The organism is Flavobacterium sp. JLP (genome assembly GCF_015350755.1).
Lineage (GTDB): Bacteria > Bacteroidota > Bacteroidia > Flavobacteriales > Flavobacteriaceae > Flavobacterium.
This window is the reverse complement of the sequence record NZ_JADKPS010000005.1, coordinates 288,358-339,163: the sequence shown is the minus strand read 5'-3', so window position 1 is coordinate 339,163 and position 50,806 is coordinate 288,358. Positions and strand designations below refer to the sequence as shown.

Below are 50,806 nucleotides of genomic sequence, written 5' to 3'. Positions count from 1 at the left end.
CGATAAAGATTCTTTAAAAGGAGAAAAAGGTATTGATGGTATTGGCGGTAAAACAATGGAAGGAACAAACATTAAGATTACAGGCGATGGCACGGTTGCAAATCCGTATGTTGTAAATGCAGTACTTCCTCAACAAGTAATAGAAGAATTTATAGCTAATGCAGGTCAATCTAGTTTTACATTATCAGACACGCCTTCTGCTTTGTCAAAAGTGAAATTATATATAAATGGAGTCCGTATCGATAAAGATGCAATTTCTGTAAGCGGTAAAGTAGTTACTTACAATCCTGGAAATAATGGCTCGTATACATTAATGGCAAATGACAATTTAATAATTGATTATTCAAAATAAAATCAGAGTTTTTGAAGCTACGTATTCTTGTGTATAAGAATGCGTAGTTTTCAAATAAGTAAATTATAAATTTTTAATAATAATATGGTTGTAAATCATAGAAACATAGTGACTTAAATATGAAAAAAATAATATGTATGCTGTTATTAATTCAATCTGGATTTATTATGGCACAAACATCTGAAACGGTTGTTACTCCAAATGGAAAAAAAGTAACTTTTTATCCAGGTGCCCCTGGTGCAGCAAATAACGGTTTAACCATTACAAACGGTACTGTTCAGTTTGGAGGAAGTTTAATACAGCCTTCAGTTTTAACGACTACAGCAAGCAATACTTTAGCAATTACAGGATTGCAAACAGGTGCATTAACAGATCAAATTCTATCAATGGATGCTAATGGTGTATTACGTAAAATAGTTAATAATAGTTGGAACATCAATGGTAATACAGGTACAACTGCTGGAACAAATTTTATAGGTACAACTGATGATCAGGATTTGGTTTTTAAAAGAAATGGATTTGAGAGTGGAAGAATCGGTTTACTTAACACTTCTTTTGGATATAATTCATCAGTTGCAAATACAGGAAAATATGCAGTAGCTTTCGGAATAAATGCTCTAGAAAATAATACAGGTAGCTATTGTGTAGGAATTGGTTACAATGTACTTAAAGTAAATACGGCTTCTAATAATATAGCGGTGGGTTACAATGTTCTTATGAGTAATACTACAGGAAATTCAAATGTAGGTTTTGGTACGCATACTCTTGCTAGTAATACAATAGGTTCTGAGAATGTTGGAATAGGTCTGCAAGCGCTTCAGGTAAATAATACTGGAAGTGATAATGTTGCAATAGGATTATCTGCACTTAATGCCAATTTAAGTGGAAATCAGAATATTGCTATAGGGTTTGCACTTGCGAAATCTGAAACTACCAGTTTTAATATCGCATTGGGAGCAGCGGCGTTAGGCGGTTTAACCAGAGGGAACAATAATATTGCTATTGGAATGGAAGCAGGGGGATATTATGGTGTGGAGAATAGTATACAGATACTTACTTCATTAAAAAATTCTGTTGTGATAGGTAATAAAGCTTATCCTCAGAAAGATAATGATGAAAATGAAATCGTTATTGGTCATGATAGCAGAGGACGAGGTTCAAATACAGTACAAATAGGAAATGATCAGATGACAAGCATTGGAGGTCAGGTGGCGTGGTCAAACCCTTCAGATGTTCGTTTAAAGAAGGATATCGTAAAGAGTAATTTTGGTCTAAATTTCATCACTAAATTACGTCCGGTAACATACAAAATGAAAGCAGGAGTTACAGGTTTACAGTCAGGGTTCATTGCTCAGGAAGTTGAGTCAGCAGCAAATGATATTGGATATGAATTTAGTGGGGTAGTTAAGCCACAAAGTGATAAAGATTTTTATAGCCTCCGTTACTCTGAATTTGTAGTACCATTAGTAAAGGCAGTGCAAGAACAGCAAACTCAAATTGAGAAACAACAAACTCAAATTGAACAGCAACAAAAAGATATTCAGGAGTTAAAAGAACTTGTGCAAAAATTGTTGAACAAATAAGATTACTAATTATCTTTTTTACACAGGCAAATAATAGAGCCCAACTGCAACTTGCAGTGGGCTTTTTTGCTTACATAAAAAAAAGTCTTAATCTAATAGAATTAAAACTTTCAGGAGTAAATAAGTTTTCATAACTGAAAGAAATTTGCACCGTCAAAAAAACAGCAAATGGCTTATGGACAGGCTTTGTAAATCTTATTTATTGATTTTCATAGCTTTTAATTGAATAAAAAGAAATAATGAAGAATAAATTTTTACCACTACTTTTAGTTTTAAGTGGATACGTAGGGTATTCCCAAGTTGGTATTGGGACACTTAAGCCAGATAAATCAGCACAATTAGAAGTCATCGCTTCAGATAAAGGGATATTGATTTCGCGAGTTCCTTTAACGAGCTCAACAGATGCAACTACAATCAAAAACGGAAATGTAAATAGCTTGCTGGTATTTAATACTGCGACCGCTTCTGATATTCAACCAGGATATTATTACTGGTATATTGATAAATGGCATCGAATTGCAGTTTCTGATGAAGCGGCAAAATGTTGTGGAGCAACTGGTGGAGATGGGCCTCCGGGTGATAAAGGAGAACCAGGTTATCCAGGAGAAGATATTCTTATATATACAGATAATTCATCAGGTGATGTATATGTTCAAAATCCAGATGGGACCTGGGCTAAAATCAATGGAAAGGACGGTAAAGATGGTAAAGATGGTGCTGTTGGCGTAGCTGGAGGTAATGGTGCTCCTGGAAATAAAGGTCAAGACGGTTACCCAGGTCAGAATATTAATATTTACACTGATAAGGAAACTAATACAGTTTATATACAAAACTCTGATGGAACTTTCACGCCAATAAATGGAAAGGACGGAAAAGATGGTAAAGATGGTGCAGTTGGAGTAGCAGGCGGCAACGGTGCTCCTGGAAATAAAGGTGAAGACGGTTACCCAGGTGAGAATATTAATATTTACACCGATAAGGAAACTAATACAGTTTACATTCAAAACTCTGATGGACTTTCACTTCAATAAATGGAAAGGATGGTACTAATGGAACCAACGGGATTGATGGAAGAAATTTTAAATATGAAGATTTCACACAGGAACAATTGGAAGGTTTGAGAGGTCCCAAAGGTAATGATGGAACTAACGGAGTTGATGGGAAAAATTTCAAATATGAAGATTTCACAGAGGAACAATTAGAAGGGTTGAGAGGTCCAAAAGGTAACGATGGCGCTCAAGGAGTTCAAGGAGAAACAGGAAAGCAAGGTATTCAAGGAGAAGAAGGGAAACAAGGTCCTCAAGGTATACCAGGACAGCAAGGTGTTCAAGGTATACCAGGACAGCAAGGTGTTCAAGGTATACCAGGACAGCAAGGTTCTCAAGGTGTACCAGGAATTAATGGATTAGGTGGTAAAACAATTGAAGGTACAAATGTAACTGTAAAAGGTAAAGGAACTGAAGAGGAACCTTATGTGATTTCTTCACCTATTGAAACTGCATCTCAAACACCAAGTACTTCAATTGCTGCAGTGCCAAATGTAACTGTTGCAGTACCTTCAATAAATGTACAAGGTGCAATTGAAGATTTGGCAAAAGAAATAGTCAAAAAATGGGATGTAAGAGGAAATGCAGGAACAACGGCTGGAACGAACTTTATAGGTACTACAGATGATATGGATTTGGTTTTCAAGAGAAATAGCGTTTTAAGTGGTAGAATAGGAACCTCAGGAGGTAATACATCTTTTGGAGAAAATGCCTTAGGAAGTTCGGTAGAAGGAGATAATACAGCTTTTGGTTATGGTGCTTTAAGTAGCAATGATTCAGGAATGTTTAATGTAGCAGTTGGATTTAATGCGCTTTCTCAAGTTACTACAGGTACACAAAATGTTGCAATAGGTTATCATGCACTTGATAATGTTACACAAGAAGGTTTTAACACTGCAGTAGGCGATCAAGCACTTCATAAAATTATAGGTTCTAATAATGTGGGAATTGGTCATTTAAGTGGTGGAGGAAATGCTTATTTATCGAGTAAACAATCAGTTTTTATTGGATCATTTTCTGCACCGCACGATAATAACGAGACGAATCAGATTGTTATTGGGTATAACACTATTGGTAGAGGTTCAAATACAGTACAAATAGGAAATAGTTCAATGACAAGTATTGGTGGAGCTGTGGAGTGGTCGATAGGGTCAGATTTTCGTTTGAAAAAAGACATCGTTACCAGTACTTATGGTTTAAACTTTATCAATAAACTACGTCCAGTAACTTATAAAATGAAAACAGGTCCTACAGAATTACAATCAGGTTTCATAGCTCAGGAAGTAGAAGCTGCTGCAAATAGTATTGGATATGAATTTAATGGTATTGTTAAACCGCAAAGCGAGAATGATTTTTATAGTCTGCGATATGCAGGATTTGTAGTGCCTTTAGTAAAAGCAGTACAAGAACAACAAGCAGAAATAGTAAGTCTTAAAGAAGAAGTTGAAAACTTGAAGTTGCTGGTTCAAAAAATAATTGATAAAAAATAAATAAGTTTATTGTAAAAACAAGGAATATAAAAACCCGATTGAGCTAAACAATCGGGTTTTTTTATAGATAATTATAGCAGTAACTTAGACTTTATGTTGATTTTGCCTCGTTAAAAAGATATTTTGTGACTAAACGGAAGAAAACAAAAACATTCACTGTTGATGATCCAATCAATGTAATAATTATTTCATCAGATAAATTTAATTTTCCCATTCCTTTCCAAATCAATATAAATAATATTGCAATACACCAAAGGCAGGTAAAGCTAAAAATATATTCAGCATAATTTTTCCGTTCGACCATATTCTGATCAGAATTTTTTATTTCCTGAATATGTTTTTCATATGACATATATTCAGCAATAGATACTGGACTTGTTGGAGCTGCTGTAGCATCATCTAGTAAATTATTAAGATTAAAACCTGAAACGTTTGCTGCCATGCTTCTTATAATTGTTCTTGTTGTTCTATGAATCTCTGAAAATATTCAGCAATAGACTCGTTTGAAATATAATCGTCATTATTGTTTCTTGCATTTGCCCAAGGAGACTCAGGAAGGTGGGTCCAGTTGGATAGTTGAATGGCATTAAGATTTTGAGCCACCTGTAAAGCGAAGTTGATAGCCTCATTGGCAGTGGCATCAAATTCCTTATCCAGGTTCATAGTATATGCAATCGGAATTTTTCTAATATCCGTATTACCATATTCTTTAAATTCATGATATACTGATTTTATTACAGGTCCGTATGGCCATACTTCAATAGGTTCATTGAATAATGGCTTACCTTTTTTTGCAAGATATAGCCCATTTGCAATGAAAAGAAGCTTTTGAAGCGACATGTTAGAAATTCCTATGTTTTGCTCTTTTGCACGTTTTAGAATTTCGCCTGCTAAAAATAAAGCTGATTGTGACACATTTAGAAATTTAGGTATCAGCAAATATTTATGTTTTGCTGATTATATTTAATGATAAAATTAATCAATTTAACATGTTATTCAGCATTTAAGCAAAAAAAAGTGATGTCACTCGTTTTTTTTGTGAGTATTTACTTATTAGTCATTTTTTTTATTTGTTATAAATAGTTTAACTAATCTTCTCCTAAAATATTTCTTAGTAAAATTTCATAGGCATACATTCTGTAATATATAGATATGTCTTAATCTATAAGTTTAAAAACTTTTACAGGCTAAAAATTGATATTGATAATCAGAACTTTGCGCCGTTTAATTGTTGTGAAATCAATAAATAAATGATGTGGTAAAGCAGAATTGATTTAACCCTATTATGATATAGCAATAACTTTTAAGGGAGGGGTAAATTTTATTGATCAATTAATTTTACGGCCTAATTCAAAGTGTAATTTATATAATAAATATATGCCTATTTATGAAAAATAAAAATTTATATAATGTGAAACTGCCAGCTTTTAGAATGGCAAGTAAAAAATGTTCTTATTGTGCATTAGGTCTTTTTGCCGGCTTATTTTCTTCTTATAAAGTAAATGCTCAAATGGTTAATAATGGTGATGTGAAAGTAGACAATAATACAATATTGTCTATCTACATGGATTATGAAAATGCATCTTCAGGAAAATTTATTAATGACGGTGAGGTTTACGTTTTTCAAAATTGGAAAAATGAGGGAGTAGTTGGTTATAATACTGCAGCAAACGGTAAAACCTTTTTTATAGGTGAGCAAGATCAAATTTTAGAGGGTGGACAACCATCAGGTTTTCAAAATATAATTTTTAACAATTTGAACTCTCCAATTCCATTTCATTTAGCTACAACTTTTTCTGTCAATAAAGAAGCGGATTTTAAGAAAGGAATTGTTGATGCTGATGATTATGATGGTTTGGTAGTTTTTAATGAAAACGCTGTTCATAAAAATACAGGAGACCAGAGTTTTGTTGATGGAAAAGTACAAAAAAAAGGACAGAAAATGTTTGAATTCCCAGTGGGTGATGGCCAATTTTATAGACCATCGGTACATGCGGCTAATTCTTCTGTGAATAATCTGTATACAACACAATATTTTAATAAAAATTCAGGAAATCAATATCCTCATACAAGTAAAGAATCAGGAATTCAACTTATAAATGATAAAGAATATTGGGAAGTAAGACAGAATGAAGGAGATGAAAAAATTGTTTTGAGTCTTACTCTAGATACAGATACTACACCTTCTGACTTTTTCACACAAACTTCAGGAACAGAGTTAGCAATTGTACGTTGGGATGAAACAACATCAAAATGGGTTAGAGAAGGGGGTGTTTTGAGTAATGAGATAACCGGAGAAACATACTCACATTTGTTGACTGGTCCAGTAAAAGGATATGGCATTTTTACAATGGCAATTGTTACTAAAAAGAATACAGATAAAGATGATTTGATTGTGTATAATGCAATTACGCCAAATGGAGATGGAATAAATGATAGTTTCCATATAGAAGGTATAAATAAATATCCTGAAAATAAAGTTGAAATATACAACAGATGGGGTGTAAAAGTATATGAAGCTAATTCATATAATGAAACTGACGTAATGTTCAGAGGATATTCAGATGGACGCGTAACTATTAACAGAGGTGACAAACTTCCTACGGGAACTTATTTCTACATATTAAGCTATAAAAAAGAAACTAAAATGGTTGAAAAATCAGGATATCTGTACATCAACAATCAATAATCTTAGAATTTAAGAATCAAAAATTAATTTAGAACTAATGAAAAATATTTTTTGTCTGGCAGCAATATTGTTGCTAGGGATTTCTAGTGCCTCAGCGCAACAAGAATCTCAATATTCGCAATACATGTACAATACAATGACATTCAATCCGGCTTATACTGGTTCGAGCGGTGTTATTAGTGCTATGGGATTGTATAGAACACAATGGGTTGGATTAGATGGCGCTCCAAAAACAATGAATTTTTCGATTCAAAGTCCTCTAGGATATCATGGTAATGGAATTGGTTTAAACGTAGTGAGTGATCAAATCGGGCCATCAAAAACTACAGAAGTTACAGCAAGTTATGCTTATACATTGATTTTAGGTCAGAACGATTGGAAAATGTCTTTCGGTATATCAGGGGGTATTGAAAATTTTAAAGTTGATTATGATAAGCTAAATCGTGAATCTCCTGATCAATATTTAACTGGTTCCCCATCTGAATTTTCACCAAATGTAGGTGCGGGTGTTTATGCTTATAATGATAATTGGTATGTTGGAATATCAGTTCCTAAATTATTAAAAACAAGTTATTACAGTGATGTCGCTTCATCGGTATACAGTAAGGAATCACATTTTTATGTAATGGGAGGATATGTATTCGATCTTAATCCAAATTTAAAATTTAAGCCGGCCGCATTATTAAAAGTAGTTCCTGGTGCACCAGTAGCTGTTGATTTATCAGCAAACTTTTTAATTAATGAGAAATTCACTCTTGGAGCTGGATACCGTTGGGATGCTGCAGTAAGCGCTTTAGCTGGTTTTCAAGTTACAAATGATTTAATGGTAGGTTATGGTTATGATTATGACACAACAAAACTGGGACATTATAATTCGGGATCGCATGAAATTTTCTTAAGATTTGATTTATTCAATAAATCTGACAAACGATTGATTAATCCAAGATTCTTTTAATAATGAAGATAAATATACTCATGAAAAAATACATATTACTTTTTATAATATTGTTTAGTATACATAATACGTATTCGCAAAACAAATTAATTAATCAGGCAGAAAAAGATTACGATCAATATGCATTTGTAAGTGCAAGTGAATTGTATAATAAACTTATTGAAAAAAAATATGGTTCACCGGCACTTTATTCAAAATTGGGGGAGGCTTACTTTTTAAATGGCGAATATGGTAATGCCTTAAAAGCATATGATCAGATGTATAAAACTAAAGATAATTTTGTTATTCCTAATATACAATTACTTAGATATGCACAAACGCTAAAGTCTAATGGACAGTATGATGATGCAGCAAAAATTATCAGAATATACAATGCAAGGTCAGGAAATACTTCTATTTCAGCAAGTACGGATTATTTGCAAGATTTATTGAATAATTCAAATCCTTTTACAATTAAGCCAGTAAGTATAAACTCTCAGGTTTCTGATTATGGACCTGCTTTTTATAAAGACAATAAAGTCATTTTTACTTCTGCAAGAGATACAAATGTTGTTAAAAAATATATTGACAAATGGAATGGAAAACCATTTTTTAAATTGTATGAAGCAACGATGACTGATGACGGAGATCTTACAGATGCTAAAAAAATTAGTGGAAAAATAAATTCAGTTTACCACCAGTCAACTCCTGTAATTACAAAAGATGGAAATCAAATCTATTTCACCAGAAGTAATTATTTAGGCGGTAAATTTGGAAAAGATGATACAAATACAAACCGTCTTAAAATCTACAGAGCAACTTTGCACAATGGTAATTGGACTAATATTGAAGATTTAAGTATTAATGATAAATCTTTTTCGAATGCACACCCAGCATTAAGTGCAGATGGTAAAACTTTAATCTTTGCTTCTGACAGACCTGGTACTTTAGGACAGACTGATCTATATGAGGTAGAGATAAAACAAGACGGTACTTTTGGAGAACCAAGAAACTTAGGTCCATCAATAAATACAGCTGGAAGAGAAACTTTCCCATTTGTATCTAAAACAGGAGAGTTTTATTTTGCATCTGACGGACATCCTGGATTAGGTGGACTTGATGTTTTTGAGGGAATTAAACAAAAAGATAATTCTTATAAAGTAGTAAATGTTGGCCAGCCAATTAATACTACAGAAGATGATTTTGGTTATATTGTTAACCCAGATACTCATAAAGGTTTTTTTGCTTCAAACAGAACTTCAAAAGATCAGATATATAGCTTTACTGAACTTCATAATACTATAAAGTATGAAATACTTGTATACGGAAAAGTATATGACAAAAAACATAGTGAATTACTTCCAAAAGTTAAGATCACTGTTTATGATAAAAATCAGAATAAGTTAGATGATTTTTATACTGATAATGCAGGAGAGTATTTATTGAAAGTTCCAGTAGGGGACTATTATTTGACTTATGATAAAACGGGATATTATCAAGAGAAACAAGATCTTCATATAGCTGAAGAACAGAGGAATCAGACAATTGAAATAAATAAATATTTGATTAGTGATCCGAATGCGAATTCCCTTATTTCAGAAGATAACAAAACTATAACAGATAATGGCGATCTAACAAAACAGCTGGACTTAAAGCCAATTTATTTTGATTTTAATGGTGATAAAATTAAACCTATTTCTGAGATCGAACTAAATAAAGTACTTCAGGTATTAAAAGATTATCCAAATATTTCTGTTGATATTAGATCACACACTGATAGCCGTGGTAATGCTGATTACAATCTAAAATTATCTGACAGAAGAGCAAAATCAACAGTTAAATATCTCTTGAGCAAAGGTGTAAGAGCAGATAGAATTACTGGCAAAGGATATGGAGAAAGTCAATTAATTAATAAATGTGCTGATGGTGTTAAATGTTCTGAAGAAGAACATCAGCTTAACAGACGTTCTGAATTTATTATTAATTTCAATAAATAATTTCGTGAATATCACGAAAGTATAAATAAAATAAAAGGGTATCATTTCTGATACCCTTTTATTTTATAATAATTACTCATGCATTTAGCATTAATTCTGATAATTAAGAGTTTAATAAATATTTTACCTTAACTTTTAAGTTATATAAATATACTTATGATAATTTTTTTACGAAATCTTCTGAAGGCTTTCTTTTAAAAAGGGCATAATACTTTGAGCTAAAATAAGTTAGCTTATTATAATTTAATTCATAGATTATTTCTGTTAATGTATTAAATTTTCCACTTTGTAGTAGATTCTTAGCAAGCCTCATTTTTTCTACAATAAATAAGTTATTTGGCGTATCCTTGAAATATTTCTTAAATAACATTTTATATTTTGAATCAGACATACCCGCTAAAGCTGATAAAAATGCTATCGAAGGAAATGGACCATATAAGTTATCAAGAAGATAGTTTTTTGTTTTGGTTATTGCTTCAATTTCAACATCAGTGATTTCATTTTGAGCAGTATCAATATTATAGAATTTATTAAAAAAATTCCCTAATAATTTTAATGAAACCCCTTTTAAAAATGAATCAAATGATAAATCATAAATAGATTTGCTTTTAATGGCTTGAATGAGCAAAAGACTATTACTATCAATATTGCCATAATGATAAAGTGTGTTTTGTGTTGACTTGCCTTTATTTTTTGTTATTTCTTTACTAGGATACTTTTCTGTAAAATCGTTTAATAAATTTTTATCGACTAAAATCCGTAAAGCAATTGTTCTTTCATTAACAGCTGGTTTAAATGAACTTTCCAGTTTATTATCGATGATAGCAAGATCTAATTTGTCAAAAGAACCAATCTCATAGTCTTTATTATTGATTTTGATTAAATTGACATGTTCACTTAAATCATAATGAAAAATATATAAATAGTGATCAGATTTTAGCCTGGTTATTTTAACAGGAGTATTAAATTCAATGTCAAAAAACAATGCAGAAATACCAGATGTAATTTGAGTAAAATAAGTATGTCCTCGGCCTATATTTTCGGGCACAACAATTATTTTATCATCTACTACTTTCGTTCCCATTTCTTCAGCAAGTTGATTTTGCCACTCGGGACCTAAACTATAAAAATGTGTAATTTTTTTCATAAAGGAGATTAGTTATTATTACTACATTCTGATGTTTGGCATTAATTACAATTGTTTAATAAAAGTTTTTGGAGATAATCCGAAATGCTGTTTAAACTTTGAAGCAAAATAGGAGTTATTAGTAAAATGGAGCTTATATGATATCTCCGAAATAGACAATTGTTTTTTTTCCAAAAGATTTTTGGCTAATAGCAATTTATTATCCATAAAAAAGACGTTTGGTGTGATACCGGTAATTTTTCTAAATAAATTTTTAAATTTTGATTCAGACATATTTGCCATACTCGCCATCATTTTAATACTTGGAAAATGACCTTCAACATTATCAATTAAATACATTTGTATATTAATAATATTAGCAAGATCAGTTTCGTTGACCGTTTGAATAATTATACGGTTGCTGGCTATTTTTTTTAAATAATTTGAGATTAGCAAGTGTACAGTTCCAACTAAATTTAAATTAAACACAGATCCTCCAGTTTTTAGTTTTCTTAAGTCGTCTAAAAGATGAAAGCTTTCGTTACTCATTCTGTCGAATCGCACAATAGTATTTTTTGATGGATCAACCATCCTATTCATATTATGAAATTGAATGTTGTTTTTCTTTGCATATTCTTCGATATTGCTCCTTTTTATAAAGATACATAGTGCAAATGTTTTGCTTCCATTTTTAACTTTATAACTAGATTCTAAATTTCCATCAATGACTGCCAAATTATATTGCCATCTTCCAAAATTATAAGTGAAATCAGTACTGGAAACACTAGCTTCTCCATCGGTAAGATTATAGTATATTCCTACGAAATCTTTGTTTTCGTTTCTCTGTATTAAATGAAAGGTCTTTTTATATTCTACATTAATATAATAGGCAATAATACCGTCTCCACAATCATAAAAATATCTTGTTCCGGACTGTAAATCTTCTGGAATAATTATGAAATTGCCTTCAACTTTTCCTCCGAACTGTTTAGCAAAGGGCTCTACCCAATTTAAATCTGCGCTGTAAGAATGATGAATTGTTTTCAATGGCATAATGAATTTAATATATAAAGTTAATAATTTTTAAGTTAATTTATTGATTATATGTTTGTTAGTGTTTTTTCTTTGCTAAGAATAACCTTTTAGTAATTAAATGGAATTACAAAAAACAATCTAAAAAGAAAATATTTTAGGCAATTGAGATTTAATTTTTACCTTAAAAAACACACTTAAAAAAAGTAAGAAATTATTTATATTTATTTTAAATTAAATTCAAAAGTAACTAAATATTTTAGTTAAGATTGTAAAATAATAAGTTTATTTAACTATTTGAAAACAAAATAAATAGTATTGTTTTTTAAGCCTTTTTCTGATATTTTTTTGTCTTATTAAGGGATTTTTATAATTTTTTTTGATGCACAAAAAAGATGAAAAGTTTGAAGGAATATTTCTTATTTATTGTTTTCAAAAACAGCCATGTGTTTTTTACATCCATTCTTATAAAAAGTCTTATTCTGATATTTAATTGACGTATCTGCTAGAAAGATAAACTGTGGTTGTATTAATTTTGAACTGTTGGAAGATTAATCTATCTAATTTTTCAGAAGGTTCAAATAAATAAATATCACATACAAAATGGACAGTATAAATAACTTTTCCTTGGAGTTTGAATTGAATGTTGTTGAAATAAGGAAATTAAATAAAATGTATTTTAAAAATTTATACAAAGAAAGAGTTAGCATATTTTTTAGTCTTCTTTTATTTTTTTCTATTGTCTATGATTTTTTCAACTTAACTACTGGTAATGATTTTACAATATGGATTATAAGAAATTTATTTGTTATAATATTCTTTCTAATATTTCAATATTCACTTGTAAATACAATTTGTAGGCTTATTTTCAGGTTGTTAAAAAAAATATCCAAGTTTGAAAGCATTATTGGGAAATACAAACTTAATTTTAATAACACTGTAATAAATGTACATTCACCACTAGGTGAAATAACTCATAAATGGATTAAAATTGAAAAGGCGATTTTGACTAAAGATTTTTTCTTTCTGTATGTAAAAGAAAGAAATGGATATATAATTTCAATTTCTAACAAATATAATGATGAAAGAAATATGGAAAAACTGCTAACTTTTGTAGAAAGTAACGTAACTCCTATTATAAAAGTTTGATCAAATAATTCATTATCCTGCTAAAATTTATTAAATATAATATTGAAAGATAGGTATTAAAAGGGTTTTAAATTATTGATATACATTGTTTTGCGTCTCATAAAAAACCTTATTTTAACTGTTTCATGTCTTATCAAGTTACTCAAAGCAAAAATTGTAAAATACCTTTGCCCGGTTTTTAAGCGCTAAGTTTTTAAATAAACTAAGTGCTTTGATTTAAAGTATATTAACAAGAACAATTTTAATTGAATAATGGAAAAGGAAAAGGTTTTAGTGCGGGATAATAAAGGGTTTTTCTTAAAAATGTTTAAAAAAAAGTTTAAAGATGAATTTGATTTCTTTGAAAGCTCTTTTTTATTGGAAAATGAAAATAATTCTAAAGATTATGATCGTTCTATATTTGTTGTTTATGATAAATTTGAAATGATTGAATATCTAAAATTAGATAAAAAAGAAGCAAATGTTTTAGTTTGTCTTTTTAACAAGCAGTTGTATAATAGTTTAAGTTTTTTAGAGGAAGTTAAAAACTTAATTTTATTAGATAGCTCAAAAACACGATCACAAATTATTAGTGATTTAAAGCAACATTTTAAAATGACTTTAAATTTGAATAAGATAACATTGGAATCAAGACTTCAAAATACTCCAATTCTCCCAACACAATTTGATAATTTTTATAAAGCTTTATTTTTTTTAATGTAGTTTGATTTATAGTAATCAACTTCTTAACAGAAGTTATTACGTTAGTTTATTTTTTTTTTAAGTAGGTTATCGGTTGCTCAATAACCTACTTTTTTATTATAGTAAAATACTAATTGCTTATTGTTTACTCTTTTTTTAATATATTGATTTCATCTGCTGAAACTTTTATAACAGTTCCGTGACGTGTTCCGCTTGGAAAGCTTACTTGATCTGAAATATCTTCCCAGCCTTTTGAAGTTTGTTTTACAGCTCCATATTTCTTAAGTGTATACTTATCAAAATAAACCACCCAATTATTATCTATTTTGATTGCTGTAGGCCCTTCTGCCCAATAATTACCGGTTATTGGCTCGCTAGCTTTACTGTAAGGTCCTGTTAAATTTTTACTTATTGCAATTTTTAAATTTTTCTGTACAGGATTACGTGTTTCATCTTTTAAATACATTACAAATTCCTGATCTTGCTTTACAATTGTTGCATCAATGACGTTAAAACCTGGCTCGTAAAGCAGTTTCGTTTTAGCAAATTTTTTAAAATCTTTTGTTATTGTATAATAAATCCTATGATTATATCCTTTCTCTTCATCTGATTTTGTTTCTGGAAATTTGTCCTCAATAGTAGAAGCCCAATAAATCATATACTTTTTTGATTTTTCATCGTAAGTAATTTCGGGAGCCCAAGTATTGCGAGCCTTTTTTTCATGTTCCATTACTGGAATAAATTCCTGTTTTGACCAATGAATCAAATCTTTTGAAGAGGCATAACCAATTCCTTTATCTGTCCAGCTTACTGTCCAAACCATATGATACTGGCCATCTCCGCCTTTTATCACACAAGGATCTCTCATTAATTTATCTTTTCCTACTTCTGGAGTTAAAAATGAAGTATCATTTTTTAAGGCATTCCATTTTAAACCGTCTTCACTGTAGGCCAAATGCAAACCGTCTTCACCATTTCCTTTAAAATAAGTAAATACATAACCATCTGGACTTAAGGTATAATTATTTGCATTAAGCCATTTTTCGCATGTTTTTGGCCAAGAAGCATTAGTTCCTTTTACACCTAAACCAAAACCGTGACCGCCACTTTCATACAAATGCATTTCTGCAGAAACTTTTTCTTTTTTTAAAGCTAAATAATAATTAATACTATTTTCAACGGGAACAGCTTTATCATCTGTCGCATGAACCAAAAAGGCTTTTGGTGTTGCAGCAGTTATTTGTTTCTCATTTGAATATTTATCACTTATCTCGCTATTGGCATTTTTTCCTAATAAATTATCTTTAGAGCCTTGGTGCGTAATGCCGTCCTGCATTGAAATAACAGGATAAATCAATATCGAAAAATTGGGTTTAGCACTTGTCGTATCAGAAGGAGTATAGACTTTATCGCTGTAATGCGTAGACAAAGTTGCGGCTAAATGTCCTCCAGCAGAAAATCCCATAATACCAATTTTAGTTGGATTTAATTTCCATTTAACAGCATTTCTTCGTACTAATCGCACTGCTTCCTGTGCATCTTGCAACGGTCCTATAGTTTTGTTTTTCATGATTAAATCACTTGGGAGCCTGTATTTTAGAACAAATGCATTTATTCCTAAAGTGTTAAGCCATTCTGCAACTTTATAACCTTCTTTGTTAATAGCCAGCATTCCATAACCGCCGCCCGGGCAAATAATAACGGAAGTTCCATTCGATTTTTCAGCATTCGCAAAATAAGCTGTAAGAGTAGGTAATGTTACTTTTCTAACTCCTTCAGCAATTTCGTTTTTATGATCGATTTCTTCAGAATATCCTTTTGTTTGAATTTCATCAGGAATTTTATCCCATAATGGAATTTCCTTTTTTTGAGAAAAAGCAGGAATTGATATCCATAACATTAAAAATATTATTGCTTTTGCCTGTTTTAAACTATTTGATTTTTTCATAAAATTCTATTTCAACAATGCGTAATTGTCCAGTTGCATCAACTGATGTTTTATCTTTATATAAATCTAATTCTTTTGTTGGATCTACTTCAACAATTTTAGAAAAACTGTCTTTTTCAGTGTTAGCTCCAATCAATTCAATTGTAATTTTTTCAGCTAAAATTGGTTCCAGCGAAAGTGTAATATAACCTAAACTTTGGGTTGTATTTCCTTTAAAGACTTCTTTTCCATCGGCTAAAATTCTGATTGGATAAACTTTAGTTCTCCAGCCTGTCAGCTTAACCGTTACTTCATTTACAACTGATGGTTTTGCAAGGGTATAAGTTATCGATCCTGTGTTGATGTTTCCATCGTTTCTCCATTCTGTTAATTCATTGTCATCATAGCTTTTATAAGCATCATTATTGTTTGATGGAGACGTTGCATTTAAGATATTGACAGGAATTCTTTTTTGTGTGTAAGAAACCTTTTTAGGCGTTGATCCACGTTCTAGGTTTGAAGGTAAGCTGTTCCCAGGAAGTTGTTTCGAAAGTCCATTTGTGACTTCAGCTGCTTTTGAGTTAATAGTTAATTCAGCCGGCTTTAATGCTTTTGCCTGAGCAGAAATTTTGATTTTTCCGCCTTTTGCCAAAGACTGGATCATTACTCTGTTAATACCATTTTCAACCGGAATTTCTTTTGATAAAATATAATTTTTTGGACCTTGAGCAATTCCTCCAAGCCAAGTTGCCGGACCGTCCATAGAAAAGGAAATTAAATCATTACTTATTGGGCAGCGATTTCCGTTTTTATCAACTACCTCAACCTCAATTAAAGCAACATCAGCTCCGTCTGCTGATAAACCTTGCGGATGTGTGTTTAGTTTTAGTCTAATTTCCGAAGGATCTCCTGCAGTCGATTTAATATCTTCACTTAAAATTATTCCTTCATCATCATAACCAATTGCTTTTATAGTTCCTGATTTCCAAGTGATATTTTCGAAAGTAAATAAGAATTCACTGCTTCGTTTTCCAAAACCTTGTGAAATTCCATTCAAGAATAATTCTACTTTTGAAGCTGTTGAAACCACATAAATGTTTTTTACCACTGCGTGATTATAATTCCAATGTCCCATAATATGTGTGCGATATTTTTCAACATCTACCCAGCCATCCCACATAACTTGATGTGCCCAAAAACCGTCTTTAGGGATACGCATCGCATCGACTTCTCCGCTTGTTCTATAGTTCTCTTCACCCCGATGATGTGTATTCGAGTCAGAAAATATAATATTGACACCGCCAGAATTTACTCTTTTTCCGGTTCCGGGTCTTTCTTTGTAATAATCATACCAGCGAACAACATCTTCAATGGCATGGCGATCTTGATTGTGGTTGTAATCAGTTGCAGGATTTCCTCGGTATAAAGGGCCATCACCTTCTTTATGAAACGGTGGTGAAAATTCATCCCAATATTTGCGAAGACCTTCATCCCTAGAATATTCTGTTGCCCATAATGGTTTTTTGGCGCTTTTATTAATGTATAACATTTCTCCGCCATATTCAGCTTCTTGGCTGTCAAGCATTTCTCGAGAACCAATCGCACGGCCTCCAAAAGGGTCATATGTATCTCTCAAACTTTTCATTTCATGCATATGAGGTTCGCTTATAACTTCATTTCCACTTTCGTAAAAGATAATACTCGGATTATTACGGTTGTAAATAATGGCATCTCGCATAAGGTTTACGCGCTGTTTCCAAGTATCTCCCTGCGCATCTTTTTCGGCATCACCAGCTGGCATTGCTTGAATTAAGCCAACTCTGTCACAGGATTCGATATCTTGTTTCCAAGGTGTAACGTGCATCCATCGAACTAAATTTCCGTTGCCTTCTACAATTAATTTATTGCTGAAATCACTCAGCCAAGAAGGAACCGACATTCCAATAGCCGGCCATTCATTACTGGTTCGCTGTGCATATCCTTTAATTTGCAATACTCTGTCATTCAGCCAAAATTGACCTTCTTTAAAATCAGTTTTTCTAAAGCCTGTTTTGGTAGAAACTTCATCAATAATTTTTCCATCTACTTTTAAAATGGTTTTTACAGTATATAAATAACCGTAACCCCAGCTCCAAAAATGTAAATTATCAATTAGGCTATTTGCTTTTATGATTTTAGTTTCATTGGGCAAAATTGTAGTTTTTTCGCCTGAAAATGAAGCAATTGTTTTCCCTTCAAGATCTGCAATACTAACATTATATTCAATTGTTTTTGAAGTTTCAAATTCGTTGCGTACTTCAGTTTCTGCGTTTATAATAGCGCTTTCTTCCTGAATATTAATTTTTGTGGGATAAATATAAACTCCAGTAGTTTTTAAATTAGAATAGAGTGGAAGCGTTTGATATAATTTACTTGTAATATGCAGAAAAACATTTTTTGGAATGCCTCCGTAATTCGCATTAAAGTTAATGTTGTTCCACTGAAAGGATGCTCCAGTGGCTTGTTCTTTGTATTTCCAATCGTTATCAATTCGCAGCGCGACTAGATTTTCTTGTGGAAACGGCTTTACCAAATTTGAAATATCAAATCCAAAGGCCATGACGCCATTTTCATGAAGTCCAACCTTGTGTCCGTTTACATAAATAACGCCGGCTTGCCGAATACCTTCAAATTCCAAGAAAATTTTATGGTCTTTGATTCCTTTTGGAAGTTTGAACTTTTTGCGATACCAAACAATTCCTGTAGTCAGATGTTCGATATCTTTTTCAAAAGCCTCTTCCTGATTATAAGCATGCGGAAGCGTAACCTTTTTCCATGAATTATCATTAAAAGAAGGAGACTCAGCATTTTTTGAGTCTCCAGTTTTTAGTTTCCAATCGGAATTAAAATTGTATTTTTCTCTCTTAAATTCTTGAGAAAATAAAGCTGTATTATAAATAAATAGAGCAAAAAATAAGAGAGTCTTTTTCATTATTTCATTTTATAAATTTCTGAACCTGCCAATAAAAAACAGCCTAAACCGTAATCTTCAAAATCCGGAAATTTATCATATGATAATGGCTGTCCGTCTTTCGGTTCTTTACCTGTTGACTGTAAAAAGCCTAAAGCTCCGTTGGTATGAAGACTTTCAGTTACAAGTGCATTCCATGCTTTTTGAATCACGGGTAAATAGGTTTCTTTTTTCAAAATCCCGCTGTTTACTCCGTATGCCATTCCGTAAACAAATAGAGCTGTTCCAGATGCTTCTTTTTCACCAAAATTTGTAGGATCATGCAAGCTAACATTCCAGAATCCATCTGCTCTCTGAACAGGAACTAATGCGGTTGCCATAGCTTTTAAATCTTTTACATATTGGTCTCTGTGAGGTGCATTTTCAGGAATAATGGTAAGCACTTTTGCCAAAGCTCCAATTACCCAGCCATTACCGCGGCTCCAATAGCAGTCTTCACCATTTGGTTCTTTGTACGGCGGATCAAAATCTGCATCGCGCCACCACAATCCATCTTTAGGGTTAAATAGACCGTTGTCGCCATGTTTGTTTCGTGAATACATATACATTTGATACATTTTTTCGAAATAACGGTTGTCTTTCTCTAAAACTCCCATTTTTGCAAAAACAGGCATTCCCATCTGAATGGCATCAATCCAAGACCAATCATCTAGTTGAGGCGTATTTAAAAGCATGCTGATATTTGCTTTTGTATTTTTTAATTTTTTTGCATCTGGCTCTAAATTGTATAAATCAATATAAGTTTGAGCAGCACAATAATTATCGGCATTTCGGGTTATGTTGCCTCCGTTGAAACCCCATTTATGAAATTCTGACCAAGAATATGCATAATCATAATAGGCTTCTTTTGGGAAAATTTCGTGCAATGCCATTAATCCTTCATAATAAACGCCACGTGTCCAGATATTGCTCGGACGTTCTTTATTAGTGACAATTGTTTTTCCGGTTTCTGGCCATTTTTGCATAAAATAATCATTAGCCAAAATCATTTGTTTTAAAACTAATTTCTTATCAAATGGCTGTTGTGCGCTTGCTGTACTTGTATATAAAAAGCATATAGCGAAGATTAAAAGTAATTTTCTCATTTTTAATATCGGTTATTTAATAGTTAGTTTTGTTTTAATGGAGTGAGCGTGATAGGCCCTAGCAATCCAGATGGCATTGGGCTCCACTTTGTAGCGTCGAATTTTTTATAATCTTTATCGACCATATTTATTTCGTAGAAAATCTTCCATTCTTCGCCTTTTAATTCTTTATCGCGAATTCGGTTTGCTGATAGATTCGTAACCTGAATTTTTAAAATATTTTTTCCAGGTTTTAATTTTTCGATGTTCAATTTATAAGGAACAGACCAAGCAGTCCCAATAAATTCATTGTTTATCCAGACTTTTGCGCTTTCGCGGACATCACCTAAATTTAAACTCCAGTTATTTATTTTAGCATTCGGATTATCAAATTGAAGCGTATATGTTGCAGATCCTGAAAAAGCTTCGGCTTCTGGTCCTAATTTTGTCCATGATTCTAAATTAGAAACAGTGGCGCCAGGAGGCAATTGCGGTCCGCCTTTATCGAAATTAATTTTCCAATTTCCCTTAAGAGCGATTGATTCTGAGGTTGGTTCATAATAATTCCATTTTTTTTGAGAAGCTGTGTTTTCTGTTTTTAGAAAGTAAGATTGTCCCGGTTCTATTTTAATCTTAACCAATGTAATATTATCTGATTTTTTTACAACAGCATTTCCAAAATCTCTATTTAATGGATCAAAAATTACGACCTCTTTATTACCCACTTGAAGCGGAATGAAATCATCTATAGTTTTTGTAGTGTGATTTACTAAATAATATATTTTTTCTCCGTCAACAGTTCTTCGAGTGTATTTTAAACCTGTTTCTACAAGTGTTTCGGGGAATATTTTAGCAGCATCTAAAGCACTAAAAATATCCGAAGCCGGTTTTACTAATTCGCTGTTTGCTGTTAAAACATTTTGCAGTTCTTTTTCCTGATTTTTATAATCGTTAAAACCCGGAACCGATTCTGGAAGTCCTTCAAAAATGATATTTGCTCCGGCTTTTTTCAGTTCAATTAATTTCTTCAAAGTTGCAAGAGGCATTTTTTTAGTTTGAGGAATAACAAGTGCTTTAAAAGTTGTACCAGAAAGGCTGATTTTTCCATCTATTACTTTTGCTTCTGCAATAAAATTATCTGAGATGTAATCTACTCCATATCCTTTTTTCATCAAGTTTTTAGTAGTGTCATAAAAAGCAGTTTTATGAAGCCATTCTTGCAAAGAGTGTATTTTAAATTCGAAAAATAATGTTCCTTTTTGGTATTTGTCCCAAGTATCAAAAATAGGCCAGTAAATCAAAATTTCGTTGTCTGATTTTCCCTGTTGAAGCATTGACTGACAGTTCGCTATATAAGAGAATAGAGAAGGAGCATCTTCCCAAATACTATTATTGGAATTAAAATTTACAGAAGCGTAAAACTGCCAACCCGGCCACGCAGCTCTTGTTGGAGAATAAGTAGAACCGTGCAGAAAAATATGATTGATTCCGTTAAGCATTAAATCTTCTGCCTCGGGCTTGCATTGCGATAAAGCAGTTTTAAAATGCTCTCTCAGCCAGGTAAATGTTTCTGACGAAACTAAGTTTTTACCAGAAATATGTGCAGCAGAGGATGAAAATTTCAACATTGCAGGATCAGCATCGCCTTCGCGGATATCTTCTTTCTCGCGTCTAAAACCTGGAATATCAAATGGCATAGAGCCGAAAGTTTCGCATTCTGGAATATCTGCAGCAGCGTACAAATCGATTAAATTTCCGGGAGAGCCATGCGCCTGAAGTTTGGTTTTAAAGTTTTTAGTGTGTGCCCATTGTGTCCAATTTTTATCAAATTTATTCAAAAGCAAATCACCTATAGTCTGTCTGTAGTCACTTCGTATGCGATTTCCGATTTCATTGTCAGTCTCATTGAGTAATAATGGGAGCTGTTTTTTTAAATCATAGCCTCGTAGTTTTTGGAATTCTTCGAAAAAAGTTGGCGTAAAATCAGTTCCGTAAACTTCGTAACTGTCATTAAAAATAGCTCTTATTTTTCCTTCACGGCCTTTAAAAGCAGTATTGAAGGGTACTACATAAGCATTAAAAGCTTCTTCTGAATAATGATCTAATGTATACCCTTTTCCGCCTGGAGCAGCTCTTTTTACCTGTTGTCCGGTTTTACCGCTAAAAACAGCATATAAAGTATAATCTGTTTTTTTTGCTTTCCATTTTAATTTATTTAGCTCAAGCTGATTTGGAATAGCCACTGAAGTTCCGTCAATACCTTTATCTTTTGAATTTGTCTGATTTTTTTTCAGTTGATCTGTTAAATTGACAAAAGATCCGTCGCTTCCATATCCTACAACATATAAAAGTTCTGCTGGAATTTTTTCTTTACTGCTGTCTAGTGTTATATTTCTGTCGAAAGTTTCATTTTTTTTCAATTGGTATTTTTCTACAATTAATTTTGTAGCAGCATGAGGCAAGGTTACATGTGATCCTCCATACGGCCACCCAGTTCCCAAAACCATGTCTACCTGCATATGAAGACTATCAGATACATGAATGGTATAGTCTAGCATTTCCATCCATTTTGGAGAAAGATAATCGATGAAATTATTTTCTTCTCCTTTGACTCCATATATAGGAGTAATTTCCACGCCTCCAATTCCAGCATTATGAAAATCTAAAAGACTCTTTTTTAAGTTGGGTTTGTCAACAGCGCTCCCCATCCACCACCAGCGCGCCCATGGCTGATTTATATTAGAAGATTTTGGCCAAGGTGAATTAGTTTCCTGTGCTGCTAAATTGAAAATGCAGAAAAGAGATAATAATATAAAGTAATTTGATTTGGTCAGTCTCATTATTTATTGTTGAAGGGTGGTTAATAGTAGCTACTAATATAATGACTTCAATTAATTTTAAAATTATAGTACAGCAATTATATTCTTAGTCTTAAACGTAAAATTATAAGTACTGTCTTAAATTGCCATCCTGTAGCGTCCTGTTTAAAATTATTTTCTTAAAAATCAAATGAATAAAAAATTGTCATATTTTTTTCTCAATTCGTATTTTTCATGTAGAATAAATAGGAATTACAAAAAAAAAATTTAATAAAATTTTAGATATTATATTTGTAGTTTTTACATTTATTTAGCCTTGTAAATCAAGGAGTTGAGGCTTTTTATAGTTAATAAAAACATAAAAAAAAGCATAATAACCTGAAAGTTAACAGGATACTACAGGATGCCACGCACCCCTCTTCTAAATAAATTTGGATAAACTAATTAATTAACCAAATTTAACTTTTTATGAAAAACAAATTTAGTCTTTTGCTGATTTTGGCCATGTTTGCGCTTCTGCAGACAGCAGGTTATGCGCAGAACAAAGTGGTTAAAGGAACAATCACAGATGCGGCCGGACTGCCAATACCTGGAGCAAATGTACTTCTTAAGGGAACAAAGCAGGGAACAAGTACTGATTTTGATGGAAAATACTCTATCAGTGCAAGTACCGGACAAGTATTGGTTTTTTCATCTACTGGATCTAAATCAGTAGAAATAACAGTTGGTCAGTCTTCAGAAGTTAACGTAAAACTTGTAGATGACGTGTCTCAGCTTAATGAGGTTGTTGTTGTAGGTTACGGAACTCAAAAGAAATCTGATGTAACAGGAGCTTTGGTAAGTGTAACTGCAGAACAGTTAATGACAAGACCTGTTACGAATGCGCTTGAAGCATTGCAAGGTAAAGCAGCCGGAGTAGATGTTACAAGCAATGAGCGCCCTGGACAGCTTGGTACTGTTCGTATTCGTGGTACGCGTTCGCTTGCAGCAAGTAATGATCCTCTTTATGTGGTTGATGGTGTGCCTTTAATGTCTGCATCTGCTATTGAGACACTTAACCCGAGGGATATTGCTTCTATGGATATTCTTAAGGATGCTTCTGCAACTGCTATATATGGTTCTCGTGGTGCTAACGGTGTTATTATCGTTACAACTAAACAAGGAAAATCAGGACAGTTTTCATTAAATTATGCAGGAACACTTACGACGTCTGAAATTGTGGATAGATCTCCTTCTATGAATGCAGCAGATTTTATTCAGTTCAGACGTTGGGCAGCATACAATTTAAATCCAACAACTTACGCAAATCCTAATAGTCCAACCTTAGCAAATGACAGACTGATTTTTGACAGTGCATTAGACGGTCAGACTTCTAGAGATAATGTTTTAAAAGGATGGGTAAACGGAACGTATGATGCTTCTAGAGTAACGAATACAAATTGGACTGACCTTGTAACGCAAGGCGGATTAACAAAAGAACACGTTTTGAGTGCAAGCGGTGGATCTGATAAAGTAAATACTTATGGATCTATTGGATATTTAGATCAAGACGGTACTCAAAAAGGACAGTGGTACAAACGTTATACTGGAAAAATTACATCTAATATTACGCCGGTTAGCTGGTTTAAAATGAATGCTTCATTAAATGTTTCATGGAGTGAGCAGGATTTTGGTATGTCGACTTTAGGCGCAAGAAGCGGAACAGCTCCGAATGCAATTTATGGTGCCGCGAAATCTTTATATAATATTGCAGTGCCTTATGATGCAAATGGAAAGATGGTGATTAATCCAGGTGGAGAATCAGGAGTTTATACAATTATAGATGAATGGGAAAAAAGTACGCAACAGTCACAAACGATGCGTGTTTTAGGTAATTTCTCTGCAACTTTTGACTTCGGTAAATTAGCAGACGCGGTTGAAGGACTTAGTTATAAAATAAATTTTGGACCAGATTTTCGTCATTGGAGAGAAGGATCTTATATAGACGGGACTTCATCTCTTAAAATAAACTCAGATGGAAGTTCAGGTACTAATTATGCTCGTCTTCAAAATCGCCGTGATCTTTCATGGACATTGGATAATATAATTTCGTATGATCGTACTTTTGCAGCTAGACATAAAGTTGGTGCAACATTGCTTCAGACTGCATCTTCATGGAATATTGAAAACTCTTCAATGAATGCGAATAATATTCCAAAACCATCTTATTTATGGAATGCAATGGGATCTGTAGATGTTACAAATCCTGCAAACAGTGCTCGTATGAGTTCAGATATTACGGAACGTCAGTTGAGTTCTTACATGGTTCGTGTAAATTACGGTTTCGATAATCGTTATTTATTGACTATGTCAGGCCGTTGGGACGGAGCATCTCAATTATCAGAAGGAAACAAATGGGAATTTTTCCCTTCAGCAGCATTGGCTTGGCGTATCAAAAATGAAGAATTTTTGAAGAATGTAAACTGGCTTGAAAATTTAAAACTTCGTTTAGGTTTTGGTACAACAGGAAATTCTTCTGTAGATCCTTATGAAACAAAAGGAGATATTACTTCAATTTATCTTCCTTTCAACGGAATGAGCAACCAAATTGGTTATACTACAAATGAACCATATTATACTGCTACTCAATTAACAATGGCTAATCCAGCTCTTACTTGGGAAAAAACAACACAATATAACCTTGGTCTTGATTTTAGTTTCTTCAAAAATAGAGTAAGCGGTACTATTGATGTTTACAAATCATATACAAACGATTTATTATTAGAGGTAAAAATCCCTACACTTACAGGTTTCCCTTCTATTACTTCTAATATTGGTGAAACAAGCAATAAAGGTGTGGAGGTAACGCTTAACTTGATTCCTATTCAGACTGGTGGAGGTTTTACATGGGAAACTAATTTAAATGCAGCTTGGCAGAAAGATCAAATTGATGCATTGGCTAACGGTAAAAATGATATGGTTGACAATTCATGGTTTATTGGTAAATCTATTGCGGTTCGTTATGGTTATGATAATCAAGGAATTTGGCAAAATACGCCGGAAGATCTTGCTGAAATGGCAAAATGGAATGCAAACGGGAACGCATTTAGCCCAGGTAACGTGCGTCCTAAAGATCAAAATGGAGATTATAAAATGGATGCAGCCGATCGTGTAGTTTTAGGAAACAGCAATCCAAACTGGACTATGGGATGGAATAACAATTTTACTTATGGAGGTTTTGATTTAGGAATTAATTTATACGGACGTGCAGGTTATACAGCATCTTTAGGCGGAGAAGCATTAACTGCTCACGCTAACCAACGTGAAGTAGATTACTGGACTCCAGATAATACAGATGCTGAGTTTCAAAAACCAATTCTTGGACAAGCATCATCAGGTTCAGCTGATAAATTTGCAGGATTGCTAGGTTTTCAAAAAGCTTCATTTGTAAAAATTCGTAATATTTCTTTAGGTTATAATTTTGATAAAGATTATGTAAACAAAATTGGAATGGCGAATCTAAAACTTTATATACAAGCGGTAAACCCAGGAAGCATTTATCAATCTTTAAGCTGGTATGATTTTGATACAAATAATACCTATTTCAACCGCAGTTTCGTTATGGGTGTTGAAGTTGGATTCTAATAAGCTGTTGCGAACTAAAGTATAATAATAAAAGTAAAAAAATGAATAATATAAAAAATATCGGAATCGGTCTTTTGATAATGATAGGGGTATCTTTTGCCTCTTGTTCGAAAGATTTTCTAGACGAAGAATTGACGAATCAATATTCAACAGACTATTTTGAAACGTCTGAAGGTCTTCAGGCCTTGACGGTTTCTCTTTATGGTAATATTCGCTGGCATTTTGGTTTTGAGTGGTCGTATGCAAATACACTTTACGGAACTGATGAGTTTACGAATGCAAATGATCTTACCAATGAAATGTGGAATACGTATGATAACCGTTTTGGACCAGCAGGTGCAACAACGGCTACTGGAGCAGCAAACGGGAATGCTACAAACCCAGCAGCGCTTTGGGATGAAATGTATTACGGAATTGCATCTTGTAACACTATCATTGCAAATGCAGAAAAAATTACAGATCTAAAAATCCGTAATCGCTGTTTAGCTCATGCTTATTTTTTACGTGGCTATAATTATTACCGTCTTACAGCACAATATGGAGGAGTGGTTCTTCAAACTAAACCTGCTGTAGGAGTTGTTCGTAACTTTACTCGTTCTACAGACGAACAATGTTGGGAGCAGGTGGTTTCTGATTTAAGAAATTCATATAATCTTTTCGAAGGTGAAGTATTTACTTATGGAAAAGGAGTTACATGGACAAAAGCAACTGCTGCCCATTTCTTGGCAAAAGCGTTGTTATTCCGTTCTTCAGAGCGTAATGATTCATGGAATGGTAAATATAAAGATACAGACCTTAAAGAAGCAATTGATGCATGTTCATATGCAATTACGGCGCGTGGACCATTGACGGCTAACTATAGTGATCTTTATGCTAACTGGACAGGAATTGATTGTCCAAACGAGCAATTGAATGAAATATTAATGGCCGCTGGTCATAATGGAGATGCTGCAACTGTAGGCCGTTTTGGAAACCGTACTTATAACTATTTTGCTCCTCAATTTTCAAGTTTTTCTGGAGGATGGGTAAAACGCGGCGTATGGATTGGAAGTATGGATTTTCAACGCTGTCGTCCTACCGAATATTCGTATGCAGTTTACGATCACGTAAACGATGCTCGTATGTGGAAAACCTTCAGGACAGTTTACGGAGCTAATACTGTTGTAACTGCTAATGCAGGTGTAAAAATTGGAGATCCTGGAATTGTTATGATCTTGAATACTAAAAACGATAATACTTATAATACAGCTAAATTTGGTGCGAGTGTTCAGGCTCCTACTTGGACAGATGCTGCAGGACGTTTGCCAGAATGGAATACTGGGGCAAGACAAACTCCTACTGCTGGAACTTTGGCTGTTAAAAAAGGACAATTTGTGCCTAACTCTTCAGTGTTGTATCAAAACGGAAATTATGTTGCGCCTACATTTAAAAATCAGCCAATTTGTAATTTCTTCGCAGGTATCAATAAAACAGATGATGGTTCACGTACTGCTGAAAGAGGAGATGCGCACCGTGATGTAATTATGGCTCGTTTAGGAGAAACTTATCTTGTGCGTGCAGAATGTTATGCTCGTTTACAGCAATACGGAAATGCAATGCAAGACATAAATACAGTTAGAGCAAGAGCACAATGGAAAGCTGGAGAAAACAGATCTTACTATAATGACGGATCTCAGGCATTTAAAACAAATGCTCTAAATACAGGAACTGCTGCAACAAACTTTACGGCTTCAAATTTAGATATGAATACGTATTATTTATCTAATCCAACAGTACCGGTTACAACTGCTGCATCTGACTTAAGATTAACATCATTCCCTAATAATCTGCCAAGTGAAGATGAGGCAATTATTGCTAAGGTTGGAGCTTCGAGTGATTATGAGCGTGCATTAAACTTTATTTTAGATGAATATACTCGTGAATTGCTAGGAGAATGGCAACGTTGGGAAACGCTTTCGCGTACAGGACAGTTGATCAAAAGAGCAAAAGCATTTAATGCTGAAGCAGCTCCAGGTATTACTGCAAATAAACATGAGCTTCGTCCAATTCCGCAATCGTTTATTGACGGATTGTTGAACGACGATGGTTCAAATCTTTCTGCTTCACAAAAAGCAGAATGGCAGAATCCAGGTTATAAGTAAAATTTTTTAATTTTTGTTTTTTTGAAAACCGTCTCATTTTTGAGACGGTTTTTTTTATGCTTTTATCTAAAAATGTAAACGATTTTCAGAGAGTAATCACGGTAATTAGTATTAGTTTTTGAATACTTTTTGTTGATAAATTTTTAATAATGCTGAATCAGTAGTATTTTTAGTAATATTTTTTGTATTCAATAAAAAATTTTGAACAAAATTATGGTATATGGAAAAAAAATACAGATTTATTTTAGTATCAATATTTTTGACTCTAAATCTAATTTTCTCTTGAAAATCAAGGCTTTGAAGGTTTTTATGGTTAAAAAAAACTTAATTATTTTTTGTAAAACACTGTAAGTTAGATTCGTACTAGATAATTTTACAGGATACTACAGGACAGTACGGAATGAACTTCTAAATAAATTTGAGATAACTAACTAATTAATTAACCAAATTTAACTTTTATGAAAAACAAATTTAGTGCTCTGCTTGTGATAGCGCTGATGACATTATTGCATGCATCAGGCTATGCGCAGAACAAAGTAGTTAAAGGGACCATTAGAGATGCTTCTGGATTACCGGTTCCGGGCGTCAACGTACTCATCAAAGGAAGTCAGACTGGTGTCAGCACTGATTTGGATGGAACTTATTCCATAAGTGCTGCTACAGGAAGTACACTTACCTTCAGTTTTATTGGCTTTCAAAAACAAGAAGTTACAGTCGGAAATGCAACTGTTTACAACATTGTACTTAAAGAAGACGATAATTCTCTTGATGAAGTTGTAGTAGTCGGATATGGAGTAAAAAAGAAAAAGGATCTTACCGGATCTATTGTCAGCGTTGGTGCTGAAGAAATTGCTTCAAGACCGGTTGTAAATGCAGTTCAAGCCATGCAGGGTAAAGCTGCAGGTGTAGATGTTTCTTCAACAGAGCGTCCAGGAACTGTGGGAAGTATCACCATTCGTGGAGCCCGCTCTATTTCGGCTTCGAATGCACCGCTTTATGTGGTTGATGGTATTCCGCTAAATTCGAGATTGGTTACTGATGCCTCTACAGGAAAAATTAGTGTAGATCCAAACTCAGGCGGGATAGATTTCTTGAATCCAACAGATATTGAATCAATAGACGTATTAAAAGATGCATCTGCAACTGCTATTTACGGATCTCGCGGTGCAAATGGGGTTATTATCGTAACAACAAAAAAAGGTAAAAACGGAAAATTTACTTTAAACTACGATACTTCTGTTGTCTTAGAAACTATTCATGAAAACGCTCCGATGATGAACGCAGCAGAATATATCGAATTTCGTCGTTGGGGAAGATATTACTCAAATCCAACTGCTTTCCCAAAAGGAGATACTCCAAATATAGATAATGACAAATTAATTTTCTTGGCTTCCGCCGATCCATCAGCATGGGCAAATATCGAAAAAGGATGGAGAGATGCCAGCGGAAACTTAACAACAACTTGGGATGGTTCTAAAGTAGCAACTACAGACTGGACTAAATTTGTAACCCGTACTGGAATCACACAACAGCATACAGTTAGCGTAAGTGGTGGTACAGAGAAAATGAAAGGTTACGGATCTTTTGGATATTTAAATAATACAGGAACATTATTTGGTCAAAGCTACCTGCGTTACAGTGGTACGGCAAATGTTGATGTTACGCCAACAAAATGGTTTTCTATGGGTGTAAGCCTTAATACAAGTTATGGGGTAAATGAATACGGACAATCAAACGTAGGAAGAACTGCCGTTACAAGTTCTGGCGGGATCTATGCAACTGCCCGCACGAATCTTCCATATGCAGTTCCTTACGACAGCAATGGAAACAGAATTGATAATCCAGGAGGAGATTCTACAATCAGAACTCCTGTTGATGAATACAAATTATCACAAGATCAGCGTGTAACATTGCGTGCTTTTGGTAGTTTGTACGCACAATTCGATTTAGGTGGTCTTTCATCTTCGCTTGACGGTTTAAAATACCGAATTAATTTTGGTCCGGACCTTACTTCTTATCGTGATGGGGTTTATTTAGATGGAAAATCAGCCATTCGTTCAGGAACAAGTTTCGCTTCTTTAACAAATGAAAAATCAATTTCATATACTTTAGATAACTTGATTTTTTACAACAAAACATTCGGTAATCATAGTTTTGGCGGAACATTATTAATGAGCCAGACAGAATATCATAATGAGAACAGTTCACTGTCTGCCAATGATATCAAAAATCCTGAAAACAAATGGAATGCTTTAAATCCTGCCAATGTAACACTTGCGGGATATTCTTCAGGATTGACAGACACTGGCTTATTATCTTATATGGGAAGGGTAAATTATAGTTATGCTGATAAATATCTGCTTACTGCATCAGGACGTTTTGATGGAGCTTCTCAATTAGCAGCAGAAAACAGATGGGCATTTTTTCCTAGTGCATCTGTAGCTTGGGTACTGAATAAAGAAAAATTCTTAGAAGATGTAACTTGGATCAACCAGTTAAAAATGAGAGTAGGTTACGGTGTTACCGGAAATGCAGCAGTACCAGCTTATGCAACACAGCCGCCGCTGATCGGAATTGTATATCCAAACGGATCTGGTGTGATAGACAATACTTCATTAGGAAACATAGAACTAGGCTGGGAGCAGACTGCACAGTTTAACTATGGTATTGATTTTTCTATGTTCAACAATAGAATATCTGGCGCTTTAGATTATTACACAAGCAAAACTACTGATTTGTTATTAAAAAGCAGTGTTCCAACCGTTATTGGTGTTAGAGATACTTACCAAAATGTTGGAGAAACGGAAGGAAGCGGAGTTGAGCTTACCTTAAACACAGTAAACATAACTGGAAAAGATTTTGAATGGACTTCGAACTTTAGCGGATCGTACCAACAGAGTAAAATTGTAGCCCTTCAAAATGGAAAATTCGACGACATCAACAACAATTTATTTATTGGAGATTCTCAAAATGTAATTTATGGTTTTGAGTCAAACGGAATCTGGAAACCTGAAGATGCAGTTGAAATGGCAAAATTCAATGCCGCTGCCGGATCTAATATTTTCTCTTTTGGTAATGCAAGACCTGTAGATCAAAATGGTGATTATAAAATTGATGCCAACAACGACCGTGTAATTATTGGAAGCAAAGATCCAAAATATATCGTTGGATTAACAAATACTTTCATTTACAAAAATGTCGAATTGTCATTTTTTGTTTACGGACGTATGGGCTATTTATATGATACTTTAGGAGAAAATGAAGGAGCAAAAGGAAGTCAGAGATCGATAAATTATTACACTGATAATAATATCAATGCAGAATATCAAAAACCAATTTATTCAGCAGGTACTGGAGATCCTTATTATCCTACTTTAGGATATCGCAATGGTTCGTTCTTAAAAATACGAAACATCTCCTTAGGATACCATTTCGATAAGGAATTAGTACAGAAATTGGGACTTTCTAAATTGAGATTATACTGCCAGGCAAGTAATCCAGGTATGATTTTCACCAAGCTTAAATGGACTGATTTGGATACGCAGACGACAGCTTCTAACAGAGGTATGACTTTAGGGTTAAATGTAGAATTCTAAATTAAACTTAAAAAAAATCATTATGAAAAATTATAAAAACCGATATATAAATTTGATGCTGATTGCTGCGCTTGTTTTAGGAAGCAGTTCATGCAACAAAGATTTTCTTGACGAAGAACTGACCACAGCTTACAGTAAAGATTATTATAAAACAGAAGCAGGAATTCAGGCTTTGGCAAATGGTACTTACTATCAAGTATTTGCTGCAGAATTCTCAAGCGAAGTACCGCTTACAGCAACCGAATCTGGAACAGATGAATTTCATGCAGGAGGAGATCCTTCAAACTGGATTTGGAATTCTTATTCTTCAGGTTTTAAAGCTTTTGTGACAGTTTCGAATGCAAATACAGTTGCAGCAAACACCAACTGGGACAATTTGTACATCGGAATTGGAAATGCAAATCAATTGATTGAGTCTGCCACAGATATTGTTTCGACAAATGATGCAATCAAAAAAACAGCTTTAGGCGAAGGTTATTTTTTAAGAGCTTTTAATTATCTAAAATTAGTTAGCCAATATGGAGCCGTTCCGTTAAAAACAAAAACAAGTTCTACAGTTGAATTAGAATTTACAAGAGCAGAACCGCAAAAAGTGCTTGAACAAATAATTGCTGATTTTACACAAGCCTACACTTTGTTGACGAACGCCGGCGCTCCAGCTAAAATTACAAAAGATGCTGCTGCTCACTATTTGGCCAAAGCTTATTTAGCACGTGCTAGTGAAATTAACGACAGCTGGAACTCAGCTACAAAAGCAGCCGATTTACAGCAAGTTGTAACTTTATCTGATGAGGTAATTTCACATCATCCTTTGGCATCAAATTTTGGTGAGCTATGGAATTATACTGTAGCCGATGGCGTAAACGAAAAACTTCCAGAAATAATCTTATCTGCTCAGTTCAATGCCAGTACATTAACTACTGGAGGAAATCAGCAGCACCTGTATTTTCTTTCTACTTACGATCAATTGCCTCAAATGAGAAGAAACCTTGCCGGAGGAAGACCATTCAGCCGTTTGGCACCAACTTACTTTATTTATGATGTTTTTGATCATGTAAATGATTCTCGTTTTTGGAAAAGTTTTCAAACTAAAAGCATTATCAATAATAAATCAGGAAATTATTATGTAAATGGAGATTTAGGTATTATGTACATTGTCAACAGTGCTTCTGATACGCGTTTTGCTAAAACCAAAAATGCAGACGCTATTGTTTATGCAAAAACAGGAAAAACAATTCCGAGTGTATATGTAGCTTATGCAGCAGATAAAATTGGCTTAATGGCCGACGTAAGATTTCCTTCATTAAGCAAACATTTAGATGGAAATAGAATAGATGTCAGCAACACAAAAGGATCTCGTGATATTATATTGGCACGTTCAGCAGAAACGTATTTGATGGCAGCTGAAGCAAAAATACGTCTCGCAAAATTAGGATCTGCAACATTTGCCGATGCACTGACTTATATCAACACAGTTCGTACTCGTGCAGCTTATAAAACCGGAGAAAACCGCTCTGCTTATACGGATGGCTTAGCAGCTTGGACAGTTTCAGGTCAGGCTGGAATTCCTATTTCTTTTATTCCAGAAAACTCGTATTACGAATCAAATAATATTCCCGTTTTGACTACAGCAACAAGTTTAGCCATCTCTAGTATTGGAGCTTTGCCAGCTGAAGATTTAGCTGTAATTGCAAAACTAGGATATGGTACTGATTATGACAGAATGCTTTGTTTGGTATTAAATGAAAAATCTAGAGAACTTGTTGGTGAATTCCATCGATGGGAAGATTTAAGCCGAACTAAAACTTTGGTCGCCAGAGCAAAAGCTTATAATATTGAAGCAGCTCCAAACATTCAGGATTTTCATAATCTGCGTCCAATTCCGCAGACTTTCTTAGATGGTGTTTACGCAAGCGGAAAACCATTAACGCCAGAAGAAAAAGCAGCAATGCAGAATCCAGGTTACTAAATTTTGCCCCCAACTATATTGTTTAAAGCCGTCTCAATTTTGAGACGGTTTTTTTATGAAATTTAGCAGGGTACAACAGGATAGTTATGAGTTATTTAATAACTAGATTTGAGTATCATTTTAAGAATATTGGTTTTTCGTTTAATGGTAATGGTAAAATTAAGTGGTTTTGATTTTACAAAAGGCAGTAACTTGGTTACTGCCTTTTTTTGTTCATAATTCTGCAAATAAACAGGGAAGCACAGGATACCGATATCGATTTAGTACTATATCTTTAAAGTTTTAGTATTAAAATTAAATTCCGAATGATATATTTAAAAAAACTTCTTCTATTATTCATTATTTTAGGATTAAAAATAACTGCCATTGCTCAGGTAAAACTGCCTGCTTTGGTGGGGGATAATATGGTTTTACAGCAAAATTCAAAAGTTAATTTATGGGGATGGGCTTCTCCAAACGAAAAAATAAAAATTCAATTGGGCTGGCAAAATAATCCTGTAGAAATCACGGCAAATCCTGACGGAACTTGGAAAACAGCTGTAAATACTCCACAAGGAAGTGAAAAGCCTTTTGACGTTTCAATAGAAGCTTCAAATAAAATCATTCTAAAAAATATTTTGATAGGCGAAGTCTGGATCTGTTCCGGGCAGTCAAATATGTATTTTCCTGTTGGGAAGGAAGACGGAACTTGGAAAACAGGGGTTAAAAATTACGAACAAGAAATTCAAAATGCCAATTTTCCATCCATCAGATTGTTTACGGTTTTAACCAAAGCTTCTCAGAAACCTCTAGACGACGTAACCGGAAGCTGGAAGCAATGTTCTCCATCTTCAATAAAAACATTCTCTGCCGTTGCATATTTTTTTGGAAGAGATTTATACCAAAATTTAAAAGTTCCCATTGGCTTAATTTCGTCTTCTTGGGGCGGAACAAAAGCAGAAGCTTGGACATCTCAAACCGTTTTAGAGGAGAATCCAGATTTCCTTCCGATTTTGGAACAGGATGCAAAAAACGAAAAATTATTTCAGGAGAAATTAGAAATTTATTATGCTGATTTGCAAAAAGAACGAATTGCAAACAACAATGATATTTCGAAATCACAACTGAAAAGACCTAAGAAAGAAGAGAATAAAACTTCATACGTTCTCTATAATGCGATGCTTCATCCGCTAATCAATTATACGATGAAAGGCGTAATTTGGTATCAAGGAGAAAGCAATGCAGAAAGCGCCTTTTTGTACAGAACTTTATTTCCAGCAATGATTAAAAACTGGAGAAGCGACTGGAATCAAGGTGATTTTCCATTTTATTTTGTTCAGATTGCGCCACACAAAGGACAAAATCCAGATATTCGAGAAGCGCAGTTAATGGCTTCTAAAAGTGTTTCAAATACTGGAATGGCCGTTACTACAGATGTTGGAAATGCAACAAATATTCATCCAATCGACAAACAAACTGTTGGGTATCGTTTGGCTTTAATTGCAAGATCGAAAACGTACAATGAAAGTAATTTGGCTTATTCTGGACCGCTTTACAATCATATGAAAATAAAAAAAGGTAAAATTCAATTGTTTTTTGATGATGTAGAAAATGGTTTCAAAAAAAGTAATGAAGATTTAAAAGAATTTGAAATTTCCGGAAACGATCAAATTTTTTATCCTGCTCAAGCAAAAATTGATGGCAAGACTATTGTAGTTTCTTCATCAAAAGTAAAAAATCCAGCTGCAGTTCGTTTTGCATGGAAAGCAGTACCGGAACCGAATTTATTCAACGCCGAAAATTTGCCTGCATCGCCTTTTAGAACAGATGATTGGCCAACAGAAAATCAAAAGAAATAAGCTGCTGTATCTGCCACTGCGAGAACATAAATAAAATCCAATGTCAAAAATAAATCTAAAATATTTCTTTACAAATCTCGCAGCAGTATTGTTCTGCCTGACCATTTCAGCGCAGAATAAAATCAAAAAAGAAAATATTCATATTGCAAACAAACCTTTATATCGAGATCCTATTTTTGACGGAGCTGCAGATCCTACGATTATTTGGAATAAAAAAGAAAAAAAATGGTTCATGTTTTATACCAATCGCCGAGCAAAAGATTCAACTGCAAAAGGAATTACTTGGGTACACGGAACCAAAATTGGTATTGCAACATCGCCAGACGGAGCAAAATGGACATATAAAGACACTTGCAATATTGATTATAAAATAAAAGATGCAACGCATTGGGCGCCAGATGTTATTGAGTATAAAGGTCAATATCATATGTATTTAACGATTGTACCTGGAATTTTTAATGATTGGTATCATCCGCGATCGATTATTCATTTAACTAGCAAAAATTTGATGGACTGGAAATTTGAATCAGCATTAAAATTAGCTTCAGAAAGATGTATTGACGCATCTGTTTTTAGATTGCCAAACGGAACTTGGAGAATGTTTTATAACAACGAAAATGATGGAAAATCAATTTATTATGCTGACAGCAAAGATTTGTATAATTGGATTGACAGCGGAAAAAAGATTGTAAAAGATAGAGGAGAAGGCCCGAAAGTATTTACATGGAAAGGCAAAAACTGGATGATTTCTGATTCATGGCGAGGCTTAAATGTTTATTCTTCTGAAGATTTCCTGAATTGGAATCGACAAGAAAAAAACATTCTTCAAACTCCGGGAAATGGAGAAGATGATAAAGTAATTGGCGGGCACCCCGATGTTATAATAAATGATGGAAAAGCCTATATTTTTTACTTCACTCATCCTGGGAGAATTCCTGAAAATAAAGGTTTAGACAATTACGAAACAAAAAGAAGTTCTATACAGGTTGCCGAACTGGAATATTTAAATGGAGAAATTGTCTGCAAGAGAGATAAACAAGTTGAAATTAATTTAAAACATTAAAAATGGCAAATAATAATACGATTCGAAATGCTTTCAAAATGAAGTTAAAACCGGGTTTTGAAGCAGAATATAAAAAACGACACGATGAAATTTGGCCGGAACTTGAAAGTTTGCTTTCAGAAACAGGTATTCAGGATTACAGTATTTTTTTAGATGAAGAAACATTGATACTTTTTGCTGTTCAAAAAATCAGCGCAGATTTTGATGAAAGTTTTTTGCCAAATCATCCAATCGTAAAAAAATGGTGGGCTTATATGGGAGATATCATGGACACAAATCCAGATAATTCACCAATTTCAATTCCGTTAAAAGAAGTTTTTCACTTAGATTAAATGATTAAATTGTTTCAACTTGAACAATGAAAACATTAAACAAAAAAAAGCATAAAATGAGAACAAAAATCTATCTGTCAATTGCCCTTTCAGCCACATTTTTGATGAGCTGCAAAGCACAGCAAAAAGTATCTGGAACTAAAATTACATTAAAAAACACCGCTGCTTTAGCAGTACCTCAAAAGGCAATTACAATAAAAAGAAGTCAGCTTTCGGTAAAAGATGCAACGAATGTTTATCCAATTTTAATCAATAAAAATGATACTATTCCGGCTCAATTAAATGATTTGGATGGAGATGGAAAATGGGATGAGCTTTTTCTTGTAACTGATTTTGCTCCAAAAGAAAAGAAAACGGTACAATTGAAATGGTCTTCGGTAAATCCGAAATTCCCAATAAAGACTAGTGTTCGTTTCGGAAAAAGAGAAGCAAAGGATTTACCTGTTCAGCCCGCAACCGAAGAAGTTTTATTAGCCAATCAAGTGCACAAAAAATTAGGTTTTCAAAAATACCAAACCGATGGCCCAACTTGGGAAAATGATAAAGTAGGTTTCAGACATTATTTGGATGGAAGAAATTCTAAAGATGTTTTCGGAAAAAAACTGCCTGGAATTACGCCAGAAGATGTCGGAATAAACAGCAAAGGCGCCGTTGAAGATAATTATCATGTAATGTACGATTGGGGAAGAGATATTTTTCCTGTTGGAAATTCTGCTGGTTTGGGTGGCTACGCTTTATTGATTGAAGACAAAATCAACAGACTTGGAATCTTGACGAATGATACTTTAAATAATGTCGAAAAAACAACTTTTAAAATTGTCAGCGAAGGTCCTGTAAATTCTGTTTTAAGTTATAAATACGAAAACTGGAAAGCTTCAGGAAATCAATATCAAGTTCAGGAAACTACCTCAATCTGGCCCGGAATGTACGGTTATGAAAATACGGTTTCAATAAACGGACTTAAAGGAAAAGAAACTTTTTTAGTGGCAATCTCAAACCTGAACAATAAAAATCCGTTGAAAATTGTTGATGCCGGAGATTGGGTTTGCTTAATCCAGCATGATTATTTAACCTATGACCGTACTTGGATTTTAGGAACGGCAATTCTGGTTCCAAAAAAACTGTATAAAGGCTATATCGAAGCACCTAAAACCGGTCAGTTAACAGATTCATATTTGGCAAAATTGACGATCGAAAACAATAAAAAAATCAGCTACTATGCCATTGCCGGCTGGGAGTTGAGTGCTGATAAAAACTTTAAAGATTCGACTTATTTCAGCAATTATGTAACCACTTTGGCAAAACAGCTTTCTGCCAAAATAGAGGTTGAAATAAGTAAATAAAAACATTTTCACTTTAACTAACACACTAACCAAATGAACTATAAATTAACCACTGTAACATTGTTCGCTTTTGGAGCATTTTCTATTGCAAATGCTCAAAAAACAGATGCTACTGCACCATTGCATTTGATGCAGCCGGATTATCCAACACCATATGTTATTCCGCAAAAAGAAAATATAAAAGCTGTACTGGACCGAGTTTATAATTTTTTAGACAAAAACTCCGCTTCAAAAATTGTAGATGCAAATACCAAAGCTGAAATTACAGATTATAAAAAGGCCAATCAGGATATTGTTTTTGAACCTGGTGCTTTTAGATTAACAAGCTACGAATGGGGCGTTACGTATGCTGGAATGCTGTTGGCATCTAAAGCCACAGGCGAAAAATATTTTGCAGATTATTCAAACAAAAGAATACAGTTAATTGCTGATATCGCTGCAAATTATAACGAAAAAAATATCAAAGACAAAGACATGCTAAAAACGCTTCATCCCGAAGCATTAGATTTTGCAGGTGCTCTTTGTGCAGCATTTATTAAAGCCAAAAAAGAAGGTTTAAAAGCCGATATTGATCCTTTGGTGAACAATTATATCGACTTCATCAGCAATAAACAATTTAGATTAAAAGACGGAACATTAGCACGAAACAGACCGCAGGACAATACTCTTTGGCTGGATGATATGTTTATGAGTGTTCCCGCCCTTGCACAAATGGGAAATTATACGGGCAATGCAAAATATTACGACGACGCTGTAAAACAGGTAAATCAGTTTTCTGAAAGAATGTTTAACACTCAAAAAGGAATTTACATGCACGGCTGGGTCGAATCTATGCAGGTTCATCCTCAGTTTCATTGGGCTAGAGCCAATGGCTGGGCAGTAATGACAATGGTAGAATTGTTAGAAGTTTTGCCTAAAAATCATCCTGGATATCCTCAGGTTTTGGCGCAATTGCAAAAACACATTGCGGGATTGGTACAATATCAAGACGGAACAGGTTTTTGGCATCAATTATTAGACAGGAATGATTCTTATCTAGAAACTTCGGCAACCGCTATTTATGCTTATTCTATTGCCAGAGCAATTAATAGAGGCTATGTTGATAAAATGACGTACGCTCCAGCGGTTTTATTGGCGTGGAATGCTGTGGCTTCAAAAGTTAACGATAAAGGTCAGGTAGAAGGAACCTGCGTTGGAACCGGAATGGGTTTTGATCCTGCATTTTATTACTATCGTCCTGTGAGTGTTTTCGCAGCACACGGTTACGGCCCCGTTTTATTGGCTGGATCCGAAGTGATTATGTTGCTAAAAGATAGTGAATTTGTAATAAATGACAGTTCAATACAATTGAAAATTCCAGGTAAAAACAATCTGCTGAAATAAGTTATGAATTATGAATTATTAAAAAGAAGTAGTAATAATCGGCTTTAACCAATAATATTTAAAAAAACTTAGCGTCTTTGTGCCTTTGCGGCAAAAAAAACACAATCTATGAAATCCACTATAAATATACTTTTCCTATTATTTAGCTTAACAGTTTTTTGCCAAATAGGAAAACGATTTCCATCAGAAAAAAAGATAATCAAAGATCCGGTTACAGGTATCGATTTAATCTTTTTAACCACCAAATCGGCTGGAGATTCTAAAACCTATCCTACGCATCCTCAATGGTCTTCAGATGGAGAATGGCTCATCTTTAGAACTAAAAGAGCAAATGGCGAAGCAATGGCTGTTAACGAAAAATCAGGTATCATGGTTCAAGTTACAGAAGGCGGTTATACCGGAACTTTATGTATGGCGCAAAAATCGATGAAGTTGTATTTTATGAGAAAAGCCGACGGCGATAAAATGCAGATTATTGAGGTTAATCTAGAAGCTGTTTTTACTGACAGTCAAGCTGGAAAAATGAAACCTGTTTCGGCTTACGAGCGCGTTTGCGGTACAACGAATCCAGAAATGGGCGCTTCTGGCGATATGGCTTTAGATGCAGATGAAGAACGCGTTTATTTTAGAATTGGAAAAGAAGAGGCAGCACGACATTTAGATCCGAATATTAAAATAGAAAAAAGTTTTGGACCAAGAAATATGGGCGCTGGTCCGGGCGGGATTAGCAGTATGAATATAAAAACAGGAGAACTGAAACATGTAGTTTCTGTTCCCTTTCAGGTCGGACACATTCAGTCAAATATTTGGAATCCGGGAGAACTTGTTTTTTGCTGGGAAACTGGAGGAAAATCACCTCAAAGAACTTGGACAGTAATGGCAGATGGATCTGGTCTAAGACCTTTATATCCAGAATCTGATTTTGAATGGGTTACGCATGAAGTATTTATTTCTAAGGACGAGGTTGCCATGGCAATTATGGGACATCGAAAAATTGATATTCAAAAAGAAGCTCCAGCTGAAGTAACAGACAGCAAAGAAGTTCAAAATCCGCAGAATCCAGGTCAGGAAAGCAATTGGGGAAATTCTGGAACACGCGAAAAACCAACAGGTTTAGCAATTGTAAATTTAAGAACCAGAGAAATGATTATTGCCGGACAAACCAAAAGCGGAAGTGGTTTATGGCACGTACACGGCTCTTCTGACGGAAGATGGGCGGTTGGAGACGATTTCTCAAGAAGCTTATATTTAATCGATAGAAAAACAAACGAAATGATGATGCTGACCACTGGACATAAAGAAACTGCTGCAGATCACGTTCATCCTACGTTTAACAGAGACGGAACAAAAATAGAAATTCAATCGGCAATGCTTTCTGAGGATAATAGGACACTGAATATTTGTATTGTAAATGTTCCAAAAGACTGGCTGAAGCGTAAATAAGGACGAAAATTAACTTCTGAAAAGCTAAAATAATTAGCAAAAAGTAATTAGTAAAATGTTTAAAAATAGTTATTTCATTTTGAGGTATTTCACCATTTGTATTGTTTTTGGAAGCAATACAGCGGTTTCTTTTGCGCAAGACACAGCCAAAATGGATGCCATTTATTCTGGAGTTCCTTGGTTTGACCAAAACGGAAATATTGTAAGCGCACACGGCGCAAATATTATAAAAGAATTAGATACTTTTTATCTTTTTGGTGAATCACATACGGACACCAGCAACGCATTTGCTGGATTCAACTGTTATTCTTCTAAAGATCTCTATAATTGGAAATTTGAAAGTGTTGCACTTCCTGCACAAGAATCTGGGAAACTGGGTCCAAATCGAGTGGGAGAAAGAGTAAAAGTTATGAAATGCCCTAAAACGGGAGAATTCATTATGTACATGCACGCTGATAGTTTAACGTATAAAGATCAGTTTGTGGGTTATGCAGTTTCAAAAGAAATAAAAGGTCCTTATGTATTTAAAGGTCCGCTTTTGTTTCAGGGAAAACCAATTAAAAAATGGGACATGGGAACTTTTCAAGATGATGATGGTTCTGGATATGTCTTAGTTCACGGCGGTGAAATTTATAAATTAAGTGATGATTTTACATCGGTTACAGAGAAAGTAAACGAAAATATAACGTCTGGATTTGAGTCGCCAACGCTGTTTCGAAAAGATGATATTTATTATTTTATAGGATCACATTTGACAAGCTGGGAAAAAAATGACAATTATTATTATACTTCAATTTCTCTAAAAGGGCCGTGGATTTCGCAAGGATTAGTTGCTCCAGAAAATACGTTAACATGGAATTCTCAATCCACATTTGTATTGCCCATACAAGGTTTAAAAGAAACAACTTATATGTTTATGGGTGATCGGTGGTCTTTTCCTAAGCAAGCCTCGTCAGCAACTTATGTTTGGCAGCCACTTTCAATTGCAGGAACTTCTGTATCAATGCCAAAATTTCAAGAAGCTTGGAGAATAAATACTTCAACAGGAGTTGTAACTATTGTGGAGAATAAAGATATAATTATCAAAAACACTAATGAAGAAATTCAATATTTAGGGAAGTGGATTCATACTGATAATGGAAATATGCTTTTAGAAAGCAAATCTGATGACAAAAACGCTTCATTTTCAATAAAATTTAAAGGACAGCAAATTGGTTTAACAAGTTTTGTTGGTCCTGAAAATGGTTATGCAAAAGTGGTTTTAACAGATAAAAAAGGAAATACAATGTATACAGCAATTATTGATATGTACAGTAAGTCTTCAGATTTAGTACAAGTATTTAAATCTCCTATTTTGAAAAAAAACAATTATGAATTAATCGTTTCGGTTACAGGAGAAAGGCCAAACTGGTCTGATAAAAAGAAGGCCAATTACGGAAGTACAGGAAATACTATTTCGCTGCATCAGATTACAATTAAAAAATAAATATCAAAAAAAAGCAGACAATGAAAAGATTAATAACACTAGTCATTTGTATTTTGGGGATTTCTCAATTTACATTTTCTCAAAAATATCAAAACGACAGCTTTCCAGACGGAACAGCAATTTCAGCTTGGTTTAAAGATTATACCAAACTTCAATTGAAGGATTTAGGAAAAAAATACACTATTACAGATTTTGGTATTAGCAAAGACAGTACAAAAGTGCAGACAGTTGCCATTCAAAAAGTGATTGATAAAGCGTCTGCAAATGGCGGAGGCGTTATTGTAATTCCGAAAGGTGTTTTCTTGAGCGGTGCTTTGTTTTTTAAACCAAAAACGTCTTTATATGTTAGTGAAGGCGGAGTTTTGAAAGGCTCTGATAATATTGCTGATTTTCCAATTATGCCATCAAGAATGGAAGGACAAAATCTGGACTATTTTCCAGCTTTGGTAAACGCTTACGGAGTTGATAATTTTTCGATTTCAGGGAAAGGAACTATCAATGGAAATGGAAAAAAATATTGGGATGCTTTTTGGGCACGCCGAAAAGAGAATCCGAAATGTACCAATCTAGAAGTTTCAAGACCAAGATTGGTTTTTGTGTGGAATTCAAACAACGTACAATTTCAGGATGTAAAATTGATTAATTCAGGTTTTTGGACAAATCATTTCTACAAATGCAATAATGTAAAAATAGTAGATACTTATATTTTCTCTCCGCACAAAAAGGGAGATGCTCCAAGTACGGATGCCATAGATCTTGACATTTGTACCAATGTACTTATAAAAGGGAGTTATATGTCTGTTAATGATGATGCTGTAGCATTAAAAGGCGGAAAGGGCCCGTATGCAGATCAAGATAAAAATAATGGGCCAAATACCAATATTATCATTGAGGATTGTAAATTTGGATATTGCCATTCAGCATTGACAAACGGAAGCGAGGCGATTCATAACCGAAACATAATTATGCGTAATTGCGAGGTTGACGGACCTTCAATTTTATTGCATCTTAAAATGAGGCCTGATACACCACAGCTTTACGAGTTTATTAGGCTTGAAGACATTAAAGGACAAACTAAAAATGGTTTGGCTATTTTAGGATGGAAACAGTTTTTTGATTTAAAAGGCCGTCCTGATATTCCACTTTCTTATGGCAATAATGTTACTCTGAAGAATATTGAACTTAAATGCGAAATGTTTTATAAAGTAGAAAACGATCCAAATGTGCGTTTATCAAACTTCACTTTCGAGAATTTAAAAATAGAATCAGTAAAAACAGATATCGATAAAAGCCTGATTAACGGAGTAACTTTTAAAAATGTTTATGTTAACAAAGTGCTTGTGGATTAAAATTAAGAGGTTCAGAAGTGCAAAGGCTTTCTGTAGAGGCGCACAGGAGCGCGTCTAACACAAAGTAACCATAAACTTTGTCATTGCCTATAGTCGCAAAACTGGAGAAAATAACAGCGTAAACCTGCTAGGTCAGTAAAATCTGTGCGCTATTACAATTCAAACATTATCATAAAATGAATAAAATACTCTTATATATTTTTGCTTTAGTAACTTTAAACTCCTACAGCCAGAATAAAAGTTTCGTTAACTTTTCCGTTGCCGACTCAAATAAAACAACGTCTATTTATATTGACAAAAATACGGATCCATTAATTGTTTGGGCAGTAAATGAATTGGCAGATGATGTTAAAGAAATAACCGGAAAACGTCCAGAAATTATTCAGACAAATTCAATTTCTAAAAGTGGCATTTATATAGGACAAGCTTCTTCAAGTCTTTTAAAATCAAAAATAAATCAAAAAGAATTCTCAAATCAATGGGAAAAATTTTCGATCAAAAAAGAAAAAGAAAACCTACTAGTTACAGGAAGTGATGTTAGAGGAACTGTTTATGCTGTTTTTGAGATTGCAGAACAGCTAGGAATTTCTCCTTGGAAATGGTGGGCAGATGTTCGTTCGATAAAAAAAGAAAATCTTTCGTTGCAATTGCCTCAAAACGGAATAATTTCTTCACCCTCAGTTCAATATCGAGGTATTTTTTTAAATGATGAAGATTGGGCATTACAGCCTTGGGCCGCCAAAACATTTGAACCGGAAACAGGAGATATTGGACCAAAAACGTATGAAAAGATATTTCAGTTATTATTGCGATTAAAAGCAAATACGATTTGGCCAGCAATGCATCCGTCAACAAAAGGCTTTTTTACCCTTCCGGGGAATAAGGAAATGGCGCAAAAATACCATATTGTCATCGGATCTTCGCACGCAGAACCAATGCTCCGCAATAATGTTGACGAGTGGAAACCTAAAATTAATGGAGACTATAATTATTTTACCAATAAAACTCAAGTTGATAAATATTGGCAAGATCGTTTAGATGAATTAAAAAACGCGCAAAACGAAACCATTATGACTTTAGGTATGCGTGGCGTTCACGACAGCAAAATGGAAGGTGCCAAAGATTTAGCAGCATCGATTGAAATGGTCGAGAAAATTATTGTGAATCAGCGTGAAATGCTTTCAAAAACCTTCAAAAAATCATTGTCAGCTATTCCGCAAGCTTTTGTTCCGTATAAAGAAGTTTTAGAATTGTATGATAACGGGCTAAAAGTTCCAGACGATATAACCTTGGTTTGGCCTGATGATAATTACGGTTATATTCGACGTTTGAGCAATGAAAACGAACAAAAGAGAGCAGGAGGGAGCGGGGTCTATTATCATATCAGTTATTGGGGAAGACCTCACGATTATCTTTGGCTGAGCACCATGCAGCCGGGATTAATTTGGTATGAAATGAATAAAGCTTATGAAAATGGCGCAAAGAAAATGTGGATTGTAAATGTGGGCGATATAAAGCCAGCAGAATATGATATAGAACTTTTTCTAGATATGGCTTGGAACATCAACAGCATAAAATCAGATGGACTTCATCAATATTTAAAAAATTGGGCTTCGAGAGAATTTACGGAAAAAGTAAGTGCAGATTTGAGTTTAGTTTTTGAAGAATATTACCGTTTGGCTTTTCTAAGAAAGCCTGAATATGTGGGCTGGAGCCAAACTGAACCAACAACTCCTGTAAAGCTTTCTGATTTTTCGACAGCAGAAATTTGGAGCAGAATCAAAGCCTACGATCAACTTATGGAAAAAGTAGACAGCCTATCTGCTTTGATTCCATCAGAGCGAAAGGACGCTTGGTTTCAACTAGTAGTTTATCCCATAAAAGGAGCTGCTTATATGAATCATAAATTTTTATATTGGAATTTAGCTGCAACGACTTCAGATGCAAATCAAAAACAAAAATTCGAGGTTTTAAGTGCGAAAGCCTATCAGGAAATAAAAGAACTCACTGATTTCTACAATACAAAATTAAGCAACGGAAAATGGAACAATATGATGTCAATGCATCCGAGAAATTTGCCTGTTTTTGATTCGCTTAAAAAGAATATATTTTCAAAAGAAGACAAGAAAATATCAGGAAACAGAATTGCCATTCAAGCCAATCAATTTATTTCCCAAAAAGGATTTAAAAACTTTCAGTGGCAAACAATTAATGGTTTAGGATACAGCAATAATGCAGTTACTTTATTTCCGCTGAAACAGCAGTATTTTAAAACTGAAAAACCTTTTTTGACTTATGAATTTATAATTGAAAATGCTGGAGAATATGAAATTGAAGTTCGATTACTGCCAACCCATGCTAATAATTTTGATCACGAAATCGGAATACAAGTAGATAAAAACACGACTCAGTTTTTTAAAACCAATACAAAAGACCGCGACAACACCTGGAAAGAAAATGTGTTGAGAAACAGCACAATTGTAAAACTACCAGCCACTAAAATAGAAAAAGGAAAGCATACGATTAAAATAGAAGTCAATCAAACCGGAATTGTTCTGGATCAGCTTGCATTGTATTTTGCCTCTGAAGGAAGTTCTTATGAAATACCATTTAATTGATTTATGTGTTATTATTTATGCGCTGTAAATTGTCTTAATAATGTAATAATCGACTAAAAGTGAGTTGTATGTAAAATATTTTTTCTTTTTATAATTTTGTAATGATCTGATTGTGAAGTATCAATGACCTTTGTAAAATTAATATTAACGCAATAGTCTAAAATAGGTATAATTTTAACACTAAACGTGCGTTATCTTTCCAGCAAACATTTATTTTTGCGCCTTAATTTAACAAGTATAAGCATGAAAGATCTATTAGTAAAAATCAACGCCGAAATTGACGCATTTAAAGCAGAAGCTGAATCTTTAACTGAAAAAGGTATTAAAGCTGCTGGACCAAGAGCTCGTAAAGCTACTTTGGAAATTGAAAAACTTTTAAAAGAATTCAGAAAAGTTTCTATCGAAGAATCAAAAAAATAATACTTTGTATTCAAAAGATAAAACCTCGTTTAAGTAATTAAACGAGGTTTTTTTTTAATTGTTAATTATGAATTGTTAATTATGAATTGTTAATTATGAATTGTTAATTATGAATTGTGAAATTACTTAGAAACATCTCAAACTGCATTTTACAATTCACCATTAACAACTAACAATTATTTAGGTATTTCAATATAATCTTTCAAATTGCAATCTTTTAATTTTTTAAGGCTCTCTGCAACAGTTAGTGCATTTAGAGTTGCACCTTCTAAACCCGTATGTGTATGATCTTTTGGGAAAAAGGATTTTACTTTTTCTTTACCCAAAACTTCATATTTTAAGGCAACAATTTCATTTAAATCAATATAATATGCACCTTCTTTATCGGCTGCAATTTTCGACCAGTTTCCGTAAGTATCCGTTCGGCGTTCTACTTTATCGTTTGGCCATTCATTTCTTGGTGTCTGGCTTAAAACAATAGGAATAGCACCTTTTTCTTTCGCTTCACGAATAAATTTTGCCATATACCACCCAAAAGTATTTACAATTTCTTTTGAGCCGTCAGGGCGTATTACTTCTTGAGTTTCGTCGCCATTACCTTTTAAGGATCCTCTTAATTTTTCTTTGTCGACTGCTCCGGCATCATTATGTCCAAATTGAATTATAATAAAATTTCCAGGTTCAAGCTGTTTTTTTACTTCGTCCCAAAGCCCTTCATTAACAAACGTTCTAGTGCTTCTGCCGCCGCGAGCTTTATTGATGACTTCAATTCGTGTCGTATCGCAATATTTAGGAAAAGCAACTCCCCAGCCAACAGCATCTGCATTGCCGTCGTTGCTGGCCATTGTAGAATCGCCAATTAAAAATACTTTTTTCTTAGCTGGAAGTACGATTTTTGGATTTCCTAAAATATAATTTTTTAAAGAATTTTTGCTCTCTTTTAATTCATTGATTATTACTGAAGCCGAAAGTACAGCGCCTTTTGCAGAAGTATGTGTGTGATCTTTTTTGTAAAAATAAGTTCCCGTTACTTTTTGCTCGCCGAATTTCTCCATTTCAAGCGCCATTTTTTCATTTAAATTAATGAAAGTAACGTTTTCCTTTTTAGCTATTTGTTTGGCCCATAAACCGTACGATTTGTTATTTCTTGGTACTTTTCCGTCTTTCCAGTCGTTTCTAGGAATCGGTGAGCAAATAATCGGAATTGCTCCTTTGGATTTTGCCTCTTGCACCACTTTCTGAATATACCAGCCGTAACTGTGAACGGTTTCGTGTTTTTTGGTAAGCAAATTGTCTATTTCCTGCATTTCTTTTCCAATGCCTTTAATTGTGCCGCGAGCACGAATTGTATCATTAATGGGTCCGTCATCATTATGTCCAAATTGAATCAGTACATAATCTCCTTTTTTGAGTTTGTTCAGGACTTCAATCCACAAACCTTTATCTTGAAATGTTCGGCTGCTGGTACCGCCCAAAGCGTGATTCTCAATGTTAACTTTTGTAGTGTCTAAAAATTGCCCAATATAATCTCCCCAGCCCCAAAGCCCGCCAGCTCCGTCGCCTTTTCCGTTTTTTACGGTCGAATCGCCAACCATATAAACAGTAGGTTTGTCGTCTTGTTTAGATGTAAAATTGAAAAATAATAGTGCCAAAATAGAGGCGAAAAGTATTTTAAATGTTTTCATATTGTGTGTTGTAAAATGTAATAGGTAAGATGTAAAACGAGCCTTCGACTTCGCTCAGCCTGACATAGGTATTATTATGAAAATGATTGTCATCCTGAGCGAAGTCGAAGCCCTTTTTATCTAATTTGTCATTTCGACGAAGGAGAAATCACACTAGAAACTCCGTAATCAAAATCATCGATTTTATAGATAAAGATTAAAACCTGAAACCTGATCCCGAAGCTTCGGCACTGAAACTTGAAACTTGAAACATGAAACTTGAAACATGAAACATGAAACTTGAAACTAAATCTTATCTCTAAAATCAAACCACAAATTCATTTTAATTCCGTCATCTCCGCTTTTAATACGAATGTTTGTCGGCTGACTTTGAGGTCCTTGCTGTTCTAAAGGTTTAAAATCTCGCATTGCTGGAATTTCATACATAAACGAAATATCTCCTTCCGGAAAAGCCGGTTGTGGGTTGCTTCCTGCAAAGCCATTTTTTGGCAAATCAGGCGTAAATAATCTCAAAAATAAATTATCATTTTCACTGAAAACTTTAAAGGAAGATGCTCCCGCTTTTAAATTTGCTCCCAATAAATTGGCATGATATCCTTTAAATTCAGGATAAATTAGATTCTCAAAACTTTCACCTGTAATGGTATTGTTATATTCTTTTTCCCAAATACCGTAAGTTGTTCCTTTAATTCTGTTTTTCCAAACATGATATGGACCTCTTCCAAACCATTTGATGCCAGTAACTTCTTTTTCAGGAAAACTAAACGTAATTCCAAAAGCACTGATTTTATCTTCAAAAAAAGCACCGTCAAAACCTTCTCCTCCAGATGCATTTTTAAGGGCAATTAATTCCATTTTAAATCTTCCGTCCGGTTCCATAATCCATTTTATAGAAGATAATCCGCCAGCATACGAAACACTGCAAACAGCTTTATCTCCTTCTTGCGAAAGCTGAATATCTTTTAATTTTGCTTTCATACCAATTGGGCGAGGTCCATTTGTAAGCGAAATAGTTGATGTTCCATTTTTAATAGACATGATTTCTCCAGTTGCAGCATCAAAAGTAACGGTAACATCGCTTCCTTTTAAAGTGATTTCATTTCCAGATTTTACGCCAGTTGCTTTTGCTTTTGTATTTTGAACGGCTAAAAATTTAGAAGCATAAAATTTAGCTTTATGAATAGGCCAAGTCCAAGTATAAATTTCTTTATTGAATTGATCATAAGCTGAGATCGATAAAATGTCGCCTTCCGCAAAATTGCTCGGAACCGCAAATTGAATTTTGCGTGTTTCACCTGGATCAATATTCGGAATTTCAATTTTTCCTTCACTTATTTCTTTAGAAGTTCCATTTGTATAAAGTACATTATTATCTGCTTTTAATACTTTAAATTCCATTTTGCAAGAATTCAAATTACTAAAAAGATATTCATTTTTAATGAGGAACGATCCGTCAAAATCTTCTGAAACCTGTTTCGGCTGAAATTGAATTGGCGCCCAAACTTCTTTAACTGTATAATAACTTCCTTCTCTTTCACGGTGAGGTCCAAGAATTCCATCCGCGGCAAGCGAACCTTTTGAGTCAAATTTTACATCTCCTGTCCAATCTGAGCGTTT

The 50,806-nt window shown here is 33.9% G+C and carries 32 protein-coding genes (1 of these 32 cut by a window edge); 22 read left to right on the top strand and 10 right to left on the bottom strand.

The window, feature by feature from the left end:
- The 4 genes from IRZ83_RS14365 to IRZ83_RS14350 all read left to right on the top strand — a co-directional run.
- Window positions 1-352 (top strand): hypothetical protein (locus IRZ83_RS14365; RefSeq protein ID WP_194569790.1); only part of this gene is annotated, 352 nt, incomplete at its 5' end.
- A gap of 137 nt (window positions 353-489) precedes the next feature.
- A complete protein-coding gene (locus IRZ83_RS14360) occupies window positions 490-1,935 on the top strand; it encodes a tail fiber domain-containing protein (protein ID WP_194569788.1) in 1,446 nt (481 codons plus the stop codon).
- A 239-nt stretch (window positions 1,936-2,174) separates the two neighbouring features.
- Window positions 2,175-2,966 carry a hypothetical protein gene (locus tag IRZ83_RS14355; RefSeq protein WP_194569786.1) on the top strand — a complete coding sequence of 264 codons (792 nt, stop codon included), beginning with the start codon at window positions 2,175-2,177 and terminating at the stop codon, window positions 2,964-2,966.
- 77 nt (window positions 2,967-3,043) lie between these two features.
- Window positions 3,044-4,471 (top strand): tail fiber domain-containing protein, encoded by a 1,428-nt coding sequence (locus IRZ83_RS14350; RefSeq protein WP_194569783.1) that lies wholly within the window; start codon window positions 3,044-3,046, stop codon window positions 4,469-4,471.
- A gap of 91 nt (window positions 4,472-4,562) precedes the next feature.
- Here IRZ83_RS14350 and IRZ83_RS14345 read toward each other — a convergent pair whose 3' ends face one another.
- Together IRZ83_RS14345 and IRZ83_RS14340 are read right to left on the bottom strand one after the other, a co-directional pair.
- The gene (locus IRZ83_RS14345) at window positions 4,563-4,913 is read right to left on the bottom strand and encodes a hypothetical protein (protein ID WP_029272632.1); all 351 of its coding nucleotides are present in this window, start codon (window positions 4,911-4,913) and stop codon (window positions 4,563-4,565) included.
- Window positions 4,914-4,918: 5 nt separating this feature from the next.
- On the bottom strand, window positions 4,919-5,386 hold the full coding sequence (locus tag IRZ83_RS14340) for a Panacea domain-containing protein (protein WP_194569781.1): 468 nt from the start codon (window positions 5,384-5,386) through the stop codon (window positions 4,919-4,921).
- A gap of 472 nt (window positions 5,387-5,858) precedes the next feature.
- Between IRZ83_RS14340 and IRZ83_RS14335 the strand changes: the two genes are divergently transcribed.
- The 3 genes from IRZ83_RS14335 to IRZ83_RS14325 are packed head-to-tail and all read left to right on the top strand — an operon-like array spanning window position 5,859 to window position 10,091.
- Window positions 5,859-7,160 (top strand): gliding motility-associated C-terminal domain-containing protein, encoded by a 1,302-nt coding sequence (locus IRZ83_RS14335; protein WP_194569779.1) that lies wholly within the window; start codon window positions 5,859-5,861, stop codon window positions 7,158-7,160.
- A gap of 37 nt (window positions 7,161-7,197) precedes the next feature.
- Entirely contained in the window at window positions 7,198-8,115 is a 918-nt protein-coding gene (locus IRZ83_RS14330) for a type IX secretion system membrane protein PorP/SprF (RefSeq protein ID WP_194569776.1), read from the top strand.
- Window positions 8,116-8,135: 20 nt separating this feature from the next.
- A complete protein-coding gene (locus tag IRZ83_RS14325) occupies window positions 8,136-10,091 on the top strand; it encodes an OmpA family protein (protein WP_194569774.1) in 1,956 nt (651 codons plus the stop codon).
- Window positions 10,092-10,245: 154 nt separating this feature from the next.
- Here the strand turns inward: IRZ83_RS14325 and IRZ83_RS14320 are convergent, their stop codons facing one another.
- On the bottom strand, window positions 10,246-11,238 hold the full coding sequence (locus IRZ83_RS14320) for a helix-turn-helix domain-containing protein (RefSeq protein WP_194569772.1): 993 nt from the start codon (window positions 11,236-11,238) through the stop codon (window positions 10,246-10,248).
- 45 nt (window positions 11,239-11,283) lie between these two features.
- On the bottom strand, window positions 11,284-12,264 hold the full coding sequence (locus tag IRZ83_RS14315; RefSeq protein WP_194569770.1) for a helix-turn-helix transcriptional regulator: 981 nt from the start codon (window positions 12,262-12,264) through the stop codon (window positions 11,284-11,286).
- Window positions 12,265-13,650: 1,386 nt separating this feature from the next.
- Here IRZ83_RS14315 and IRZ83_RS14310 point away from each other — a divergent pair.
- Entirely contained in the window at window positions 13,651-14,100 is a 450-nt protein-coding gene (locus IRZ83_RS14310; protein WP_194569768.1) for a hypothetical protein, read from the top strand.
- 124 nt (window positions 14,101-14,224) lie between these two features.
- Here IRZ83_RS14310 and IRZ83_RS14305 read toward each other — a convergent pair whose 3' ends face one another.
- The 4 genes from IRZ83_RS14305 to IRZ83_RS14290 are packed head-to-tail and all read right to left on the bottom strand — an operon-like array spanning window position 14,225 to window position 22,920.
- Entirely contained in the window at window positions 14,225-16,027 is a 1,803-nt protein-coding gene (locus IRZ83_RS14305; protein ID WP_194569766.1) for an alpha/beta hydrolase fold domain-containing protein, read from the bottom strand.
- On the bottom strand, window positions 16,011-18,977 hold the full coding sequence (locus tag IRZ83_RS14300) for a glycoside hydrolase family 2 protein (protein ID WP_194569764.1): 2,967 nt from the start codon (window positions 18,975-18,977) through the stop codon (window positions 16,011-16,013). Before IRZ83_RS14300 ends, IRZ83_RS14305 begins: the two co-directional genes overlap by 17 nt.
- Window positions 18,977-20,101 carry a glycoside hydrolase family 88 protein gene (locus tag IRZ83_RS14295; RefSeq protein ID WP_194569762.1) on the bottom strand — a complete coding sequence of 375 codons (1,125 nt, stop codon included), beginning with the start codon at window positions 20,099-20,101 and terminating at the stop codon, window positions 18,977-18,979. The genes IRZ83_RS14300 and IRZ83_RS14295 overlap by 1 nt, the downstream gene beginning before the upstream one ends.
- A 23-nt stretch (window positions 20,102-20,124) precedes the next feature.
- Window positions 20,125-22,920, bottom strand: coding sequence for a glycosyl hydrolase (locus IRZ83_RS14290; RefSeq protein ID WP_194569760.1), 2,796 nt, complete (start codon window positions 22,918-22,920; stop codon window positions 20,125-20,127).
- Window positions 22,921-23,367: 447 nt separating this feature from the next.
- Between IRZ83_RS14290 and IRZ83_RS14285 the strand changes: the two genes are divergently transcribed.
- The 14 genes from IRZ83_RS14285 (at window position 23,368) to IRZ83_RS14220 (ending at window position 47,504) form a co-directional block, all read left to right on the top strand.
- Complete coding sequence (locus IRZ83_RS14285; protein ID WP_029272619.1) at window positions 23,368-26,523, top strand: SusC/RagA family TonB-linked outer membrane protein; 3,156 nt, start codon at window positions 23,368-23,370, stop codon at window positions 26,521-26,523.
- Between the two features lie 41 nt (window positions 26,524-26,564).
- Complete coding sequence (locus tag IRZ83_RS14280) at window positions 26,565-28,664, top strand: RagB/SusD family nutrient uptake outer membrane protein (protein WP_194569757.1); 2,100 nt, start codon at window positions 26,565-26,567, stop codon at window positions 28,662-28,664.
- A gap of 458 nt (window positions 28,665-29,122) precedes the next feature.
- Entirely contained in the window at window positions 29,123-32,260 is a 3,138-nt protein-coding gene (locus IRZ83_RS14275; protein ID WP_194569755.1) for a SusC/RagA family TonB-linked outer membrane protein, read from the top strand.
- 22 nt (window positions 32,261-32,282) lie between these two features.
- Complete coding sequence (locus tag IRZ83_RS14270) at window positions 32,283-34,229, top strand: RagB/SusD family nutrient uptake outer membrane protein (protein ID WP_194569753.1); 1,947 nt, start codon at window positions 32,283-32,285, stop codon at window positions 34,227-34,229.
- Window positions 34,230-34,534: 305 nt separating this feature from the next.
- A complete protein-coding gene (locus tag IRZ83_RS14265; protein WP_194569751.1) occupies window positions 34,535-36,067 on the top strand; it encodes a sialate O-acetylesterase in 1,533 nt (510 codons plus the stop codon).
- 40 nt (window positions 36,068-36,107) lie between these two features.
- On the top strand, window positions 36,108-37,130 hold the full coding sequence (locus IRZ83_RS14260; RefSeq protein WP_194569749.1) for a family 43 glycosylhydrolase: 1,023 nt from the start codon (window positions 36,108-36,110) through the stop codon (window positions 37,128-37,130).
- A 2-nt stretch (window positions 37,131-37,132) separates the two neighbouring features.
- A complete protein-coding gene (gene rhaM, locus IRZ83_RS14255) occupies window positions 37,133-37,462 on the top strand; it encodes an L-rhamnose mutarotase (RefSeq protein ID WP_194569746.1) in 330 nt (109 codons plus the stop codon).
- Window positions 37,463-37,518: 56 nt separating this feature from the next.
- Window positions 37,519-38,805 (top strand): DUF4861 domain-containing protein, encoded by a 1,287-nt coding sequence (locus IRZ83_RS14250; protein WP_194569744.1) that lies wholly within the window; start codon window positions 37,519-37,521, stop codon window positions 38,803-38,805.
- Window positions 38,806-38,838: 33 nt separating this feature from the next.
- Window positions 38,839-40,188 (top strand): glycoside hydrolase family 105 protein, encoded by a 1,350-nt coding sequence (locus IRZ83_RS14245; protein ID WP_194569742.1) that lies wholly within the window; start codon window positions 38,839-38,841, stop codon window positions 40,186-40,188.
- Between the two features lie 108 nt (window positions 40,189-40,296).
- Complete coding sequence (locus tag IRZ83_RS14240) at window positions 40,297-41,631, top strand: hypothetical protein (RefSeq protein ID WP_194569740.1); 1,335 nt, start codon at window positions 40,297-40,299, stop codon at window positions 41,629-41,631.
- A 55-nt stretch (window positions 41,632-41,686) separates the two neighbouring features.
- Window positions 41,687-43,117 (top strand): family 43 glycosylhydrolase, encoded by a 1,431-nt coding sequence (locus tag IRZ83_RS14235; protein WP_194569738.1) that lies wholly within the window; start codon window positions 41,687-41,689, stop codon window positions 43,115-43,117.
- A 20-nt stretch (window positions 43,118-43,137) separates the two neighbouring features.
- Window positions 43,138-44,466: a glycoside hydrolase family 28 protein gene (locus IRZ83_RS14230; RefSeq protein ID WP_194569736.1), complete on the top strand. Its 1,329-nt coding sequence runs from the start codon at window positions 43,138-43,140 to the stop codon at window positions 44,464-44,466.
- A gap of 176 nt (window positions 44,467-44,642) precedes the next feature.
- Window positions 44,643-47,084 carry a glycosyl hydrolase 115 family protein gene (locus tag IRZ83_RS14225; RefSeq protein ID WP_194569734.1) on the top strand — a complete coding sequence of 814 codons (2,442 nt, stop codon included), beginning with the start codon at window positions 44,643-44,645 and terminating at the stop codon, window positions 47,082-47,084.
- A 243-nt stretch (window positions 47,085-47,327) separates the two neighbouring features.
- On the top strand, window positions 47,328-47,504 hold the full coding sequence (locus tag IRZ83_RS14220; protein WP_029272605.1) for a histone H1: 177 nt from the start codon (window positions 47,328-47,330) through the stop codon (window positions 47,502-47,504).
- 176 nt (window positions 47,505-47,680) lie between these two features.
- Here the strand turns inward: IRZ83_RS14220 and IRZ83_RS14215 are convergent, their stop codons facing one another.
- Window positions 47,681-49,189 (bottom strand): rhamnogalacturonan acetylesterase, encoded by a 1,509-nt coding sequence (locus IRZ83_RS14215; protein WP_194569732.1) that lies wholly within the window; start codon window positions 49,187-49,189, stop codon window positions 47,681-47,683.
- A gap of 285 nt (window positions 49,190-49,474) precedes the next feature.
- Window positions 49,475-50,806, bottom strand: partial view of a glycoside hydrolase family 2 TIM barrel-domain containing protein gene (locus IRZ83_RS14210; protein WP_194569730.1) — the final stretch only. It continues 1,530 nt past the right edge of the window; the window shows 1,332 of its 2,862 coding nt (coding positions 1,531-2,862); its start codon lies beyond the right edge, outside the window; the stop codon is at window positions 49,475-49,477.

Excerpts from the sequence above, each read along its gene's own strand:
- IRZ83_RS14360 (WP_194569788.1), top strand. The coding sequence starts at position 490 with ATGCTGTTATTAATTCAATCTGGATTTATTATGGCACAAACATCTGAA.
- IRZ83_RS14355 (WP_194569786.1), top strand. The coding sequence starts at position 2,175 with ATGAAGAATAAATTTTTACCACTACTTTTAGTTTTAAGTGGATACGTA.
- IRZ83_RS14345 (WP_029272632.1), bottom strand. The coding sequence starts at position 4,913 with ATGGCAGCAAACGTTTCAGGTTTTAATCTTAATAATTTACTAGATGAT.
- IRZ83_RS14335 (WP_194569779.1), top strand. The coding sequence starts at position 5,859 with ATGAAAAATAAAAATTTATATAATGTGAAACTGCCAGCTTTTAGAATG.
- IRZ83_RS14330 (WP_194569776.1), top strand. The coding sequence starts at position 7,198 with ATGAAAAATATTTTTTGTCTGGCAGCAATATTGTTGCTAGGGATTTCT.
- IRZ83_RS14325 (WP_194569774.1), top strand. The coding sequence starts at position 8,136 with ATGAAAAAATACATATTACTTTTTATAATATTGTTTAGTATACATAAT.
- IRZ83_RS14320 (WP_194569772.1), bottom strand. The coding sequence starts at position 11,238 with ATGAAAAAAATTACACATTTTTATAGTTTAGGTCCCGAGTGGCAAAAT.
- IRZ83_RS14310 (WP_194569768.1), top strand. The coding sequence starts at position 13,651 with ATGGAAAAGGAAAAGGTTTTAGTGCGGGATAATAAAGGGTTTTTCTTA.
- IRZ83_RS14305 (WP_194569766.1), bottom strand. The coding sequence starts at position 16,027 with ATGAAAAAATCAAATAGTTTAAAACAGGCAAAAGCAATAATATTTTTA.
- IRZ83_RS14300 (WP_194569764.1), bottom strand. The coding sequence starts at position 18,977 with ATGAAAAAGACTCTCTTATTTTTTGCTCTATTTATTTATAATACAGCT.
- IRZ83_RS14295 (WP_194569762.1), bottom strand. The coding sequence starts at position 20,101 with ATGAGAAAATTACTTTTAATCTTCGCTATATGCTTTTTATATACAAGT.
- IRZ83_RS14290 (WP_194569760.1), bottom strand. The coding sequence starts at position 22,920 with ATGAGACTGACCAAATCAAATTACTTTATATTATTATCTCTTTTCTGC.
- IRZ83_RS14285 (WP_029272619.1), top strand. The coding sequence starts at position 23,368 with ATGAAAAACAAATTTAGTCTTTTGCTGATTTTGGCCATGTTTGCGCTT.
- IRZ83_RS14280 (WP_194569757.1), top strand. The coding sequence starts at position 26,565 with ATGAATAATATAAAAAATATCGGAATCGGTCTTTTGATAATGATAGGG.
- IRZ83_RS14275 (WP_194569755.1), top strand. The coding sequence starts at position 29,123 with ATGAAAAACAAATTTAGTGCTCTGCTTGTGATAGCGCTGATGACATTA.
- IRZ83_RS14270 (WP_194569753.1), top strand. The coding sequence starts at position 32,283 with ATGAAAAATTATAAAAACCGATATATAAATTTGATGCTGATTGCTGCG.
- IRZ83_RS14265 (WP_194569751.1), top strand. The coding sequence starts at position 34,535 with ATGATATATTTAAAAAAACTTCTTCTATTATTCATTATTTTAGGATTA.
- IRZ83_RS14260 (WP_194569749.1), top strand. The coding sequence starts at position 36,108 with ATGTCAAAAATAAATCTAAAATATTTCTTTACAAATCTCGCAGCAGTA.
- rhaM (WP_194569746.1), top strand. The coding sequence starts at position 37,133 with ATGGCAAATAATAATACGATTCGAAATGCTTTCAAAATGAAGTTAAAA.
- IRZ83_RS14250 (WP_194569744.1), top strand. The coding sequence starts at position 37,519 with ATGAGAACAAAAATCTATCTGTCAATTGCCCTTTCAGCCACATTTTTG.
- IRZ83_RS14245 (WP_194569742.1), top strand. The coding sequence starts at position 38,839 with ATGAACTATAAATTAACCACTGTAACATTGTTCGCTTTTGGAGCATTT.
- IRZ83_RS14240 (WP_194569740.1), top strand. The coding sequence starts at position 40,297 with ATGAAATCCACTATAAATATACTTTTCCTATTATTTAGCTTAACAGTT.
- IRZ83_RS14235 (WP_194569738.1), top strand. The coding sequence starts at position 41,687 with ATGTTTAAAAATAGTTATTTCATTTTGAGGTATTTCACCATTTGTATT.
- IRZ83_RS14230 (WP_194569736.1), top strand. The coding sequence starts at position 43,138 with ATGAAAAGATTAATAACACTAGTCATTTGTATTTTGGGGATTTCTCAA.
- IRZ83_RS14225 (WP_194569734.1), top strand. The coding sequence starts at position 44,643 with ATGAATAAAATACTCTTATATATTTTTGCTTTAGTAACTTTAAACTCC.
- IRZ83_RS14220 (WP_029272605.1), top strand. The coding sequence starts at position 47,328 with ATGAAAGATCTATTAGTAAAAATCAACGCCGAAATTGACGCATTTAAA.
- IRZ83_RS14215 (WP_194569732.1), bottom strand. The coding sequence starts at position 49,189 with ATGAAAACATTTAAAATACTTTTCGCCTCTATTTTGGCACTATTATTT.